Source organism: Nonomuraea sp. NPDC049400, assembly GCF_044466425.1.
Classification (GTDB): domain Bacteria; phylum Actinomycetota; class Actinomycetes; order Streptosporangiales; family Streptosporangiaceae; genus Nonomuraea.
In genome coordinates, this window is sequence record NZ_JBITMP010000006.1 from 338,992 (window position 1) to 394,464 (window position 55,473).

The 55,473-nt window shown below is 71.0% G+C and carries 57 protein-coding genes (2 of these 57 cut by a window edge); 27 read left to right on the top strand and 30 right to left on the bottom strand.

The features are described 5' to 3' along the window. The 5 genes from ACIBVN_RS11605 to ACIBVN_RS11625 form a co-directional block, all read left to right on the top strand. Positions 1–1,691 carry the 3' portion of a PH domain-containing protein gene (locus ACIBVN_RS11605; RefSeq protein ID WP_397135193.1) on the top strand. Its footprint begins 316 nt before the window's first position, so the window shows 1,691 of its 2,007 coding nt (coding positions 317–2,007); its start codon lies beyond the left edge, outside the window; it ends in the stop codon at positions 1,689–1,691. Between the two features lie 159 nt (positions 1,692–1,850). After that, entirely contained in the window at positions 1,851–2,513 is a 663-nt protein-coding gene (locus ACIBVN_RS11610; RefSeq protein WP_397135195.1) for an ATP-binding cassette domain-containing protein, read from the top strand. Between the two features lie 10 nt (positions 2,514–2,523). Further along, entirely contained in the window at positions 2,524–3,336 is an 813-nt protein-coding gene (locus ACIBVN_RS11615) for an ABC transporter ATP-binding protein (RefSeq protein WP_397135197.1), read from the top strand. Next, positions 3,333–5,204, top strand: a complete 1,872-nt coding sequence (locus ACIBVN_RS11620) for an FtsX-like permease family protein (RefSeq protein ID WP_397135199.1) — start codon at positions 3,333–3,335, stop codon at positions 5,202–5,204. Before ACIBVN_RS11615 ends, ACIBVN_RS11620 begins: the two co-directional genes overlap by 4 nt. Continuing rightward, positions 5,165–5,452: a hypothetical protein gene (locus ACIBVN_RS11625; RefSeq protein WP_397135201.1), complete on the top strand. Its 288-nt coding sequence runs from the start codon at positions 5,165–5,167 to the stop codon at positions 5,450–5,452. The genes ACIBVN_RS11620 and ACIBVN_RS11625 overlap by 40 nt, the downstream gene beginning before the upstream one ends. On the opposite strand, the gene ACIBVN_RS11630 is transcribed toward ACIBVN_RS11625, so the two are convergent. The 3 genes from ACIBVN_RS11630 to ACIBVN_RS11640 form a co-directional block, all read right to left on the bottom strand. Beyond that, positions 5,449–7,017: a hypothetical protein gene (locus tag ACIBVN_RS11630; protein ID WP_397135203.1), complete on the bottom strand. Its 1,569-nt coding sequence runs from the start codon at positions 7,015–7,017 to the stop codon at positions 5,449–5,451. The two genes, ACIBVN_RS11625 and ACIBVN_RS11630, sit on opposite strands and share 4 nt — an antisense overlap. An 86-nt stretch (positions 7,018–7,103) precedes the next feature. Continuing rightward, positions 7,104–8,540: a serine/threonine-protein kinase gene (locus ACIBVN_RS11635; protein ID WP_397135205.1), complete on the bottom strand. Its 1,437-nt coding sequence runs from the start codon at positions 8,538–8,540 to the stop codon at positions 7,104–7,106. Then, positions 8,530–10,038 (bottom strand): serine/threonine-protein kinase, encoded by a 1,509-nt coding sequence (locus ACIBVN_RS11640; RefSeq protein WP_397135207.1) that lies wholly within the window; start codon positions 10,036–10,038, stop codon positions 8,530–8,532. The genes ACIBVN_RS11635 and ACIBVN_RS11640 overlap by 11 nt, the downstream gene beginning before the upstream one ends. A 30-nt stretch (positions 10,039–10,068) precedes the next feature. Between ACIBVN_RS11640 and ACIBVN_RS11645 the strand changes: the two genes are divergently transcribed. Next, positions 10,069–11,838: a DEDD exonuclease domain-containing protein gene (locus tag ACIBVN_RS11645; protein WP_397135209.1), complete on the top strand. Its 1,770-nt coding sequence runs from the start codon at positions 10,069–10,071 to the stop codon at positions 11,836–11,838. A gap of 17 nt (positions 11,839–11,855) precedes the next feature. Beyond that, a complete protein-coding gene (locus ACIBVN_RS11650) occupies positions 11,856–12,143 on the top strand; it encodes an Lrp/AsnC ligand binding domain-containing protein (protein ID WP_349448115.1) in 288 nt (95 codons plus the stop codon). A gap of 463 nt (positions 12,144–12,606) precedes the next feature. Here the strand turns inward: ACIBVN_RS11650 and ACIBVN_RS11655 are convergent, their stop codons facing one another. Genes ACIBVN_RS11655 through ACIBVN_RS11670 form a run of 4 tightly spaced genes read right to left on the bottom strand, consistent with a single transcriptional unit; the run spans position 12,607 to position 16,848 of the window. Then, on the bottom strand, positions 12,607–14,262 hold the full coding sequence (locus tag ACIBVN_RS11655; RefSeq protein ID WP_397135211.1) for a cytochrome bc complex cytochrome b subunit: 1,656 nt from the start codon (positions 14,260–14,262) through the stop codon (positions 12,607–12,609). Further along, complete coding sequence (locus ACIBVN_RS11660; protein ID WP_397135213.1) at positions 14,259–15,371, bottom strand: Rieske 2Fe-2S domain-containing protein; 1,113 nt, start codon at positions 15,369–15,371, stop codon at positions 14,259–14,261. Before ACIBVN_RS11660 ends, ACIBVN_RS11655 begins: the two co-directional genes overlap by 4 nt. Further along, positions 15,368–16,180: a c-type cytochrome gene (locus ACIBVN_RS11665; protein ID WP_397135215.1), complete on the bottom strand. Its 813-nt coding sequence runs from the start codon at positions 16,178–16,180 to the stop codon at positions 15,368–15,370. The genes ACIBVN_RS11660 and ACIBVN_RS11665 overlap by 4 nt, the downstream gene beginning before the upstream one ends. Positions 16,181–16,194: 14 nt before the next feature. Next, positions 16,195–16,848 (bottom strand): heme-copper oxidase subunit III, encoded by a 654-nt coding sequence (locus ACIBVN_RS11670; protein WP_397135217.1) that lies wholly within the window; start codon positions 16,846–16,848, stop codon positions 16,195–16,197. A 210-nt stretch (positions 16,849–17,058) separates the two neighbouring features. On the opposite strand from ACIBVN_RS11670, the gene ACIBVN_RS11675 reads away from it, so the two are divergent. Next, positions 17,059–17,457 (top strand): hypothetical protein, encoded by a 399-nt coding sequence (locus tag ACIBVN_RS11675; RefSeq protein ID WP_397135322.1) that lies wholly within the window; start codon positions 17,059–17,061, stop codon positions 17,455–17,457. Between the two features lie 6 nt (positions 17,458–17,463). Continuing rightward, a complete protein-coding gene (gene trpD / locus ACIBVN_RS11680; RefSeq protein ID WP_397135219.1) occupies positions 17,464–18,510 on the top strand; it encodes an anthranilate phosphoribosyltransferase in 1,047 nt (348 codons plus the stop codon). A 106-nt stretch (positions 18,511–18,616) separates the two neighbouring features. Here the strand turns inward: trpD and ACIBVN_RS11685 are convergent, their stop codons facing one another. The 4 genes from ACIBVN_RS11685 to ACIBVN_RS11700 form a co-directional block, all read right to left on the bottom strand. Continuing rightward, positions 18,617–19,696 (bottom strand): Ig-like domain-containing protein, encoded by a 1,080-nt coding sequence (locus ACIBVN_RS11685; protein ID WP_397135221.1) that lies wholly within the window; start codon positions 19,694–19,696, stop codon positions 18,617–18,619. Between the two features lie 269 nt (positions 19,697–19,965). Next, positions 19,966–20,379 carry a cytochrome c oxidase subunit 4 gene (locus ACIBVN_RS11690; RefSeq protein ID WP_397135223.1) on the bottom strand — a complete coding sequence of 138 codons (414 nt, stop codon included), beginning with the start codon at positions 20,377–20,379 and terminating at the stop codon, positions 19,966–19,968. Further along, a complete protein-coding gene (gene ctaD / locus ACIBVN_RS11695) occupies positions 20,379–22,040 on the bottom strand; it encodes a cytochrome c oxidase subunit I (RefSeq protein WP_397135225.1) in 1,662 nt (553 codons plus the stop codon). The genes ACIBVN_RS11690 and ctaD overlap by 1 nt, the downstream gene beginning before the upstream one ends. Beyond that, a complete protein-coding gene (locus ACIBVN_RS11700) occupies positions 22,037–22,699 on the bottom strand; it encodes a cytochrome c oxidase subunit II (RefSeq protein ID WP_397135227.1) in 663 nt (220 codons plus the stop codon). The genes ctaD and ACIBVN_RS11700 overlap by 4 nt, the downstream gene beginning before the upstream one ends. 319 nt (positions 22,700–23,018) lie before the next feature. On the opposite strand from ACIBVN_RS11700, the gene ACIBVN_RS11705 reads away from it, so the two are divergent. From ACIBVN_RS11705 to ACIBVN_RS11715, 3 genes are all read left to right on the top strand, one after another. Continuing rightward, complete coding sequence (locus ACIBVN_RS11705; protein ID WP_397135229.1) at positions 23,019–24,152, top strand: cysteine desulfurase family protein; 1,134 nt, start codon at positions 23,019–23,021, stop codon at positions 24,150–24,152. Beyond that, positions 24,149–24,394 carry a sulfurtransferase TusA family protein gene (locus ACIBVN_RS11710; protein ID WP_043638353.1) on the top strand — a complete coding sequence of 82 codons (246 nt, stop codon included), beginning with the start codon at positions 24,149–24,151 and terminating at the stop codon, positions 24,392–24,394. Before ACIBVN_RS11705 ends, ACIBVN_RS11710 begins: the two co-directional genes overlap by 4 nt. Positions 24,395–24,459: 65 nt before the next feature. Then, positions 24,460–24,894 carry a CBS domain-containing protein gene (locus tag ACIBVN_RS11715; RefSeq protein WP_397135231.1) on the top strand — a complete coding sequence of 145 codons (435 nt, stop codon included), beginning with the start codon at positions 24,460–24,462 and terminating at the stop codon, positions 24,892–24,894. A gap of 79 nt (positions 24,895–24,973) precedes the next feature. Here the strand turns inward: ACIBVN_RS11715 and ACIBVN_RS11720 are convergent, their stop codons facing one another. Together ACIBVN_RS11720 and ACIBVN_RS11725 are read right to left on the bottom strand one after the other, a co-directional pair. Beyond that, positions 24,974–25,960: a carbohydrate kinase family protein gene (locus ACIBVN_RS11720; protein ID WP_397135233.1), complete on the bottom strand. Its 987-nt coding sequence runs from the start codon at positions 25,958–25,960 to the stop codon at positions 24,974–24,976. 97 nt (positions 25,961–26,057) lie between these two features. Next, complete coding sequence (locus ACIBVN_RS11725) at positions 26,058–26,411, bottom strand: iron-sulfur cluster assembly accessory protein (RefSeq protein WP_349448128.1); 354 nt, start codon at positions 26,409–26,411, stop codon at positions 26,058–26,060. A gap of 157 nt (positions 26,412–26,568) precedes the next feature. On the opposite strand from ACIBVN_RS11725, the gene nadA reads away from it, so the two are divergent. Beyond that, on the top strand, positions 26,569–27,726 hold the full coding sequence (gene nadA / locus ACIBVN_RS11730; RefSeq protein WP_397135235.1) for a quinolinate synthase NadA: 1,158 nt from the start codon (positions 26,569–26,571) through the stop codon (positions 27,724–27,726). 85 nt (positions 27,727–27,811) lie between these two features. Here nadA and ACIBVN_RS11735 read toward each other — a convergent pair whose 3' ends face one another. Then, complete coding sequence (locus ACIBVN_RS11735; RefSeq protein ID WP_397135237.1) at positions 27,812–28,648, bottom strand: SDR family oxidoreductase; 837 nt, start codon at positions 28,646–28,648, stop codon at positions 27,812–27,814. Positions 28,649–28,730: 82 nt separating this feature from the next. Here ACIBVN_RS11735 and ACIBVN_RS11740 point away from each other — a divergent pair, with 82 nt between their 5' ends. Further along, complete coding sequence (locus ACIBVN_RS11740) at positions 28,731–29,330, top strand: TetR/AcrR family transcriptional regulator (RefSeq protein WP_397135239.1); 600 nt, start codon at positions 28,731–28,733, stop codon at positions 29,328–29,330. Between the two features lie 90 nt (positions 29,331–29,420). Here the strand turns inward: ACIBVN_RS11740 and ACIBVN_RS11745 are convergent, their stop codons facing one another. The 6 genes from ACIBVN_RS11745 to ACIBVN_RS11770 form a co-directional block, all read right to left on the bottom strand. After that, a complete protein-coding gene (locus ACIBVN_RS11745) occupies positions 29,421–30,026 on the bottom strand; it encodes an SIMPL domain-containing protein (RefSeq protein ID WP_397135241.1) in 606 nt (201 codons plus the stop codon). Between the two features lie 119 nt (positions 30,027–30,145). Next, positions 30,146–31,555 (bottom strand): alpha/beta fold hydrolase, encoded by a 1,410-nt coding sequence (locus ACIBVN_RS11750; protein ID WP_397135243.1) that lies wholly within the window; start codon positions 31,553–31,555, stop codon positions 30,146–30,148. Between the two features lie 37 nt (positions 31,556–31,592). Then, entirely contained in the window at positions 31,593–32,153 is a 561-nt protein-coding gene (locus tag ACIBVN_RS11755) for a hypothetical protein (RefSeq protein WP_397135245.1), read from the bottom strand. 6 nt (positions 32,154–32,159) lie between these two features. After that, entirely contained in the window at positions 32,160–33,059 is a 900-nt protein-coding gene (gene htpX / locus ACIBVN_RS11760; RefSeq protein ID WP_397135247.1) for a zinc metalloprotease HtpX, read from the bottom strand. A 3-nt stretch (positions 33,060–33,062) separates the two neighbouring features. Further along, positions 33,063–33,341, bottom strand: a complete 279-nt coding sequence (locus tag ACIBVN_RS11765) for a hypothetical protein (RefSeq protein WP_397135249.1) — start codon at positions 33,339–33,341, stop codon at positions 33,063–33,065. Then, on the bottom strand, positions 33,338–34,162 hold the full coding sequence (locus tag ACIBVN_RS11770; RefSeq protein WP_397135251.1) for a PspA/IM30 family protein: 825 nt from the start codon (positions 34,160–34,162) through the stop codon (positions 33,338–33,340). Before ACIBVN_RS11770 ends, ACIBVN_RS11765 begins: the two co-directional genes overlap by 4 nt. Positions 34,163–34,314: 152 nt before the next feature. On the opposite strand from ACIBVN_RS11770, the gene ACIBVN_RS11775 reads away from it, so the two are divergent. Beyond that, a complete protein-coding gene (locus tag ACIBVN_RS11775) occupies positions 34,315–34,899 on the top strand; it encodes a DUF3043 domain-containing protein (protein ID WP_397135253.1) in 585 nt (194 codons plus the stop codon). A 12-nt stretch (positions 34,900–34,911) separates the two neighbouring features. Here the strand turns inward: ACIBVN_RS11775 and ACIBVN_RS11780 are convergent, their stop codons facing one another. Beyond that, positions 34,912–35,916, bottom strand: coding sequence for an SMI1/KNR4 family protein (locus ACIBVN_RS11780; RefSeq protein ID WP_397135255.1), 1,005 nt, complete (start codon positions 35,914–35,916; stop codon positions 34,912–34,914). 57 nt (positions 35,917–35,973) lie between these two features. Here ACIBVN_RS11780 and ACIBVN_RS11785 point away from each other — a divergent pair, with 57 nt between their 5' ends. Next, positions 35,974–36,972: an aldo/keto reductase family protein gene (locus ACIBVN_RS11785; protein ID WP_349448140.1), complete on the top strand. Its 999-nt coding sequence runs from the start codon at positions 35,974–35,976 to the stop codon at positions 36,970–36,972. 65 nt (positions 36,973–37,037) lie between these two features. Here the strand turns inward: ACIBVN_RS11785 and ACIBVN_RS11790 are convergent, their stop codons facing one another. Next, entirely contained in the window at positions 37,038–37,244 is a 207-nt protein-coding gene (locus tag ACIBVN_RS11790; RefSeq protein ID WP_225273734.1) for a hypothetical protein, read from the bottom strand. An 82-nt stretch (positions 37,245–37,326) separates the two neighbouring features. Between ACIBVN_RS11790 and ACIBVN_RS11795 the strand changes: the two genes are divergently transcribed. After that, entirely contained in the window at positions 37,327–37,989 is a 663-nt protein-coding gene (locus tag ACIBVN_RS11795; RefSeq protein WP_397135257.1) for an SCO2322 family protein, read from the top strand. A 48-nt stretch (positions 37,990–38,037) separates the two neighbouring features. Continuing rightward, positions 38,038–39,051: a bifunctional adenosylcobinamide kinase/adenosylcobinamide-phosphate guanylyltransferase gene (locus ACIBVN_RS11800; protein ID WP_397135259.1), complete on the top strand. Its 1,014-nt coding sequence runs from the start codon at positions 38,038–38,040 to the stop codon at positions 39,049–39,051. 94 nt (positions 39,052–39,145) lie between these two features. Here ACIBVN_RS11800 and ACIBVN_RS11805 read toward each other — a convergent pair whose 3' ends face one another. Continuing rightward, positions 39,146–39,946 (bottom strand): ABC transporter ATP-binding protein, encoded by an 801-nt coding sequence (locus ACIBVN_RS11805; RefSeq protein WP_397135261.1) that lies wholly within the window; start codon positions 39,944–39,946, stop codon positions 39,146–39,148. A 33-nt stretch (positions 39,947–39,979) separates the two neighbouring features. Here ACIBVN_RS11805 and ACIBVN_RS11810 point away from each other — a divergent pair, with 33 nt between their 5' ends. Continuing rightward, positions 39,980–40,741, top strand: a complete 762-nt coding sequence (locus ACIBVN_RS11810; protein ID WP_397135263.1) for an adenosylcobinamide-GDP ribazoletransferase — start codon at positions 39,980–39,982, stop codon at positions 40,739–40,741. Between the two features lie 12 nt (positions 40,742–40,753). On the opposite strand, the gene ACIBVN_RS11815 is transcribed toward ACIBVN_RS11810, so the two are convergent. Genes ACIBVN_RS11815 through ACIBVN_RS11825 form a run of 3 tightly spaced genes read right to left on the bottom strand, consistent with a single transcriptional unit; the run spans position 40,754 to position 42,164 of the window. Beyond that, the gene (locus ACIBVN_RS11815) at positions 40,754–41,641 is read right to left on the bottom strand and encodes a CPBP family intramembrane glutamic endopeptidase (protein WP_397135265.1); all 888 of its coding nucleotides are present in this window, start codon (positions 41,639–41,641) and stop codon (positions 40,754–40,756) included. Next, positions 41,638–41,820, bottom strand: coding sequence for a hypothetical protein (locus ACIBVN_RS11820; RefSeq protein ID WP_397135267.1), 183 nt, complete (start codon positions 41,818–41,820; stop codon positions 41,638–41,640). The genes ACIBVN_RS11815 and ACIBVN_RS11820 overlap by 4 nt, the downstream gene beginning before the upstream one ends. Continuing rightward, a complete protein-coding gene (locus ACIBVN_RS11825) occupies positions 41,817–42,164 on the bottom strand; it encodes a GntR family transcriptional regulator (RefSeq protein WP_397135269.1) in 348 nt (115 codons plus the stop codon). The genes ACIBVN_RS11820 and ACIBVN_RS11825 overlap by 4 nt, the downstream gene beginning before the upstream one ends. A 97-nt stretch (positions 42,165–42,261) precedes the next feature. Between ACIBVN_RS11825 and ACIBVN_RS11830 the strand changes: the two genes are divergently transcribed. From ACIBVN_RS11830 to lipA, 8 genes are all read left to right on the top strand, one after another. Further along, the gene (locus ACIBVN_RS11830) at positions 42,262–43,731 is read left to right on the top strand and encodes a leucyl aminopeptidase (RefSeq protein ID WP_397135271.1); all 1,470 of its coding nucleotides are present in this window, start codon (positions 42,262–42,264) and stop codon (positions 43,729–43,731) included. A gap of 51 nt (positions 43,732–43,782) precedes the next feature. Beyond that, complete coding sequence (gene lpdA / locus ACIBVN_RS11835) at positions 43,783–45,147, top strand: dihydrolipoyl dehydrogenase (protein WP_397135273.1); 1,365 nt, start codon at positions 43,783–43,785, stop codon at positions 45,145–45,147. A 38-nt stretch (positions 45,148–45,185) separates the two neighbouring features. Beyond that, the gene (gene sucB / locus ACIBVN_RS11840; protein WP_397135275.1) at positions 45,186–46,640 is read left to right on the top strand and encodes a 2-oxoglutarate dehydrogenase, E2 component, dihydrolipoamide succinyltransferase; all 1,455 of its coding nucleotides are present in this window, start codon (positions 45,186–45,188) and stop codon (positions 46,638–46,640) included. Positions 46,641–46,940: 300 nt separating this feature from the next. Beyond that, positions 46,941–47,834: a TIGR01777 family oxidoreductase gene (locus ACIBVN_RS11845; protein WP_397135277.1), complete on the top strand. Its 894-nt coding sequence runs from the start codon at positions 46,941–46,943 to the stop codon at positions 47,832–47,834. A gap of 38 nt (positions 47,835–47,872) precedes the next feature. Continuing rightward, positions 47,873–48,610, top strand: a complete 738-nt coding sequence (locus ACIBVN_RS11850; protein WP_397135279.1) for a Type 1 glutamine amidotransferase-like domain-containing protein — start codon at positions 47,873–47,875, stop codon at positions 48,608–48,610. 37 nt (positions 48,611–48,647) lie between these two features. Further along, the gene (gene lipB, locus ACIBVN_RS11855) at positions 48,648–49,340 is read left to right on the top strand and encodes a lipoyl(octanoyl) transferase LipB (RefSeq protein WP_397135281.1); all 693 of its coding nucleotides are present in this window, start codon (positions 48,648–48,650) and stop codon (positions 49,338–49,340) included. Positions 49,341–49,362: 22 nt separating this feature from the next. Further along, positions 49,363–50,343: a M48 family metallopeptidase gene (locus ACIBVN_RS11860; protein WP_397135283.1), complete on the top strand. Its 981-nt coding sequence runs from the start codon at positions 49,363–49,365 to the stop codon at positions 50,341–50,343. A gap of 42 nt (positions 50,344–50,385) precedes the next feature. Beyond that, on the top strand, positions 50,386–51,315 hold the full coding sequence (lipA, locus tag ACIBVN_RS11865) for a lipoyl synthase (RefSeq protein WP_349448152.1): 930 nt from the start codon (positions 50,386–50,388) through the stop codon (positions 51,313–51,315). 69 nt (positions 51,316–51,384) lie between these two features. On the opposite strand, the gene ACIBVN_RS11870 is transcribed toward lipA, so the two are convergent. The 4 genes from ACIBVN_RS11870 to ACIBVN_RS11885 all read right to left on the bottom strand — a co-directional run. Then, a complete protein-coding gene (locus tag ACIBVN_RS11870) occupies positions 51,385–52,146 on the bottom strand; it encodes a class I SAM-dependent methyltransferase (RefSeq protein ID WP_397135285.1) in 762 nt (253 codons plus the stop codon). Further along, positions 52,146–52,826, bottom strand: coding sequence for a DUF4191 domain-containing protein (locus tag ACIBVN_RS11875; RefSeq protein ID WP_397135287.1), 681 nt, complete (start codon positions 52,824–52,826; stop codon positions 52,146–52,148). The genes ACIBVN_RS11870 and ACIBVN_RS11875 overlap by 1 nt, the downstream gene beginning before the upstream one ends. Before the next feature lie 65 nt (positions 52,827–52,891). Beyond that, on the bottom strand, positions 52,892–55,243 hold the full coding sequence (locus ACIBVN_RS11880) for a glycoside hydrolase family 3 protein (protein WP_397135324.1): 2,352 nt from the start codon (positions 55,241–55,243) through the stop codon (positions 52,892–52,894). A gap of 66 nt (positions 55,244–55,309) precedes the next feature. Then, positions 55,310–55,473, bottom strand: the 3' end of a protein-coding gene (locus tag ACIBVN_RS11885) for an alpha/beta fold hydrolase (RefSeq protein WP_397135289.1). The gene runs 484 nt beyond the window's last position; 164 of the gene's 648 nt are visible here — the last part of the coding sequence; its start codon lies beyond the right edge, outside the window; the stop codon is at positions 55,310–55,312.

Here is a 55,473-nt window from a genome sequence, read left to right on the forward strand (position 1 = left end):
CGGGCGTGGTGGCCGCGCTGGTGCGCTTCCTGACGGGCCGCGACTGGCCGCCCGGCGGCGTCGTGGCGGTCTGCGCGGCGGCCGCGGTGCTGATCGTGGCCGCCGTGGTGGCGTACGACGTGACCAGGCTCCGCACCACCCGCTGGCGGCTCACCCCCGAACGCCTCGAACTGCGCTCAGGCATCACCGTCCGCCAGCACCGCTCGATCCCACTCGAACGGGTGCGCAGCGTGAACCTGAGGGCCGACCCGGTGCTCCGGGCCTTCGGCCTGACCGTGATCAAGGTGGGTACGGGCGAGCATTCGGCGGAGGGCACCGAGCTCGTACTCGACCCGCTGACCAGGCACGACGCCGAGTCCCTGCGCCGTACCCTGCTGCGCCAGGGCGAGGAGCCCGCTCCCGGCGAGGGGCCGCTGGTGGAGCTGCGCTGGTCGTGGATCAGGTACGCGCCGTTGTCGGTGTGGACGTTCACCGGGGCCGCGCTGGTGCTGGGGGGCCTCTACAAGGCTCTCAACTCGTTCGGGGTGGAGAGCGTCGCCACCCGGGCGGCGAGCGGCCTGTGGGACTGGGTGACGGCGCGGCCGCTGGTGGCGGTCCCGCTGCTTCTCGCGGTGAACGTGGCCGCCGGCGTCCTCGGCGCCGTCCTGCTGTTCGCCGAGTCGTGGGGCCGCTACCGGCTGGACCGTGAACCCGGCCGGCTCCGGCTCCGGCGCGGCCTGCTGACCACCCGTTCCCTGACGCTGGAGGAACGACGGCTGCGCGGCGTGGAGATCAGCGAGCCACTGCTGCTCCGGCTGAGCGGCGGGGCCCGCGTCAAGACCATCGCCACCGGGCTCGGCAAGGCGGCCGAGCACGAGACCGAGGACGTCGCCGCCCTCACCCCGCCGCTCCCCCGCGCCCTGGCCTGGGACCTGGCCGCCAAGATCGCCGCCACCCCGGCACCGGTCACGGCGGCCGCGATCGAGCCGGCCTCGACTGCGCCTCGGCACGCCACGCAGGTCGCCGCGCCGTACCCGGCGGCAGGCGCATCCGGCCCAGACGCCGCCGACGCGAGCGGAAGGGCAGGCAAGCACGGGCACGCCGAACACGCGACCGGGCAGAACGCACGCAGGACCGGTCAGGGCGCACACGCGCCCGAGGTGGGCGCAGGCGCGGCAGGGCAGAGCGCACGCACGCCCGAGCAGGGCGCACTGGCGGTCGCGGCCGCGTTGGGGGCCGATCCGGTGCTGGTCAGGCATCCGGCGGCCGCCAGGCGGAGGCGGGTCGTGCGGGCGTTGGTGACGGTCGCCGTGCTGACCGCGGTCGCCGGGCCGGTGTCCTGGCTGGTCCCGTGGTCCTGGCTGCGGGTCTCGATCTGGGCGGTCCCGGTGGTTGCGCTGGCGTTCGGGATGTGGGCGGCCGTGGAGAGCGCCAGGAGCCTCGGGCACGCGCTGGGCGGCCGCCATCTCCTCACCAGGCAGGGCGCGGTGGTGCGGCACACGATCGCCCTCGACCGCAAGGGCATCTCGGGGTGGACGATCAGCGAGTCGTACTTCCAGCGCCGCTCGGGCCTGCTCACCGTCTCCGCGATCACCGCCGCGGGCAAGGGCCACTACGACGTCGTGGACGTCGGCCGTGCCGACGGCCTGGAGCTGGCGGCTCGAGCGGTTCCCGGCCTGCTCCAGCCGTTCCTGGTCCAGGAAAAGCAATGAGCCGCGTGATCCCCCCGGCTTGCCCATGCCCCTGTACTGGACAAACCCGATCCCGCGGCTCAGGTCTTGCAGGACATAACGGTATTTGGGTCACTTGCAACCGGGTTGCAGCTTCATTAACCGTTGACGCGGGTAAGCGGCCAGGGGGATGATCCCCGCGTGGTGCCTGGACCGGCGCTCGCCTGCCGAGGCCTCAGCTGCCGCGCGGGCGGGCGCACGATCATCGAAGACCTCACTCTCGAGCTGGCTCCAGCCGATCAGGTGGCGCTCATGGGGCCGTCGGGGTCCGGCAAGACGACGCTGCTGACGACGCTCGCCGGGCTGCTCCCGCCCGCCGGAGGGCGGGTCCTGGTCAGGGGCGTGCCTCTGGACGAGCAGCCGGAGCTGCGTTCCGAGCTGGCGCTGGTGTTCCATTCGTACGGGCTGCTGAGCCTGCTCACGGCGGCCGAGAACGTCGAGGTCGCGCTCCGCGCGGCCGGGCGGACACCGCGCGAGGCCATGCGGCTGGCGGCGGAGGCGCTGGAGCGCGTGCGGGTGGCCAAGTTCGCCGCTCACCTGGTGGAGGAGCTGTCCGGGGGGCAGCAGCAGCGGGTGGCGGTGGCCAGGGCGCTGGCGTTGCGGCCGCGGGTGTTGCTGGCGGACGAGCCGACGGCCGAGCAGGACGCCGCGCACCGCGCCGTCCTGCTGGACGAGCTGCTCGCGGTGCGGGGCGACGGCACCACGCTGGTGATCGCGACGCACGACCCCGAGGTGGCCGAGCGCCGCGACCGGGTGATCGACCTGCGTACGATCGCCCGCGGACGTTCGGAGAGCCGCCCATGAGCAGGCTGCCATGAGCGTCGTCAGGTGCGACGGGATCGTGCAGATCTACCAGGCGCAGGACGTGGAGGTCGTCGCGCTGCGCGACGTGGACCTGGTGATCGACAAGGGCGAGACGGTCGCGCTGCTCGGACCGTCCGGCGCGGGCAAGTCGACACTGCTGTGGCTGCTGGCGGGCCTGCTGCGCCCGAGCGCGGGCCGGCTGTGGCTGGACGGCACCGACATGGGACGGCTCGGTCAGCGCAGGCTCGACCGGCTCAGAGCCGCACACATCGGCATGGTCCTGCAGAACCCCGCACGCAACCTCATCGGCTACCTCTCCGCCGCTCAGAACGTGGCCTTCGCCCAGCGCGCGGTCAAACGCGACAAGCGTCACGCCAGGGACCTGCTGCGCCGCGTCGGCCTGGAGGACGCCGGAGACCGCCCCTCGGGCCGCATGTCGGGCGGTGAGCAGCAGCGGCTGGCCCTGGCCGTAGCCCTGGCCAACAGGCCCAGGCTGCTGCTGGCCGACGAGCCCACGAGCCAGCTCGACGAGGACTCGGGCGCCTGGGTGGTGGACCTCATCAAGCGCGCCACCGAGACCGACGGCACGACCGCCGTCGTGGTCACGCACGACGCCGCGGTGAGCGAGGCGCTGAGCCGTACCGTGACGATCAGGGACGGCCGGGTCGGCGCGGAGGGCAGACGCGGCGAGGACTTCGTGGTCGTCGGCAGGGAGGGCGCCGTGCAGGTGCCGCCCGAATACCATCACCTGCTGCCGCCGGGCTCCATGGCCAGGATCGAGGAGCTCGAGGACGGCATCGCGCTCAGGAGGGCCGAGCCTTGATCCTGCGCGGCCTCCGGGAACGACGCGCGCTCTCCCTGGTCGTCCTGCTGATCGCGATCGTGCCGATCGCGTCGGCGGCGGTGGGGCCGATCTACTCGGCCGCCGCGCGCACCACGATCGTCAGGGACGTGATGAAGTCGGCGCCGCTGGAGGGGCGCGGCTGGCGCTACACGACGACGACCGGCGGCATCGAGGCCGCGGTCGGGGCGTTCACCAAGGGGGCCGGGTTCACGAGCCGGCCGATCTTCGGCATGGAGACCACGAGCGGGCGGCGGGACGACCGGCGCTCGTTCTCGCTGGTCTGGCAGGACGGGCAGTGCGCGCACCTGCCGCTGGCCAAGGGGCGTTGCCCGAGCGCGGGCAAGGAGGTGATGGCCAGCCAGGCCTCAGGGTTCAAGCTGGGCCAGACGATCTATCTCAGCTCCGTGGCCACAGGCGAGTTCGGCGACACCAGGCGCGACCCGGCGCCGCTCAAGGTCGTCGGTATCTACCGGCCAGGGTCGCAGGCCGACCCGTTCTGGTTCGGCAGGACGTTGTTCTCGCCGACCGGCGAGCCGGGCCGGGACAAGGCCGACGCGCTGTTCACCGTGCCGCAGACCCGGCTGGACACGTACGTCATCGCCGGCGCCGTCAACTACGCGAGCGTCCGGGAGGCCGAGAACGGCTGGACCGACTACGGCATCGTCTTCATCGACCCGAACCGCCTCGAAGGCACCGACGTCGAAGCCCTGGCCGCCATGCAGGCCACCGCCGAGTCCGCGGGCAGGAACAGCAATGCCATCGTGTTCTCCCGCGTGGGCGACATGCTCGCGCTCATGACCGCGAACACCGGCTCGCTCGGCGTGCCGACGCTCCTGGTGATCGCCCAGCTGGTCGGGCTCGGCTGGATGCTGCTCTTCCAGACCGTGGGCGACCTGGTGCGGGCGAGGGGCGCGGAGATCGCGCTGGCCAGGCTGCGCGGGCACGGGCGGGCACGGGTGTGGCGGTTCGCGCTGGCCGAGCCGCTGCTGCTGCTCGCCGTCGCCGTCCCGCTCGGGCTGCTGCTCGGGCACGCCGCGGCAGGCGCCATGATCGGCGCGCTGCTGCCGACCGGCGTCCCGGCCCGCTTCCCGCCGGAGGCGGCGCTGGCCGGGGTCGCGGCCACGCTCGGCGGCGTGCTGGCCGCCGCGCTCGCGGCCTGGCGCACGGCCACGCGCCCGGTCACCGAGGAGTGGCGGCGCACTCCGCGCAGGTCGGCGCGCGGCTGGGTGCTCGACTCAGTGGTCCTCGCGATGACCGCGCTCGGCCTGGTCGAGCTGCTCGCCACCGGTGTGATCGTGAACGTGTCCGGGCAGAGCTCGGCCGCGATGGCCGTGCCCGGGCTGGTCGCGCTGGGCGTGGCGCTGCTGGCCAGCCGGGCGCTGCCGGTGCTTACCAGGCGGCTGTTCGGGCTGACCAGGCGGCGCGGCGGACTGGGTCCGTTCCTCGCGCTGCGGCAGGTCGCGCGGGGGCCGGTCACCGCGGGGAGCGTGGTGGTGCTGGGTGCGGCGTTCGGGCTGGCCACGTTCGCGGTGTCGGCGTGGAGCGCCACGTCGGGCGACTACCAGGAGGCTGCCGTGTTCCACAACGGCGCCCCCACAGCGATCACGGTCAGGCCGGTGGAGCCGGGCAAGCTCATCGCCGCCGTGAACGCCGCCGACCCGGGCGGCAGGACGGCCGCACCGGTCATCAGGGTGCCCGGTCCGCCCCAGATGGTGGCCTCCGATCCCGCGCGGCTGGCGGCCGTCGCCTCACGGCGGCCAGGAGGCGGACGTACGAGCTGGCCGCGCTGGAGGCGTCGGGCGCCCGCGTGGCGGCCCTGCGGGTGGCGCTCCTGCTCGAACAGGTGATCACGGTCGCCGCCGGGACCCTGGCGGGCCTGCTGGCCGGGCTCGTGGCAGCCAAGGCGGCGCTGGGGCGGATCCCGCAGTTCGCCGAGCCCCCGGTCACGCCGCCGCTGCCGCACGCGGTCGCGGCCGTGCCCGTCGCGGCCGTCGTCGGCGTCGCGCTGCTGGTCAGCCTGCTGGCCGCCGTGCTGGTGTCGGAGGCGCTGCTGCGCGGCATCCGCGTGGAGCGACTCCGCGACGTCCCCTCCTAGCTGCCCGCGGGCTGCTTGGCGAGCTCGCCCATGTACGCCCTGGCCAGGGTGAGCGCCCCGTCCATCGCCTCCTTCTGTGGCATGAACTGGACCTTGGGCGAGTTCATCGGCTCGTCCTTCGGCCGCTGGTGGCCGTTGTAGTCGATCCTGACGGCGACCGAGCCCTTGCGCATCAGCACCGTGCCGGTGGAGGCGAAGACCTCGCTGTGCCGGTTCTGGATGAACTGCTGGTACGCCTGGTCGCCCAGTCCCTTGACGTCGGTCAGCTTGCCCCAGGAGATGCCGCCGATCGACGACTCCGCGGTGTGCTTGTCGCCGCCGTACTCGCTGGCGTAGTAGCTCTTGGCGGCGGTCTCGTCGGCCGCGCCCGCCCGGTTGGTGAACCGGTGCACGGTGATCAGCACGCTGCGGATCTTCTTGACCCCCTCGCCGTCGCCCGGCAGGTCGACGTTGAGCCAGCGGCACTCGGTCTGGGCGTCGGCGCCGGCCGCGGTGCCGCGCGCCCGGGTGGTGGGCTGGGGCACCAGCCGCGTGGCCACCTCGGTCACGGCCGCGCAGTCGGCCGGGAACTGCGCCAGCACGGTCGGTGAGGGCGTCGGCCGCGCGCTCGGCGTGGTCGTGGCCTGCGCCGGCTCCGCCTGGGCCAGCACGTTGGGGTGCTGCTTCTGCCAGGCCGCCAGGCCCTTGGCGAAGTGCCCCACCAGACCGCTCACCTCGCGGATGGCGTTCTCCTCGTTGATCGACTGCATGCCTTCGTTGGACAGTATCTGCGCGTCCTTGCGCTGCTGCCCGGCCTGGAACTTCACCTCGATCGTCATGTCGCCGACCCGTGCGTGGGCCAGGCCGTAGGAGTACCACAGCAGCTCGCCGCCCCGGCGCCAGGTGTACTGCGCGAACGCGCCCTCACCGACGCCCGGGATGTCTTTCATCGGCGAGATGTACTCCTTGTCGCCGGGGTCGAGCGAGGGCTTGGCGGTCTCCCTGTACTTGCCGCCCTGGTATTCGACCTCGTACGAGTTCTGTGCCATGGCCCGGCCGGTCTTGGCGCCGTCGCCCTTGTGCTGCTCGATCCGTACGTCGATCTCCCTGCTGCGCCAGAACTCGCCGAACGAGATGCGGTCGTTCTTCCAGTTGCAGATGAAGTCGACCGTGTAATCGCCGTCCTTGGATCTCTTGGAGACGGTCGCGTCGGGCACCAGCCGGTCGGCCTCCTCCTCCGGCAGCATGGCGCACACGTCGAGGCCCGCCGCCGCCGTGGCGGCGGACTGCGACGGCGCCGCGCTCCTGGCAGTGGGCGGCTTGGAAGCGCCGGAGACCTTCTCCACCACCACGTACGCGCCCACCCCGCCCGCCGCGACCACCACGACGATGGCGGCGGCGAGCGTGGGCAGCAGCCAGGCGGGCCGCCGCGGCGGCGGGGGCGGCATCGGCGGCAGTGTCGGGGGCTGGTTCGGCGGCGAGGGCGGCATCGGCGGCATCGCCGGGGGCTGGTTCGGCGGCCCGAACTGCCTGCCCTGCGCCTGGGAAGGGGGTGTGGGCGGCTCCCACTCGTTACCGGGATTCACTGGCACTCCTGGGGTTGCCCTGACTTGGGGGGAAACATCCTAGTCACGCCCCTTGCAAGGTGCTTGCAGTTCTCATCTTGACCGGCTCACTTGGACAGGGCCGCCGCGATCAGGCGGGCGGCCGCGAGCGCCGGTTCTTTGTCCAACGGGGCCGAGACCGGCACGTCGGTACGCTTCCAGACCACCTCGCCGAGCAGGTTGCTCGTGCGGAAGAGCACCGTGCTGGTGGAGAAGCCCTCGACGTCGGAGCTCCCGGAGATCTCGAAACTGTTCTGGATGATCGCCGCCTCCCCGACGCCCTTGACGTCGCCGACCGAACCGCGGGCGAGGCGCCGCTCCGTGCCCTGCCCCGCGGTGCGGCTGGCCTTCTCGCTGGTGAAGCGGCGCAGCGCCACCTGCGGGCCGCTGAGGTCGCCGTCGGGTTGCTCGGCCCAGGTGCGTACGATGAGGCGGCGCTCGTCCGCGATGCCCTGGCGGACGATCCACTGGCACTCGCCCGGCCTGGTGAGCGTGCGCTTCGGCTTCTCCTTCACGATCTGTGCGGCCTGGGCGTCGCTGAGCAGCGCGCAGGGGTCGGGCGTCTTGGCGAACCTGCCCGTCTCGGGCCCGCTCCCCAGCGCGCCCGCGGCGTACCAGCCGCCGGCGCCCAGTGCCACGGCCGCGGCGAGCACGGCGGGCACCAGCCACCACCGGCGCCGGGGAACCGGGGCGGGCCCGGCCAGGGCGGTCAGCGCCTGGCGGACCTGGGCCGCCGTGGGACGGGCTGCCGGGTCCTTCGCGAGCATGGCCATGAGCAGGCCGCCGAACTCGCGGCCCGCCCTCACCGGGAACGGCGGCTCGTGCAGCAGCACCGCCGCCGCCACCGCCGCGGACAGCTCCCGCTCGAACGGCGCGCGCCCCTCCACCGCGGTGTAGAGGCTGGCGCCGAGCGACCACAGGTCGGACGCCGGGCCGGAGGGCTGCTCGTTGAGCCGCTCGGGTGCCATGTAGCCGGGCGAGCCCGCGAAGCCGAACCTGCCGCCCTGCCCGCCCATCTGCGTCGCGATGCCGAAGTCGGTGAGCATGGCCGAGCCGTCGGCGTCGAGCAGGATGTTCGCGGGCTTGACGTCCTGGTGGAGCATGCCGCTGGCGTGGGCCACCTCCAGGGCGGACAGCACGCGCAGCCCGACCGCGGCCACGTAGCCGGGCGGCAGCGGCCCCTGTTCCTTGATCACTTTGTCCAGGGAGCGGCCGCTGACCAGGTCCATGATGATCCACGGCTGGTCGCCCTCCAGGACGACGTCGTGGACGAGCACGATCGCCGGGTCGCGCAGCCTGCCCGCCGTCCTGGCCTCGTGGATCGCGATGCCGGCGAACTCCGCCCGCTCGGGCGGCGTCAGCCCGTCCGGCACACGTACCTGCTTGACCGCGACCTGGCGGTCGAGGATCTCGTCGATGGCCCGCCACACCGTGCCCGCGCCGCCCTGCCCGAGCCGCTCGATCAGGCGGTAGCGGCCGGCCAGCAGATAGAGGTCATCCGGCATTGCGCAACGCCTGCTCGCTCGCCTGCGCCGCTTTCAGCGCCGTCTGCTTGATCTCCTCGTCGGTCGGCTTGTCGCCGAGCGCCGTGTATTCGACGACGACCACCAGGTTGGCCAGGCGGTAGAAGACCTGCGCGGTGTGGACGCGGCCCGTGGTGCCCTTCAGCTCGAAGCCGAACGCCTCCTCGCCGACGCCGGTGACCTGGCGGACCGGGGTACGGTCGGCCTGCTGCCTGGTCTTCACCCCGATCTCGGGCCAGATCCAGTCGGCGGTGTCGTACCTCTCCCAGTGGCGCTTCTGATTCTGGAACAGCGTCTTGGCCGAGACCGTGGTCATCGACCAGGGATCGACGGTGTCGGAGTCTTTCTGCACCTGCAGGCCCACGCCGGTGTTGGTGACCGTCCAGCTGCACTCGGGGCCGTCGCCGTCCGAGCTCGGCTGCGCCTTCGGGGGACTCTGCGTACGCAGCAGCCTGCCCACGTCCTGCCGGCTGAGCAGCGTGCACACATCCATCGGCGCGGTGAACGCGGCCGGCACGGCGTCCGCCCGGTCCCGCAGGACGAGGAAGGCGGTCGTGCCGCCCGCGGCGAGGACCAGCGCCGACGCGGCGGCGATCCAGAGCGCGGCCCTGCCGCCGCGCCGGCCGACCTTGCTGGGCGCGGTCGCGTCATGGTTGGCCGGCAGCGGCGGCGCCTGCCCGCCCGCGGCCACCTGCCTGAGCGCGTGCACGACCACCCGCGCGTCGGGGCGGGCGGCCGGGTGCTGCTCCATCATGGCCGACAGCAGCGGACCCAGGGGCCCTGGAGCGACCGGTGCGGGCTCCGTCAGCGTCGAGCGCACCCGCTGGGCCGCGGACCCCGCGTAGGCGGGCGCGCCCGTCAGCGCGACGTAGAGCGTGGCGCCGAGGGACCACAGGTCGCTGGCCGGACTGCCGGACTCGCCGGCGAGCCGCTCGGGCGCGATGAACCCCGGCGAGCCGATCATCAGCCCCTGCTCGGTGAGCGTGGCCTGGCCCTCCTGCCTGGCGATGCCGAAGTCGGTGAGCACCACCCGGCCGCTCTCGGTCAGGAACACGTTGCCCGGCTTGACGTCGCGGTGCTGCATCCCCAGCGCGTGGGCCGCCATCAACGCCTCCAGCACGTCGGCGCCGACCCGCGCGGCATGGTCAGCCGGCATGGGTCCGAACTCGCGCACCGTCTCACCCAGCGTGCGACCCCGCAGCAGCTCCATGACCAGCCAGGGCCGATCCTGCTCGACGACCACGTCGTGCAGCGCCACGATGCCGGGATGCCGCAGCCGCGCGGTGGCCTGCGCCTCGCGCACGGCCCGCTTCACCGAATCGGAACGCTCCTTCGGCGACATGCCTTCGGCCAGCGTGAGCTCCTTGACCGCGACATCACGGTCAAGCATCTCATCCCTGGCCAGCCACACCTTTCCCATGCCGCCCGCGCCAAGAGGGCGCAGCAGGGCATAGCGGCCGGCAAGTCTTCCCGCGGACATACAGGGAAGGGTAACTAAGGATCAAGAGGGATGGTTATTCGTTCCTGTCGGTCCCCCTCTCTATGGTCTTGGATCGTGGACGCGGTTCAAGGCACTCTCGACGAGCTCGGCACTCCGCTGAGCGACGTCACGTTCGTCGTGTTCGACCTCGAGACGACCGGCGGCGCCCCGTCCGACGACGCCATCACCGAGATCGGCGCGGTCAAGGTCCGGGCGGGCGAGGTGCTCGGCGAGTTCTCCACGCTGGTCGATCCCGGTGGGCCGATCCCGCCGTTCATCTCCGTGCTGACCGGCATCACCGACGCCATGGTCACGGCTGCCCCGCGGATCGAGGCGGTGCTGCCGAGCTTTCTCGAGTTCATCCGCGGGGCGACGCTGGTGGCCCACAACGCCGGCTTCGACACCCGCTTCGTCAAGGCCGCCTGTGCCGCCCACGGCTATCCCCCGCCCGCCAATCCGGTCGTCGACACCGTCGACCTGGCCCGCCGGGTGCTGACCCGCGACGAGGTCCCCAACGCCAAGCTGGCGACGCTGGCCAGGTTCTTCCGCAGCGCCACCGAGCCGTGCCACCGCGCCCTGCAGGACGCCAGGGCCACCGTCGACGTGCTCCACGGGCTGATCGAGCGGGCGGGGGCGTTCCAGGTGCACACGCTCGAAGAGCTCAAGTCGTTCGTCCGCGCCCCCACGCCCGAGCAGCAGCGCAAGCGCCACCTGGCCGAGTCCGTCCCGCACGCCCCCGGGGTCTACTTCTTCGAGGACGAGCGCGGCGAGGTGCTCTACATCGGCAAGAGCACCAACCTGCGCAACCGCGTGCGCTCCTACTTCACGGCGGGCGAGACCCGCCCCCGCATCCGCGAGATGATCGGCATCGCCGAGCGGGTGCGCCACATCGTCTGCTCGACCGCCCTGGAGGCGGAGGTCAGGGAGCTGCGCCTGATCGGCGGCGCCAAGCCCCGCTACAACCGCCGCTCCCGCTTCCCCGAGAAGGTGCTCTGGCTCAAGCTCACCACCGAGGTGTTCCCGCGCCTGTCGATCGTCCGCGAGATCAAGGACGACGGGGCCACCTACCTCGGCCCGTTCACCAGCGCCCGCGCCGCCGACGACGCCCGCATCGCCCTGCACGAGGCGGTCCCCCTGCGCCAGTGCACCCAGCCCATCACGCTGCGCACCCGGCGGTCGGCCTGCGTGCTCCACGACATGGGCCGCTGCGGCGCGCCCTGCGAGGGCAAGGAGAGCCGGCAGGAATACGCGGTCCACGCGGAGAGCGCGCGCCGGGCCATGACGCTCGACGCCTCGCTGGTCTTCACCGCCGTGGCGGCCCGCATGGAGCGGCTGTCGGTGGAGCAGCGCTACGAGGAGGCGTCGGTCGACCGCGACCGCCTGGCCTCCTTCGTCCGCACGGCGGCCCGCATGCAGCGGCTGAGCGCCATCACCCGCATCCCGCAGTTAGTGGCCGCCAGCCCGGCCTTCGACGGCGGCTGGGACATCCACGTCATCCGCTACGGGCGGCTCGCGGCGGCCGGCGTCATGCCGAAGGGCGCCCATCCGACCCCGTTCGTGGAGTCCCTGACGGCCACCGCCGAGGCCGTCATCCCGGGGCCCGGCCCGATCCACGCGGCCAGCGCCGAGGAGACCGAGTGCATCCTGCGCTGGCTGGAGTCGCCCGGGGTGCGACTGGTGGAGGTGGACGGCGAGTGGAGCCTGCCCGCCTGGGGCGCCGCCCGCCACAAGACCCGCATCGACCTGGCGTACCGGCATCTCGATCAGCGGCGAAGCCGGGAGGGGCGACCTCTGAGGTGAAACGATATGGTTGAGCCATGGTCACGGCTATCGTCCACATCAATGCAGAGGTAGACCGGATCCCGGAGGTCGCCCAGACGATCGCCGAGATCGAAGGGGTCAGCGAGGTCTACTCCATCACCGGCGACTACGACCTGATGGCGATGGTGCGGGTGGCCGCCTATGAGGAGATCGCCGAGGTGGTGCCCGGGCGGATCAACAAGGTGGCCGGGGTGCTGCACACGGAGACGCACATCGCCTTCCGCGCGTACTCCAAGCACGACCTGGACGCCGCCTTCTCCATCGGCTTCCCCGAGGCCGACTGACCGCTTTCCGTCAGCCGCGCCCGCTCACCCGGGCGCGCGAATCGCCGTCCTGCTGTGCGTCGCCGCTTCAGCCGCCACCCTCTCGTGCCTGCCCGCACGACGGCGCACCACCGGCAACGCACGCCCACCCATAGGCCGACCCGCACGACGGCGCAGCACCGTGCCGCAAGCCCACCCCTTCGCCGCCCCGCACGACGGCGCAGCACCGCCGCCGCGAGCCCACCCGTTCGGCTTCCCAGGGCGCGGCGCCGTATCCCTGAGGCGGCGTGAAGTGCGGCCCGCCGAGCGCCCTGCAGCCGCTCCGCCCCGCCCGGTGAGGCCCGTCCGCTCGTCGATGCCTGGTGTCTGGCATGCCGGCCGCTCCCCCGCGCGATGACGCCCGGCAGGTGGCGTGGAAACGGCGGCGGGCCCGGACGAACGTGTGTCGTCCGGGCCCGCCGTCAGGTGTGGCGAAGAGGGTGGGTCAGTGGGTGAGGCTGCGGTCGTCGCCACCGGAGCCGATGGCGGCGTGCTCCTCCTCGTGCCCGTGTCCGTGCCCGTCGTCCAGCGGGATCTTCTCCCCGCCGTACGCCTTCGACATGCGTGCGCGCAGCTTGCCGATCGGGCCGCGCATGCCCTTCGGCGGGATGCCCGCGGCGTCCTCGGCCACCGGCAGCATCGCCACCGGCTCCTTGCCGCGCACGTGGGCCTCGATGTCGTCCGCCTGCGGCGTGTGGACCTCGATGAACTCACCGTGCGGAAGCCGCTTGATGACGCCGGACTCCACGCCGTGCGAGACGACCGCGGCGTCGGAGCGCTGCAGGCCGAGGCACATGCGGTAGGTGATCAGGTACGCCAGCGCCGGCGCCACGAAGATCAGCACCCGCCCGGCGTACGTCGTCCAGTTGAGGCTGATGTGGAAGTTCGCCGAGAGCTCGTCGTTGGCGCCGAGCAGCCACAGCACGCCGTAGAACGTGATGGCCGACATGCCGATCGAGGTGCGGTGCGGGTTGTTGCGCGGCCGGTCGGCCACGTGGTGCTCGCGGTTGTCGCCCGTCACCCAGCGCTCGATGAACGGGTAGAGCGCGAGCCCCGTCATGATGATGCCCATCGGCACCAGCGCCGGGATGATCACGCTCAGCGGCAGCGTGCCCGCCTGGGAGGTGCCGAAGAGGTTGATCTCCCACGGCACCATGATGCGCAGCGCGCCCTCGAGGAAGCCCATGTAGAAGTCGGGCTGCGAGCCTGCCGACACGTCGGCGGGCGTGTACGGGCCGAACAGCCAGATCGGGTTGATCTGGGTGAACGTCGCCAGCCCCGCCACCGTGGCGAGCGTGAACAGGAAGTACGCCCCCGCCTTGGCCATGAAGGCCGGGTAGAACGGCGCGCCCACCACGTTCTGGTTGGTACGCCCCTTGCCCGGCATCTGGGTGTGCTTCTGCACCCACATGAGCACCATGTGCGCCGAAATCAGCGCCAGCAGGATGCCCGGGATGAGCAGGATGTGCAGCGAGTAGAACCGGGCGATGACATCCTCACCCGGATATTCCCCGCCGAACAGGAAGAACGTGATGTACGTGCCGACCAGCGGCAGCGAGATCGCCACGCCCTCGGTGATCCGCAGACCCGCGCCGGAGAGCAGGTCGTCCGGCAGCGAGTAGCCGGTCAGGCCCTCGGCCAGCGCCAGCGTCAGCAGCAGCACGCCGATCAGCCAGTTGAGCTCGCGCGGCTTGCGGTAGGCGCCCGTGAAGAACACCCGCAGCATGTGGACCATCATGCCGGCCACGAACATCAGGGCCGCCCAGTGGTGCATCTGCCGGATGAGCAGACCACCACGGACGTCGAAGCTGATCTCCAGCGACGACGCGTAGGCCTCCGACATCATCACGCCCTTGAGCGGCGCGTACGAGCCGTCGTAGGCGATCTCCATCATGCTCGGCTTGAACCAGAACGTCAGGAACGTACCGGTCAGCAGCAGGATGACGAACGAGTAGAGCGCGATCTCGCCCAGCAGGAACGACCAGTGGTCCGGGAAGATCTTGCGCAGGTTGCGCTTGAGGAAGTTGGCCCCGCCGAGGCGGTCGTCGAGGAACGTCGACGGCCCCGCGATGCCCTTGGGAACGGCATTGAGCTCGCTCATGCCTGGCCTCCCTTCTCCCTGGCCGCCTGCTCGGCGTCACCGCGTTCCCAGTAGCTGGGGCCGACCGGCACCTCGAAGTCGCCCTGGGCGACGAGGTAGCCCTCGGCGTCGACGGAGATGGGCAGCTGCGGCAGCGGCCGGGCGGCCGGACCGAAGATGACCTTCGCACCGTCGGCCGCGTCGAACGTCGACTGGTGGCAGGGGCAGAGGATGTGGTGGGTGTTCTGCTCGTAGAGGGCGGCGGGGCAGCCCACGTGAGTGCAGATCTTGGAGTATGCCACGATGCCGTCGTGCGTCCAGTTCTGCCGGACGCCGCTCTTGAGCTCCTCCGGGCGGAACTTGATCAGGATCAGCGTGGCCTTGGCGAGGGCGTTGAGGTCGTGCTCGTAGCCCTCGGGGACCACCGACAGGATGCCGCCGGGCGAGTTGAAGTCGGCGGCCCTGATCGGCTGGCCGGTGCCCTCGACGACGAGCCTGAGCGGCTTGCCCTCCTTGGTCTTCTCGCCCCAGACCGTGTGGCGCAGCGTCTTGTGGAACTTCGCGCCCGGCATCTTGTTGTTGTCGAGGTCGCGCAGCAGCACCAGCGGCACCAGGCCGAGGGGCGCGGCGGCCAGCAGCAGCGTGCGGCGCAGCAGCTTGCGCTTGACGAAGCCGCTCTCGTTGGCCCCCTGGACGAACGTGTCGGCCACGACCTCGCGGTCGTCCTCCTCGGAGGCCATCGCGTGGCGCTCCTGGATCAGGGAGTACTTCGGCATGATCTGGCGGACCCAGATCACGATGCCGACCGCCAGCCCCAGGATCGCCACCGTCAGCGAGGTGCCCAGCGCGAAGTTGGACACTCCGGTCGCCTCGGGGCTGCCGACCTGGAAGACCACGTAGGAGATGATGAACGCGATGGCCGCCAGGAACGTGATCGTGTAGCAGAGCGCCACGATCTTCTCGGCCTTGCGGGCCTTGGTCTCGTCGGGCAGCGTGACGCCGGGGACTTCCTTCTCGACGTCCGCCGCTTCCGCGGTGCCGAGCATCGAGGTGCCCGGCGCGGGGGTGCCGATGACGCGCTTGGGTACGCGCTCATCGGGCTGCTCGATCTCGTGCTCGTTGTCTGTCATGACTTCTGTCGCTTCTTCGCGGTGATCCAGATGGCGGCGAGTGCGAGGACGCTGAGGCCCACGATCCACGCTACGAGACCTTCGGTGACCGGTCCAATGCGCCCGAGGCCGAAACCTCCCGGGTCCTTCTGCTCGCGGACCTGGGTGATGTAGGCGATCATGCTGCGCTTCTCTTCAGGCGTGATGGTCGAGTCGTTGAAGACCGGCATCGCCTGCGGGCCGGTGACCATCGCCTCGTAGATCTGCGTGGGGGTCGCCGAGTTGAGGTTGGGGGCGTACTTGCCCTGCGTGAGGGCGCCGCCGGCGCCGACCCAGTTGTGACACTGGATGCAGTTGGCGCGGAACAGCTCGCCGCCCTTGCCGGCGTCGCCGAGCTTGGGGTCGACGTGCTCCGAGGCGGGGACCTGCGGGCCGCCGCCCAGCGACTGCACGTAGGCGCCGATCTGCCTGATCTTCGTCTCGTCGACCCAGGGCGCGAGCGGCTTACGCGGAGCCTGCGGGCCGGGGTTGGCGGCGGGCATGCGGCCGGTGCTCATCTGGAAGTCGACGGCCGCGGCGCCGACTCCGATGAGCGTGGGCGCCTTGTCCTTGATGCCCTCCGCGTTCATGCCGTGGCAGCTGGAGCAGTGCTGTACGAACAGACTCTTGCCCTCGGCCACGTCATCGACCTTGCCTGCCGCCAGTGCCGCGTCGGCAGGCTTACCCGCCTGGACAAAGGCGGCGTATACCATCCCGACCAGCGCCAACGCCAAAATCAGGACGGCGTATCTCGCGAGGGGATGCCGCCGCCAAGCGGTGATCCTAGTCACAGAGATCCCGTTCCTTAACGAATGATGTAGATGGTCGCGAAGAGACCGATCCAGACGACGTCTACGAAGTGCCAGTAGTAGGACACGACGATCGCGCTGGTGGCCTGCTCATGCGTGAAGCGCTTCGCGGCGTACGTGCGTCCCAGCATGAACAGGAACGCGAAAAGGCCACCGGTCACGTGCAGGCCATGGAAGCCCGTCGTCAGGTAGAACACCGAGGTGTAGGCGTTAGCGGACAGGGTCGCGCCCTCCGACGCCAGCTCGCCGTACTCGTACAGCTGCCCGGCCACGAAGACCGCGCCCATGAGGAAGCTGACGATGTACCAGAAGCGGAGCTTTTGCACCTGCCCCTTCTCTGCGGCCCACACACCGAACTGGCACGTCACACTCGACAGGACCAGGATGATCGTGTTGACCGTCGCGAACGGGATGTTCAGGTGAGCGCCCTCTGCGACCTCGAGGCCCGCCTTGTGCAGCGCGGGCCCCCAGACGAGGCCGTTGCCCTCGCTCACCGACCGGATGGTGAAGTACATCGCGAACAGCGCCGCGAAGAACATGAGCTCGGAGGACAGCCAGACGATCGTCCCGACACTGACCAGATTGGGTCTGCGGTACGACTGTGCTGTCGTCGTCGAAGTTATTGCGGATGCTGTCGCCACGGGCAGCATTATTGCGGCTTCGGTGGTCGGTCCCGCGCACGACCCCCCGGTTAGCAGGTACAAACCGGTAGGCAACCTGGGATAATCGCCTCAAAAGGCCCTGTCAGACATGGTGGCCTGGGAATGCACAGCCGCGCACCGGTACCATCCGAGGTGACCATACCGCTACAAGGGATAGTGAGCGCGACAGTGACGTCCACTGGGAGCACCGGCGACACGATGAGGGTCCTCGTCTACAGCGACGACGCCGCCACCAGGGCTGAGGTGAGCCAGGCCATCGGCAGGCGCCCCGCGGCCGACGTACCCCTCGTGGAGATCGTGGAGTGCGCCACCGAGCCCAAGGTCCACCAGTGGCTGGGCTCAGGCGAGATCGACGTGGCCGTCCTCGACGGCGAGACGCAGCCCGCGGGCGGCATGGGCGTCTCCCGCCAGGCCAAGGACGAGGTCTACGACTGCCCGCCCATCTGCCTGATCATCGCCCGGCGCGACGACCGCTGGCTGGCCGAATGGTCCAAGGCCGACGCCGTCGTGCCGCAGCCGCTGGAGCCCATGGTGCTCGCCGACACGGTGGCCGACCTGATGCGCCGCCGCTCCTCCACCCGACTCAACGCCAAGTAGGTGCCCATGGACTCCCGGACGACCTGGCCCACCCTGCTCTCCGCTCTCCTGTCCGGGGAGCACCTCACCTCCGACGAGACGGCCTGGGCGATGCGGGAGATCATGTCCGGCGCCGCGACGCCCGCCCAGATCGCCGGGTTCGCGGTCGCGCTGCGCGCCAAGGGCGAGACGGTGGCCGAGGTGGTGGGCCTGGCCCGCACCATGCTGGAGCTGGCCACGCCGCTGAGCGTGGAGGGGCCCGTGGTCGACATCGTCGGCACGGGCGGCGACCGCGCCCACACCGTCAACGTCTCGACGATGGCCGCCATCGTGGCCGCCGCCGCGGGCGCCCGGGTCGTCAAGCACGGCAACCGCGCGGCCTCGTCCTCGTGCGGCGCGGCCGACGTCCTGGAGCACCTGGGGATCCGGCTCGACCTCACGCCCGAGCAGACCGCGCGGGTGGCGCGCGAGGCGGGCATCGCGTTCTGCTTCGCCCCGGTCTACCACCCCGCGCTCCGCTTCGCCGGTCCGCCGCGCAAGGAGATCGGCGTGCCCACGGTCTTCAACTTCCTGGGCCCCCTCACCAACCCGGCCCGCCCCGCCGCCCAGGCCATCGGCGTCTTCGACCCGCGCATGCTGCCCGTCCTGGCCGGCGTCTTCGCCGAGCGCGGCGTCTCGGCCCTGGTGTTCCGCGGCGACGACGGGCTCGACGAGCTGACCATCGCGGGCACCTCGACGGTCTGGGTGGTCAAGGAGGGCACGGCCACGCAGGCCACCTTCGACCCGACGGTCCTCGGCATCCCGCGCGCCGACGTGGGCGCGCTGCGGGGCGGCGACGTGACGTTCAACGCCCAGGCCGTACGCGACCTGGTGCAGGGCAAGACGGGTCCGGTGCGCGACGCCGTCCTGCTGAACGCCGCCGCGGCCCTGGTGGCGCTCAACGGGCCCGGCGACGACCTCGACGCGGCCATGACCGAGGGCTACGCCCGAGCGGTCCAGGCCGTCGACTCGGGCGCGGCCGCCGCCACCCTCGACCGCTGGGTCGAGGCCAGCGCCTCCTTCAGCCGCGCCTGACGGCGCCACTCCGCGGCCTCCGAAATGGCGCCGCCTTCGTGAAATCGGGCTCGGTGGGGCGGCGTACGCGCCCCGGCGTGACAGCCGGGGCGTTACGGAACCGGCATCAGAACGTGATGGTCGGGCCGCCCTTGAGCACGCTCCACTTGAGCCACTCCTTCCAGTTCTCCTGCCAGTGCCCCCACCCGTTCGTGGGCTCCAGCTTCCGCGGCGTCCCCGTGATGATGATCGGATCCCCGATCAGCGTGTTCTTGAGGAACCAGATGGCGTTCGCCGGGCTGATGTTCACGCAGCCGTGGCTGACGTTCGAGTTCCCCTGGGAGCCCACCGACCAGGGTGCGCTGTGCACGTACTCGCCGCTGTTGGAGATGCGGACGGTGTTGTAGACCGTCAGTGAGTAGTACCCGGGCTGTCCAGGGCCGGCGTCGGGCGAGGTCATGACCGTGACGGGCTCGCGCGACATCGCCAGGTGGACGCCCGAGGTCGTGTGGTACTTCCATACCCCGCCCTGGCCCGCGCTCATCGGCATCTCGCGGATCTTCCTGCCGTCCCGCCGGACGATCAGCACGTGCTCGTTGGTGCTGCCCTTGGTGATCTGCTCGCGACCGATCTTGAAGTCGAGCCGTACGTCGCGCTTGCCGTACATGCCTGGGCCGCCGCGCACGCCGGCGAGCTTCGCCTCCACCTGGACCTTCGTGTGCGCCGGCCAGTACTTCTCCGGCCGGAAGTCCACGTGGCTGTCGTCGAACCAGTGCCAGGCCCCCTCCACCGGCTTGGAGCTGCGGACGGTGAGGTTGCGCTCCACGGACACCCGGTCGGCGATGGGCTTGTCGAAGGCGATCATGATGGGCATCCCGACGCCGACCGTCAGCCCGGTGTCCTCCTTGTTCGGGGTGATCGTCTTGATGTCGAACGCCTTGTCGCCCTTGACCGTCGTGAACGTGCTGGTGGTCTGGCTCTCCTTGCCCGCGCCGTCCACGGAGACCACGGTGACCGTGTAAGCCGTGCTGGGCCTGGCGGTGACGTTGCTGCGCCAGCGGGTGCGGTCGGTGCTGAGCACGCCCGCCAGCGGCCCGGACTTGCCGCCGTCCACCCGTACGCTCTTGAGCGTGCCCGTACGGGCCGAGACCACCAGGGGCTGGTCTGTGGGCACGTTCGCGGCCTTGTCGTGCGGAGAGAACGTCACAGAGGGCCCCTGGGCCCCTCCGGCCATCGCCATCCCGCCAGTAGGTTTCGGTGCGCCGCCCGCTGAGCACGCAGACAGCAGTGCCACGGCCAGCAGCCCGGCCGATCCCTTCGCTACGTGTCCCACGAATGACTCCCTCGTCCGCGATCGAACCGCTTCCGTCTCCTTTATTACCCTCCGTGATCGATTAACCACATCCGCATACTGGTAAAGAACGCGAAAAAGCGGGCGTCCCCCCTCAAGAGAGACGCCCGCTTCGGCAAAACAGGTCAGTGCGAGAAGTGACCCCGGTAGTACTGGAACACGAACCCGATCATGGCCATGATGACCAGGAAGAGCCCGATCAGGAACATCCAGAAGCCGATCACGAACCCGGCGAAGGCGAAGGCCGCCGCCAGGCACAGGAACAGCGGCCACCAGCTGCTCGGGCTGAAGAACCCGATCTCGCCCGCGCCGTCGCTGATCTCGGCCTGCTTGTTGTCCTCCGGCTGGGCGCCGATGCGCCGCGCGGTGAACATCAGGTAGTAGCCGACCATGAACGCGAACCCGACCGAGATCGCCATGGCCGTGGTGCCGACCGGCTCACCCTGGCCCGTCGCCGCCTTGGTCCAGAACCAGTAGGCGACGTCGACGCCGGCGAAGAACAGGCCGCACGCGAGGAACAGCCAACCCTGGACTTTCATCAGGCCTCAACCTCCTGCGCCGGCTTGGCAGAAACGTGCGGGTAGTGCAGGTCGAACGCCGGGCGCTCGGACCGGATGCGCGGCAGCGAGGTGAAGTTGTGCCGCGGCGGCGGGCAGGAGGTCGCCCATTCGAGCGAGCCGCCGTAGCCCCAGGGGTCGTCGACCGTGACCTTGGGCGCGCTGCGCCAGGTCTTCCAGACGTTGTAGAAGAACGGCAGCGTCGAGGCGCCCAGGACGAACGCGCCCACCGACGAGATCATGTTGAGGTCGGTGAAGCCGTCAGCCGCGCTGTAGTCGGCGTAGCGGCGCGGGAAGCCCAGCATGCCCAGCCAGTGCTGGATGAGGAACGTCGTGTGGAAGCCGATGAACAGCAGCCAGAAGTGCAGCTTGCCGAGCTTGTCGTTGAGCATCTTGCCGGTGAACTTGGGCCACCAGAAGTAGAAGCCCGCGAACATGGCGAACACGACCGTGCCGAAGACCACGTAGTGGAAGTGGGCGACGACGAAGTAGGTGTCGCTGATGTGGAAGTCGAGCGGCGGCGAGGCCAGGATGACGCCCGTCAGACCGCCCAGGAGGAAGGTGACGAGGAAGCCGACCGAGAAGAGCATCGGCGACTCGAACGACAGGTGCCCCCGCCACAAGGTGCCGATCCAGTTGAAGAACTTCACACCCGTCGGCACCGCGATGAGGAATGTCATGAACGAGAAGAACGGCAGCAGCACCTGCCCGGTCGGGAACATGTGGTGCGCCCAGACCGTGATGGACAGACCCGCGATCGAGATCGTCGCGACCACGAGGCTGATGTAACCGAAGATCGGCTTGCGGCTGAAGACCGGCAGGATCTCGCTCACGATGCCGAAGAACGGCAGCGCGATGATGTACACCTCAGGGTGGCCGAAGAACCAGAACAAGTGCTGCCACAACATCGCGCCGCCGTTTTCCGAGGCGAAGATGTGGGTGCCGAGCTTGCGGTCGGACTCCAGCGCGAGCAGCGCGGCGGCCAGCACGGGGAAGGCCATCAGCACGAGCATGCTGGTGAGCAGCACGTTCCAGGTGAAGATCGGCATGCGGAACATGGTCATGCCGGGCGCGCGCATGCAGATGATCGTGGTGATGAAGTTAACCGAGCCGAGGATCGTGCCCAGACCCGACAGGGCCAGGCCCATGATCCACAGGTCGCTGCCGATGCCGGGCGAGTTGATCGCGTTGGACAGCGGCGTGTAGGCGAACCAGCCGAACGAGGCCGCGCCGCCCGGGGTGAAGAAGCCCGACACGGCGATGATGCTGCCGAACAGGTAGAGCCAGTAGCTCACCATGTTGAGGCGCGGGAACGCCACGTCGGGCGCGCCGATCTGCAGCGGCATCAGCTCGTTGGCGAAGCCGGCGAACAGCGGCGTCGCGAACATCAGCAGCATGATCGTGCCGTGCATGGTGAACAGCTGGTTGAACTGCTCGTTGCTGGTGAACTGCATGCCCGGCTGCGCCAGCTCGGCCCGCATGACCAGCGCCATGACGCCGCCGATCAGGAAGAAGGCGAACGACGTGATCAGGTAGAGGTGCCCGATGATCTTGTGATCAGTGGAGGACAGCCACTTGGCGATCACCTGGCCCTTGGTTACGGGCCTGGCCGACGCGCGTAGGGGTTCGTGGATGGCGGTCACTGGGCACTCCCAGCCTGGTGTGTCGCGATGTACTGGTCGAACTCTTGCTGCGGGACGAGCTTCACCGAGAAGAGCATGCGGCTGTGGTCGACGCCGCACAGCTCGGCGCAGCGGCCCGCGAAGACGCCGGTCCGGTCAAGGGTCGTGATCTGGAACTTGCGGCCCGGGTTGTCTTCCTTGATCCCGGGGAGGACGTCCCGCTTGAACAGGAACTCCGGCACCCAGAACGAGTGGATGACATCGTCGGTCGACAGGTCGAACTCGACCTTCGTCTTCGTCGGCAGGACCAGCTGGGGGCCCTGGTGGTAGTCACTCACCGGCACGCCCGCGACCGGCTGCAACGTCTTGCCGTTGACGGTCGTGGTGAAGCGCCAGCTCCACTGGAAGGCCTCGACCTTGACCTTGACGGTCGCGTCGCCGTCCACCCGGGTCAGCGTCTCGCTGTCGCGGGCGGTGAAGAAGAAGAACACCGACACCATGACAAGCGGGATCAAGGTGTAGAGCATCTCGATCGGCAGGTTGTAGCGCACCTGCGGCGGGAGATCCGCGCTGGACTTGCGCTTGCGGTGGAAGATGGCCGCCCACACGATCAGAACGATGACCACGGCGCCCGTGGCGAGGGCGGCGATCCAGGCCCCGTTCCACAGGCTCTGGACCACGTCACCCTGCTCGGTGACATGGTCGGGAAGAAGGCCGCGAGACCAGTCAGCCTTCGGTACGTCATTAGCACACGCCGTAGCAGTGGCCAGCAGCAACGCCAAAGCGGCGGCGCGCGGCACCCTGCGCCGGGCCAACGAACGCCGCGTCGTACGGCGAGTCGGACTCACGGATCGCCTACCCCACAGATGAAGCCCAAGAGTCTCTCTCTTGGGCGCTCCTATTTCCAGATGCACAGCTGATTGCAGACACATTAGCGTGCAGGTGCCTCGCCCTACCGCGCGACCCCTCGATGGCGCCGCAAGTGGGACGATAAGTCTCGTGGCGTACTTCGACGCGGCTTCGAGCGAGCCGCTCCACCCTCAGGCACGCGAGGCGCTGCTGGCGGCGATCGACGTCGGCTGGGCCGACCCCGCGAGACTGTACGGCCAGGCCCGCCGCGCGCACCTGCTGCTCGAGCAGGCCCGCACGGAGGTGGCCGAGGCGCTCGGCGCGCGCCCGGACGAGGTGTCGTTCACCTCATCCGGCACACAGGCCGTGCATCTCGGCGTCCTCGGCACCCTACACGGCAGGCGCAGGGCCGGGCGCCACCTGGTGACCAGCGCGGTCGAGCACTCCAGCGTGCTGCACGCCGGCGGGGTGCACGAACGCGACGGCGGCACGGTGGAGACGGTCGGCGTGGACCTGACGGGCCGGGTCGACCTCGACCGCTTCGCCGAGGCGGTCTCCCGTCCCGGCACCGCGCTGGCCTGCCTGCAGACGGCCAGCCACGAGGTCGGCACGATGCAGCCGGTGGCCGAGGCCGCCGCGGCCTGCCGGTCCCACGGGGTTCCGCTGCTGGTGGACGCGGCGCAGACGGCCGGCAGGATGCCGATACCGGACGGCTGGTCGGTGCTCACCGCCAGCGCACACAAGTGGGGCGGCCCCGCGGGGGTGGGCGTGCTGGTGGTGCGCAAGGGCACGCGGTTCCGCTCGTTCCTGCCGGAGGACGAGCGGGAGCGGCGGCGGGTGCCGGGGTTCGAGAACGTGCCCGGCATCGTGGCGGCGGCGGCCGCCCTGCGCGCGATGGCCGCGGAGGCGGCGCAGGAGCAGGCGCGCCTGTCCGAGCTCGTCGGGAGGATCAGGGAGACGGTGCCGAAGATCGTCCCGGACGTGGAGGTCATCGGCGACCCCGTTGAGCGGGCGCCGCACATCGTGACCTTTTCGTGCCTGTACGTCGACGGCGAGGCGCTGCTGACCGAGCTGGACAAGGCTGGTTTCGCGGTTTCGTCAGGAAGCTCGTGCACCGCTAGTACGCTTCGTCCATCGCACGTTCTTGAAGCGATGGGCGTGCTGACGCATGGCAATGTCCGGGTGTCGCTGCCCAGGGGCACTTCCGCGGCCGAGGTCGACAGATTCCTCGCCGTGCTGCCCGATCTGGTGCGCCGCATCCGCCAGGACGCGGGAGTCGCATGACCGAGGTTACCCAGCCGGCTCTGACGATCGACGCGCTCGGGAAGAAGTGCCCGATCCCGATCATCATGCTCGCCGAGCAGATCAACTACGTCCCGCTCAACGCCGTCGTGGCCGTGCTGGCCGACGATCCGGCGGCTTATACGGACGTTCCGGCGTGGTGCAGGCTGAAGTCGCACCGGCACGTGGGTTCGTACGAGCTGCCCGAGGGCGGCTGGGCGATCCACGTGAGGCGCAACTACTGACTTTTCCCCAAATGGGTGGGTAGGGGCTTCCCGTACGAAGTCATCGACCTTCGGGGGAAAAGCTCATGACAAGCGGACATCCGCACGAGACCGCCCGTGACCTGATGAGTCCGGGAGCGGAGTGTATCGGGGCGCACGAGACACTCGACCGGGCGGCGCAGCTGATGCGTAACAGCGACGTGGGATCGCTGCCCGTGTGCGGGCCGGACGAGCGCGTGAAGGGCATCATCACCGACCGCGACATCGTGATCAAGTGCATCGCGGCGGGTCACGACCCGTCGAAGGTGACGGCGGGCGAGCTGGCCGGCGGGCTCGTCTTCGTCACTCCGGACACGAGCGTGGACGAGGCGCTCACCAAGATGGAGGAGAACCAGATCAAGCGGCTGCCGGTGCTGGAGAACGACCGCATCGTCGGCATGATCAGCGAGTCCGACCTGGCCAGGCACCTGCCCGACGCCCAGCTCGCCGAGTTCATGCACCACGTGTACGCGAGGGGCTGACGAGGCGCTGGGCCGTACCGGAAGAGCCAGGGCCGCGAGACGCCGCCCCGCCGCATGCCGGGCGGGGCGGCTTGTCATGTTACGGGTGGTAGCAGCGGACGAACTCGGCGACCTCCGCCGCGGCGCCGGCGCCGTAGGCGGCGGCGAAACGCTCGAGGAAGACCTGCTGGCCGAGCTCGTACTCCTGGCCGCCGACGCGTTCGAGCACGTGGGTGGCGGTCAGGTTGCCGATCTGGCCGCAGCGCTCCAGCGGCAGCCCCCAGGCCAGGCCCGACAGGAACCCGGCGCGGAAGGCGTCACCGACGCCGGTGGGGTCGGCCTTGCCCCTTTCGGGGGCGGGGGCGACGGCGATGGACGGCTCGCCCCTCCGGTCGATGACGGCGCCCTTCGGGCCGAGCGTGGTGACCCGGACGCCGACCCGGTGCAGGATCTCCTCGTCGGACCAGCCGGTCTTCTGCTCGATGAGCCCCTTCTCGTAGTCGTTGGAGAAGAGGTAGGCGGCGCCGTCGACGAGCTGGCGGATCTGCTCGTCCTCCATGCGCGCGAGCTGCTGGGAGATGTCCGCGGCGAACGGGATGCCGCGCTGGCGGCACTCGTCGGTGTGGCGCAGCATCGCGTCGGGGTCGTTGGGGCTGATCAGCACCAGGTCGAGGCTGCCCAGGCGGCTGGCGACGGGCTGCAGCTCGATGAGCCGCGCCTCGGCCATGGCGCCGGTGTAGAACGAGGCGATCTGGTTGTGGTGCTGGTCGGTGGTGCACAGGAAGCGCGCGGTGTGCTGGGTCTCCGAGATGTGCACGGAGTCGCAGTCGACGCCGTGGCGCTCCAGCCACGACCGGTAGTCGGCGAAGTCGTTGCCGACGGCGCCCACGAGCACCGGCTTCAGGCCCAGGCAGGCCATGCCGAACGCGATGTTCGCGGCGCAACCGCCGCGACGGATCTGAAGGTCATCGACCAGGAATGAGAGTGACACCCGGTCAAGCTGCTCGGCGATCAGCTGGTCGCCGAAACTTCCTGGGAAGGTCATCAGGTGGTCTGTCGCGATGGAGCCGGTAACGGCGATGCGCACGGGATTCTTCTTCCTCGTTGTCAGCAGGCCAATGAGCCCAACGAGAATACGCGAAGGTCCCGCTCGCTTAAAGCAAGCGGGACCATGCGGCCACCGACTAGTTGAACGAGTCACCACAGGCGCAGGAGCCCGTGGCGTTGGGGTTGTCGATGGTGAAGCCCTGCTTCTCGATGGTGTCCACGAAGTCGATCGTGGCCCCCATCAGGTAGGGAGCGCTCATGCGGTCGGTGACCACCCCGACGCCCCCGAAGTCCGACACCACGTCGCCGTCCATCGACCGGTCGTCGAAGAAGAGCTGGTAGCGCAGACCGGAGCAACCGCCCGGCTGCACGGCGACCCGCAGCTGCAGACCTTCCTCGCCCTGCTGCTCGAGCAGGCTCTTGACCTTGGCGGCGGCCGCGTCAGTCAGGATCAGGCCCTGCGCCGTGGTCTCGCTGCTCTCAACCGTCATCTGCTGACTCCCTAACCCGGCTGTCTGTTTCTGACGTCCTACTAATGACGCTACCAACACCTGGCCCATGCCACACATTCCCGGAGCGCCCGCCCCCGTAATAAGCAGGTTCGTCCGTGTGCCATCATGAGTATCGTCAATTCGACGATAAGGGGGTATGGCCATGGCCACCCAGACTGGGCTGCCGCTCTTCGTCCTCGGCCGGGGCGCCGATCCGCACAGCGAGAAGGGGGTCGAGTGCCCGGGCGAGCTGCCGCCCGCCTCCGACCCCGACCTGGTGGAGCGGGCCAGGAAGGCGAAGGAGGCGCTCGGCGACCGCCTGTTCGTGCTCGGGCACCATTACCAGCGCGACGAGGTCATCCAGTTCGCCGATGTGACGGGCGACTCGTTCAAGCTGGCCCAGCAGGCGGCGGCCCGGCCGGAGGCGGAGTTCATCGTCTTCTGCGGGGTGCACTTCATGGCCGAGTCGGCCGACATCCTGACGGCCGATCCGCAGAAGGTGATATTGCCTGACATGGCGGCCGGGTGCTCGATGGCGGACATGGCCACGTTCGACCAGGTCGAGGAGTGCTGGGACGCCCTGGAGGACGCCGGCCTGGTCGACCAGGTGATTCCGGTCACGTACATGAACTCCAGCGCCGACATCAAGGCCTTCTGCGGCAGGAACGGCGGCGCGGTCTGCACCTCCTCCAACGCCCGCCGCGCCCTGGACTGGGCGTTCTCGCGCGGCGAGAAGGTGCTGTTCCTGCCCGACCAGCACCTGGGCCGTAACACCGCGGTGCTGGAGATGGGCATGTCCCTGGAGGACTGCGTCGTCTGGAACCCCCACCGCCCGAACGGCGGCCTCACCCAGGAGCAGCTGGAGCGGGCGAGGATGATCCTGTGGCGCGGCCACTGCTCGGTGCACGGCCGCTTCACGGCCGACTCGGTGGACGACGTACGCTCCCGCATCCCCGGCGTGAACGTCCTGGTGCACCCCGAGTGCCGGCACGAGGTCGTGCTCAAGGCCGACCACGTGGGCTCCACCGAGCACATCATCAAGACGCTTGAGGCGGCGCCTGCGGGCTCGAGCTGGGCGATCGGCACGGAGCTCAACCTGGTCAAGCGCCTGGCCCAGACGTTCCCCGACAAGAGCATCTCGTTCCTGGACAGGACGGTGTGCTACTGCTCGACCATGAACCGGATCGACCTGCCGCACCTGGTGTGGGCCCTGGAGTCTCTGGTGCTGGGCGAGGTCGTCAACCAGATCACGGTGGACGAGGACACCGCCCACTGGGCCAAGGTCGCCCTGGACCGCATGCTGGCACTCCCGTAGCCCCCGAAGCGGGCGCGGGGAGGAGCATGGCGCCGGGCAGCGGGTCCGATGGCGCCCGGCGCCGTCGCGGCCCGCTGCGGCGCGTTCAGCGGAAGGCCGCGGCGTTGCGCCGGGCCCAGGCGGCGAACGGGCGGGCAGCCCGGCCGAGCACGCGCTCGACGTCCGGGCTGATCCGCTGTTCGGCCGGGGTCGGCTCGCCGAGGATGGCCAAAGTGGTGTCCGCGACCGGCTCCGGCATGAACGCGAGCATCTGAGCCCGGGCCTCCTCGCGGCTCTGCTCCACGAACGCGACCACCTCGCCGAGCGCCTCCCCGATGGCGGCGGCGCTCTGGCGCGGGGTCACCAGCTCCGGCCCGGTGAGCTCGTAGATCCGGCCGTCATGGCCGGGCTCGCGCAGCACCGTGGCCGCGACCTCGGCGATGTCGTCGGGGTCGATGACCGGCAGCCCGACGTCGCCGAACGGCGCGGCGACCGTGCGGCTCGCTCGAACCGGCTCGGCCCACGCGAACGTGTTGGAGGCGAATCCGCCCGGCCGCAGGATCGTCCATCGCGCGCCCGAGTTCATGACCGCGCGTTCGACCTCCGCTCCGAAGCGGCCGTGGGACGCGCTCTCCGGACGGGTCACCACACCCTGCGACGAGAGCAGGACCATCCTGCCCGGCCCGCTGACCGCGGCGACGATCTCCTTGGGCTCCGCGGCGAACAGATCGCCACTCGTGAGCAGGAACACCGCCTCGGCACCCTGCAGAGCCGGGCGCATGCTCCCGGGGTCGGCCAGGTCGGCGGCGACCGCGCGCACGCCCTCGGGCACGTCCGCGCCGGTGATGCGGCGCGACACCGCGGTGACCTCTTCGCCCGCCTCGGCCAGCAGCCGGACCAGCGTCCTGCCGACGTTTCCCGTGGCTCCCGTGACGACGATCATGATGATTCCCCTCAAAGTTAGTTAGTCGGCTGACTCACTCGTGAAGGACCATAGCACGACTCCGGCACCTATAGTTAGTCAGGTGACTGACTCGACGCGCTCCCGGGTGAAGGCCGCCTCCGCCAAGCGGCAGCGGCTGATGGCCGCCGCCGCCCAGGTCGTGCACCGGCAGGGGGCCGAGCGCACCACCATCGCCGACATCGCGCGCGCCGCCGACGTCCCGGTGGGCAACGTGTACTACTACTTCAAGACCAAGGACGAGCTGGTCGCGGCCGCGCTCGCCGAGCACGCCCGGCAGCTGGAGCTTCTCACCGACCGCCTGGACCGCCTCGGCGACCCGAGGGAACGACTCAGGAGCCTGGTCGAGGCCTGGGTCAGCCAGCGCGACCTCGCCGCCCGCTACGGCTGCCCGACCGGAACGCTCGCCGCCGAGCTCGACAAACGCGACGAGGGCGGCCTGGATGTGGAGGCGGGCAGAGTCATCAGGCTGCTGATCGACTGGGCCGAACGCCAGTTCAGGGAGCTCGGGCTGCCCGACCCGGAGGGGCTCGCCCTGACGCTGGTGGGCGCCTACCAGGGCATGTCCCTGCTGGCCAACGCCCTGCGCGACCCCGGCATCATGAACCGCCAGGGCGCGCGCCTGCTCGACTGGCTCGACTCACTCTCCGCCGAAGCCGTCTAGGCCGTTCTCCGCACACACCGCCCGGCGCGGGGCCGGCCATGCGTGACGCAGGAGCGCGGGGCGGTCGCGGTGACGTGCGGAGAAACAGGTCTAGGCGAAGTCGTAGCCGAGCCGGACGGTCACCGTCAGCGTCTGGCGACCGGGGCTGATGGACGCATCGCTCTCGGCCGCCGCCAGGGCCATGTGACGCAGGGGCTGCGGGCCGCCGCCCTTGAGCTCCTCACTGACCGAGACCACCCTGCCCAGGGGGCGCCCTGCCAGCTCGGCGTAGTGGGCGGCCTTGGCGGCGGCGTCCCGGAACGCCCTCGCCCTGGCCTCCTTCATGAAGCCGGACGAGTCGGACACTTCGAACGCCACACCGTTCAGCCTGGCCTCCTCCCCTACTCCGGCCACCGTGTCGATGACGTGATCGGCCCGCGTCAGGTCGCGGACGACCACCTCCACGCCCTGGACGGCCCGGTACGCGGCCACCTTGGGGTATGACTCGTACTCCGGCCCCAGCGACAGCTCCACCGTGCGCACGTCCTCCGCGGCGACGCCCGCCCTGGCCAGCGCCTCGGCCAGCCGGGCGGCGGCGGATCTGGCGGCGCTGAAGGACTCCGCGGCGGAGGCCCTGCGGACCTCGACGCCCGCGTGCAGCCGCAGGATGTCGGGTGCGGCCAGCACGGCGCCTTCGCCGACGACGGTGATGTCCACGCCTACCCCCTCAGATCGGGTTCCGCATCGATCCTAGGACGCACGGCCCATATGCGGCCGGAACGGAGACCACGCGCTCGGCCCATATGCGGCTGGAACGGACCGCCCACGCGCCCGGCTCAGCTGCATGCTCTGCCCTCTTGGCCCGCCACGCCGTCAGGTGCGTCCGAGACGGCGTCGGCGATCGCCTGGGGATTCCGCAGCTGTACCCGGTGCCTGGATTCAGGCAGGCGTACGAGCCGGGCGGACAGGAGGCCGGCCTGCCGGGCCGTGCTGCGCGCGCCCGTGCTGATCACCGTGACCGGTACGTCGGGGATCGGCCTGTCCGCCCTCATCCGGCGCAGGTCGTCGGCCATGTCGCGGCGGGCCAGCCACTCCCCCGCCACCGCGGCGAGCACCTTGCCCACGCGGTAGACGCCGTACGGGTCGCGCACGCCGGTGAGCAGCCGGTGCGCCACGGGCCCCGCGAGGCGGGCCAGGGCGGCCGCGCCCCACGTGCCGCCCAGCGCGGGCAGCCACCGGCCGGCGCTCGCGGCCGGCGCGAACAGCCTGCGTTCACCGGCGTCCGCCGGGTCGACCAGGACGAGCTTGGCCACGCGGAGCGGGTGCAGCCTGGCGAACGCCTCGGCGTGCCAGCAGGCCACGCCCTGGGCGACGACGATCACCCGATCCGGGTGCGCGGGGGCCAGCGCGGCCAGGCGGGCGGCCTCGCCGTACAGGGTGGGCGGGTCGGGCGAGCACGGGCTGAGGCCGAGACCCGGGCGGTCGAAGCGGATGACGCGATGAGTCGCGGCCAGCCGGGCGGCCACGGCGTCCCAGTGGAACCAGGCGCCCCCGAGCCCCGCGGTGATGAGCAAGGCGGGCCCGGCTCCCTGCTCGACCACATGCGGCCGTACGTCCCCGGGCGACGCCGTCGTGCGGGCGGTCACGTCGTCCGAGACGAGCAGGTGGAGCGCCGCGTACACCAGCCAGATCGCGAACAACGTCAGCTGCGCCCGGTGCGCGATCCCCACCCCGTGCCGGTCGGCGTGCGCCGACAGCACGAGCAGCGTGGCCGCCAGCCCCAGCCACGTGAACAGCCACGACACCCACGAGCGCCATCGCGCGCTGAGCAGCACCATCGCGGCCAGCACGGCGGCCGTGGCCAGCATGCCCGCCACCAGGTGCGCGTAGTGGGCGGACGACATGGACCGCCGCCCGCAGGACGGATCGCTCAGCGTGGCGCAGTCCAGCGGGAACAGCCCGGACGCGAGGGTGAGCAGCCCGAAGGCGGCCAGCGCCAGCCAGCCCCGCCCCTCGCGCGCCGCCCTCGGCACCAGCGCCACCCCCAACGCGCACGCCAGCCCCGACAGCGCGTCGCTGACCCGGAACAGGCGCGTCCACGGCTGGTCGCGGGCGGCCAGCTCGCTGACGTACCCGTCGGTCCTGTCGACCTCCGGCGAGGTGAACTGGCCGGTGATCCACGCGCTGCCCAGCACCGCCGCCACGATGAGCGCGCAGGCCGCGAGCACGTACAACCTTCGCTCCACGTGATCATTAGATCACCCGGAGTAGCGGTCGGCTCTGTCAGAGACCGGGCGCGCCCCAGACCGGGAACCAGCGGCTGAGGTCCTTCTCCAGTGGCAGCTCCCCCTCGAGGACGCCTCTCACCTGGAGTTCGAGCGCGTTGTCTCGCCGCTGCCCGGAAAGCGGGGCGAACGGGTAGAACGTCCCGCGCTTGTAGAGGTACACGATCGCCAGCCGCCCGCCGTCGTCCTGACCGGCGAAGGACACCAGCGAGCAGAGCAGGGAGGGCCCGAACCCTGCCGACTCCAGCGACGAGTTGACCGCGTGCAGCTCGGTGACCAGGTCGCCGAGCTCGTCGGGCGAGCGGCGCACCAGGAGCCAGGTGTAGCCGTAGGAGTCGTGCGACTCCTCGACGCGCTCGCCGAGCAGCGCCTTGACGTCGCGTTCGAGCGTGGCGAACGCGCCGCCCTCCGCGGCCCTGAACGCCACCGAGCCGCGGCCGGTGGGCACGAACCCGGTCGCGGCCTGCAGCGTCACGGCGGCGGACGGCAGCGCGAACAGCGCGTCGAGGTTGGGCTTGGCCGGTTTCGACCGGCCAAGCAGCGCGTCGAGCCAGCTCATCGGGGTTCAGCCCCTTCCGAGCTGCTTGGAGATGTTCGCCAGTTGCTCCAGCCGCCGGTCGAGCGACGGGTGGGTGGAGAACAGGTTCGCCAGCGACTCGCCAGGGCGGGCCGCCGGGGCGAAGTAGAAGGCGTTGAACGGCGCCGCCTCGCGCAGGTCCTGGGTCGGAATCCTCGCCATGTCGCCGCTGATCCTCACCAGCGCGCTGGCCAGGGCGGACGGGCGTTGCGTGAGCAGCGCGCCCGCGCGGTCGGCCGACAGCTCACGGTAGCGCGACAGGGCGCGGGTGAGCAGGAAGCTGATGGCGTACACGGCGACGGAGACGAGCAGGATGATCAGGCCGACGGGCAAGCCGCCCTGGTTGCCGTTGCGGCGGCCCCCGAGCCCCGTGTAGAGGGCGAACCTGGTCATGAGCCCCGCCACGATGCCCAGGAATGAGGCGACGGTCATGACGGCGACGTCGCGGTGCGCGACGTGCGACAACTCGTGTGCGAGCACGCCTTCGAGCTCCTGAGGCTCCAGGCGGCGCAGGATGCCGGTCGTCACGCAGACGACGGCGTTCTTCTGGTTGCGGCCGGTGGCGAACGCGTTGGGGACGTCGGATTCCGCGATCGCCACCCGCGGCTTGGGCATGTCGGCGAGCGCGCACAGCCGGTCGATCAGGCCGTGCAACTCGGGGGCCTCCTGCGGCGAGACCTCCCGCCCATGCATCGCGAACAGGGCGATGCGGTCGGACAGGAAGTACTGCACGAACAGCAGGCCCCCGGCTATCACCAGCACGGTCAGCGCCCGCACGCCGAGTGCGATCAGGACGCCGACGAACACGACATAGAGCAACCCGAGCAGGAACATCGTCACGGCCATGCGGGTGGTCAACCCGCGGTCGGACGCGAACCGCGTGCCCATGGCTCAGCCCGGGATAAGGCCCTGGTCGCCCAGCATCTCCCGGACCTCCTCGATCGAGGCGTCCGCGGGGGGAAGGATCAGCTCTGACGGCTCAAGGCTGTCGTCGGGAAGCGCCTTGCCCACCTGGCGCACCTTGTCGAGCAGCGCGTGCAGCTTGGCGCGGAAGACCGGCTCGTCGCCGACCTCGATGGCCGCCTCGAGCTCGGTGTCGAGCTCGTTGAGCACCACGATGTCGTCGGCGGAGATCTCCACCTGGCCCTCGCCCATGATCCTGACAATCATGCGGGCTCCCCGGGCTGGCGAAGCTGCTGGGTGTGGCTCTGACCGTGCTGCTGCGGCTGCGCCTGGGGCTGGGCCTGCTGCTGCGGCTGGCCCTGCTCGATGGCGCTCTGCGGCGCGGGGCCCTGGCCCAGCTCGGCCTTCATCCTGGCCAGCTCCAGCTCGACGTCCATGCCGCCGCCCATGCGGTCGAGCTCGGCCTGGATGTCGTCGCCGCGGGTGCCGGTGTAGTCGTCGAGCGCGCCGCTGGCCAGCAGCTCGTCGATCGCGCCCGCACGGGCCTGCATCTGCGCCGTCTTGTCCTCGGCACGCTGGATCGCCAGGCCGACGTCGCCCATCTCCTCGGAGATGCCGGAGAACGCCTCGTTGATGCGGGTCTGCGCCTCGGCGGCGGTGTAGGTGGCCTTGATCGTCTCCTTCTTCGTACGGAAGGCGTCGACCTTGGCCTGCAGCCGCTGGGAAGCCGTGGTCAGCTTCTCCTCCTCGGCCTGCAGGTTGTCGTGCTGCAGCTTGAGGTCGGCCATCTGCGTCTGCAGATTGGCGCGCCGCTGCAGCGCCTCGCGGGCCAGGTCCTCGCGCCCCACGGACAGCGCCTTGCGGCCCTGCTCCTCGTAGCGCTGGGCCTGCTTCTCGAGGCCGGTCATCTGGAGCTCCACCCTCTTGCGCGACGTGGCGACGTCGGCCACACCCCTGCGCACCTTCTGCAGCAGCTCGAGCTGCCGCTGATAGGAGTAGTCAAGGGTCTCGCGTGGATCCTCCATCTTGTCCAGGGCCTTGTTGGCCTTGGACTTGAAGATCATCGAAAGTCTCTTCATCACGCTCATGCGCGTCGGCCGTCCCCTTCTAGGTCGTGCTGGTGTTCACCCAATGCAGCGCAGCCGCCTTGGGATTACCCTACGCATAACGCACGAGGGCGTCACTAAGTTGCAGTCCAGGTAGGGTTGACGTCGTGTTGCGACGCCGTTCCCAAACCTCCGTGGACGACACCCCCGTCCCCGATGACGATCCTAAGCCCCAAGGTAAAGGTCGTCCCACACCCAAGCGCCGTGAGCAGGAAAGCAGGCGGCGCCAGCCGGTCCATGCGCCCAAGGACCGCAAAGAGGCCTATCGCCAAATGCGGACCAAGCAGGCCGCCGAACGCGAGAGGGCCCGCAAGGGCATGCTCGCGGGCGACGAGAAGTATCTTCCCGTTCGCGACAAGGGCCCGGCGCGCAAGTTCGCGCGTAACTGGGTCGACTCCCGGCGGCTGCCGAGCCAGTATTTCCTGCCTTTCTCGCTACTGATCCTGCTGGCGACGTGGATCCCGTGGCCGATGACGATCCGCGCCCAGGTGCTGGGCTACGTGGTCAGCATCGGGTGGCCGATCATGATGATCGGCGTGCTGTTCACCTCGGTCTACGTGGCCTGGAAGGTGAAGCGGGAGGTGGCGGCGAAGCTGCCCGACGAGAGCCTCAGGGGCGTGGGCTTCTACGCGGCGATGCGGGCCCTGCAGATCCGCAAGCTCCGCTTCCCGCCGCCCACGGTGCTGCCGGGCGGCAAGCCGGTGCCGCCGAAGAAATAGCCGCACCGGCCTTCACGGGCTGCCGCCCCCGGTGTCGTCCCAGCGCAGCACCCCTCGCTGGACTGCGGGCCGCCAGCCGTCGACCGCCCTGCCGTGCTCCAGGGCGTCGGCGACGGCCCGCAGCAGCGCGTACGTGGACTGCAGGCGAGGCGCCATGCCGGAGACCGTGTCGTCCCATCCGACGGCGCCCCCGGCGGAGTCCACCACGGCGTACTCCATGTTCTCCGAGTCACGCTCGGCGAAATGGAGGAACGGGATCATCCGGCCGTTCCAGTATTCGGTGGCGGGGTCGCTCCCGAGGTCGGTGCGCTCCCAGGAACAGAGCCGGCGCCAGGTGTCCCTGATCTGGCGGACGCTGAGAGCGTCGGCGCCGTCGTACCAGAAGCCGAGGACCGACCGCCCCCGCGAGCCGTTGTGGCGCAGGAGTGAGGCCCTCAGGTCGTCGGGGAAGTCCACGCCCATCTGCGACTCGGCGATCGCGATCGTGCGCGCCCTGCCAGGTCCGGCGAGAGTCCGGTACGTCCTGGGCGCCTTCGCCCTCAGCCACCGCTCGATCCGCCGCCACTGCCGGTCCACGGCCCGCTTGACCTCAGGGTCGATCGGCCGCACGGTGACCGGGCGCCGGGCGGGCGAGCAGTTGGGGTCGGGGATCTCGGCCGGCGGCCGGGTGGGGACGGCGGTGGGGACCGGCGGCGGGGTGCTCGTGGCGGGCGGTCCGGTGGCGGGAGCGGGCGAGCGCTCTGTCCCAGCCGTGAGCGCCGCCTGCCCGGCCTGGTAGGCGCGCCACTCCAGCGCGGCCGCCTCTCTCGGCTCCGCAGGGATCAGGGCGGCCCCCAGCGTCAGCGCCACGATCCCCGCGATGGCGGCCCACACCAGGCCGATCCGCGTGCTCCCTGCCGGTCGCGGCGCCGGTGGGGGTGAAGGCTGCCTGTCGGGCATCTGGGCGCGCCGGCGCAGCCGCACCGCAATCGCGGTCAGGATGGCCGCCGTCAGCGCCAGCCGTACGAGCTTCAGCACGTCGCGCACCCTATCCCGAAACCGATCACCACATGACTCGGCATTAAGGTCAGACCCATGGAATTCCGACACCTCGGTCGCAGCGGTCTCAAAGTAAGCGAGATCAGTTACGGAAACTGGCTGACCCACGGCTCCCAGGTCGAGGAGGATGCCGCCAAGCTGTGCGTGCAGGCGGCGCTCGACGAGGGCATCACCACGTTCGACACCGCGGACGTCTACGCGGCGACGAAGGCCGAGGAGGTGCTCGGCCGCGCGCTGAAGGGCGTGCGCAGGGAGTCGCTGGAGATCTTCACCAAGGTCTACTGGCCGACCGGCCCCGGCCAGAACGACCGCGGCCTGTCACGCAAGCACATCACCGAGTCCATCAACGGCTCGCTGCGCCGCCTCCAGACCGACTACGTCGACCTGTACCAGGCGCACCGTTTCGACTACGAGACGCCGCTCGAGGAGACGCTCAAGACGTTCGACGACCTCGTACGCCAGGGCAAGGTCCTCTACATCGGCGTCAGCGAGTGGAACGCCGACCAGATCGCCCAGGCCCTGAAGATCGCCGACGAGATGGGCTTCGACCGGATCGTCTCGAACCAGCCCCAGTACTCGATGCTCTGGCGGATCATCGAGGGCGAGATCGTGCCGCTGAGCGAGAAGGAGGGCGTGGGCCAGATCGTCTGGTCGCCGATCGGCCAGGGCGTCCTCACGGGCAAGTACCTGCCCGGGCAGCAGCCGCCTGAGGGCTCGCGGGCGACCGACAAAAGCGGCAGCGCCATGATCGCCCGGTTCATGAACGACGACGTACTGACCCGTGTCCAGGAGCTCAAGCCGATCGCCGCGGACCTCGGCCTGAGCATGGCGCAGCTGGCCATCGCCTGGGTGCTGCAGAACCCGAACGTCTCCAGCGCCATCGTCGGTGCCAGCCGGCCCGAGCAGGTGCGCGACAACGTGAAGGCGTCGGGCGTCAAGCTGGACGCCGACGTGCTCAAGCGGATCGACGACGTGCTCGGCCCGGTGGTGGAGCGCGACCCGGCCAAGACGCAGAGCCCGCGTACCCGCCCGTAACCCGTACCCCGGCAAAAACCCCTTGAGCCACAATGGCGCTCAAGGGGTTTTTCCATTACCCGGACTCACTCGGGGCGCAATGACAATCCCGTGTACTCCACGCGGTCCTCGTCGAGCAACGCCACCTGCTCGACTCCGGATTCGAGCAGGTCACGCCAGTTCTCGCCGAGCCAGGACTCCGCATCCGCCTGGCTCGGGAAAACTTCTCGCGGCAAAGGGCGATCGGTCACCTCACCACCATTTGCATTTTCATAACGCCACCGCCATGTCATGCCATACGCTCCTTTTCCGCGGGTTCGCCTGTGCACCCTCCGCAGGCACTGGAACCCTACTCCCGAGTTCGGAGGTCAATCGATGCTGCGCGCGTATCGTGTTGCGGCCGGAGCCGCCCTCGGGGCGGCCGCATTACTTTCTTTCCCCCACTCCGCCCCTGCTGATCCAGGGGCCGCGCGTACGTGGAGCGTGCGGCAGAGCGACGGCACGGCATGGCTGGCCGCGACCGCCGGCGACTCCCCGCCGGACGGCTCCGTCCTCGGGTGGCGCTTCTCCGTGGCTCCGGACGGGGCGGCGGGCGAGTCGCCCGGCGGGGACCTGCCGTCGTTCCAGGCGGTGTGCGGCAAGGACGCGGCCGCGTCCGGGCACAAGCGCGTGGTGGTGGCGGTGGACTTCGGCGACGGGGACGCCGACGCGTACCCCGGCGAGCGGCCTCCCGGGCAGGGGCTGCTGAAGTGCGTCGCGGGCGCCGAGAACGCCACCGCCGCACAGCTCCTCGCCTCCGCCGCCAAGGTCCGCGTGAACGGCCAGGGCGCCGTGGTGGCGGTCGCGGACTACCCGTCCAGGGAGAAGGGCGGCACCGAGCTGACGGCCGCAGCCGCCGGCTCCAGGCCCGGCCTGCCGATCACGCTGATCGCGGGCGGCGCGGGCGCCCTCGCCCTGCTGGCGGGCGGCGCCGTGGCGGCCACCCGCCGCCGCTCCAGGACCGCCGGCCGCCGACCTGGAACGTTCCAGCATCGATGAGCCAGCCGGCTGTGGGAGGAACGTGCGGCGGTTTGTACGCTCGGCGCGGTGAAAATCCTTCTCTCCGGTACGGCAGGCGGTACGGGATGGCCGGAGCCCGGGTGCCGGTGCGCCTCGTGCGCCGGGCTCCCGTCCGGCAACCGGCGCCCGCTCGAGCTGATCGTGGACGGCGTGGCCCGCTTCCCGCACGGCGACCTGCCTGCCGGGTACCGGTCCTGCGCCGGCGGGCTGGGGCTGGTCTGCCCCGACGGCTCCCGGCTGCTCTGCCTCCCGCCCGGCCACACGGTCCCCGCGGACGGCCCTTCCCGATACGACATCGTGCTGATCGACCTGCTCGACCGGCCGGAACGGCTCGGGGAGCTGCGGCGGGCGGGGCTGGTGGACGACCGGACCCTGGTGGTGGCCGTCGGGCTGGATCACCGGGTCCGCTCGGAGGAGGAGCTGGGCAGGCGGCTGCGGTTGTGGGGCGCGCTCGCCGTTCCCGACGGGACGGAGTTGGAGATCGAGCCCGGTCGGCCGTCACCCGCCCGCCCTGAGGGTGGGGCGCCGTGGCGGGCGCTGTTGCTGGGCGGCTCGCGGTCGGGGAAGTCGGCTGAGGCGGAGCTGCGGCTGGCGGCGGAGCCGTACGTCACTTATGTCGCCACGGGACCGGGCGGCGCGGGCGACGGCGAGTGGGCGGCGCGGGTGCGGGCGCATCGGGAGCGGCGGCCCGCGCACTGGGCCACCGTCGAGACCACCGACCTCGCCGCGGCCATCCGGAGCGCCTCCACACCGCTGCTGGTCGACGGGCTCGGGACGTGGCTGGCGGCGGTGTTCGACGAGCACGGGGCCTGGGAGGGGGACCGCGCCCCGGTCGGTGAGCGCTGTGACGCGCTCGTGGCGGCGTGGCGGCAGGCGCCGGTGCGGATCGTGGCGGTGTCCGACGAGGTGGGGATGGGCGTGGTGCCCGCCACGGCCAGCGGGCGGGCCTTCAGGGACGCGCTCGGACGCCTCAACGAACGCCTCGCCGCGGAATCCGAGTACGTGGTGCTGGTGGTCGCCGGACGCCTTCTCGAGCTGTGAGCGGCCAAGGGGGGCGCGGGAGGCTCGCCCGGGCTGTGGCGAGCGGTGAGCGGCTAGGGGGACGCTCGCCCGGGCTGTGGCGAGCCGGGAGGGGTCAGGGGCGGACGGCTCTGGCGTACCAGCGGCCGTCGAGGCGGTCCACGTGCAGGGGGCGGCCGAAGCAGTCGGAGAGGTTGGCGGGGGTGAGCACGTCGTCCACCGGACCCGCGGCCAGCACCCCGGCGTCACGCATGAGCATGGCGTGCGTGGTCGTCGCGGGCACCTCCTCCAGGTGGTGGGTGACCGTCACGGTGGTGAGGACGGGCCTGGTCCTGGCCAGGTCTTCGACCGCGGTGATGAGGTCTTCCCTGGCCGGCAGGTCCAGCCCCGCGAACGGTTCGTCGAGCAGCAGCACCGCCGGGTCCGCCATCAGCGACCTGGCCACCCTGATCCTGGCCCGCTCGCCCTGCGAGCAGACCCGGAACGGCCGGTCCGCCAGGTCCTTGCAGCCCAGGTCGGCCAGCAGCCGGTGGGCCCTGTCCCGCTCGGCGTCGCCGTACTTGTCCCAGAGCGGAACGCTTGTCCCCGTGTGCCCGGTGAGCACCACGGTGTGCGCGGTCGCCCCCTCCTGCTCCATCAGCTCCTCGTCGATCAGCCGCTGGCTGGCCGCGACGAGGCCGATGTGGCGGCGCAGCCCCCGCATGTCCACCCGGCCGAGCCTGTGGCCGAGCACCTTGACCGTGCCCTCACTGGGATGCCGTACGGCGCCCGCGAGCGAGAGCAGCGTCGTCTTGCCCGCGCCGTTGGGGCCGAGGATCACCCAGTGGTCGCCGTAGGCCACCTGCCAATCGACGCCGTCAAGCAGCGACTTTCCGACAACTCGGACACCTACGCCTTCGAGTTCAACCACGTGCATCCCGCCACACTAGTGGGCCTACGATCGTCGCTTATGCGCCTTTGGCATGGGCTGTGGCTAGCGATCGGCACGCTCAGCATCTTCCCGGCACGGGTCGAGCGGGTGGATCGGGAGGTCGCGGGGCACGCGATGGCACTGGCTCCGGCAGTCGGGCTCGCGCTCGGCCTGGTCGCCGGGCTGCCGCTGCTCCTGCCCGGGCCGCCGCTGCTGGGGGCGGCGCTGGCGGTCGGGCTGCTGGCCGTGCTGACCCGGGGGCTGCACCTGGACGGGCTCGCCGACCTGGCCGACGGGCTGGGCAGCGGCAAGCCCGCCGCCGAGGCGCTCGACATCATGAAAAAGTCGGACATCGGGCCGTTCGGGGTGATGACCCTGGTGCTGACGCTGGTCATCCAGGTCATCGCGGCGGCCGATGCCGGGTTCGCGGCGTTCGTGACGGCCTGCGTGGCCGGGCGGCTGGCCCTTACGTGGGCCTGCCGGGCGGGCGTCCCCGCCGCACGCCCCGACGGGCTCGGGGCGATGGTCGCGGGCACGGTACGCCGCCCCGCCGTCTGGCTCGTCACCCTGATCACCCTGCTCGGCGTCGCCGTCCTCGCCATGGGCGTCCTGCCGGATGATGACCCGGTGGCGTGGGGCCAAATCGTGCTGCCGCTCGGCCTGCTCGCCGGGCTGGGCGCCGCCCTGCTGCTGCTCCGGCACGCGCGGCGGCGCCTCGGCGGGATCACGGGTGACGTGCTGGGCGCGCTCGTGGAGACCGCCACGGCCACGGCGCTGGTGGTGTACGCGATACTCGCCTGAGCGCGTGCCCGATCAGGCGACCGGTTGCGGCCGGCGTACCGGATAGAAGCGGAGCAGGGCCGCGCCGACCAGTGCCAGCAGGACCCAGCCGACGAGGCCGGTCACGCCGGCCAGCACCTCGTTCGGCGGCGCGGCGGCGTCACCGAGCAGCATGGCGGGCGGGGCGACCGCGTTCAGGGAGCCGTGGGCCACGACGGACGGCCACACGCTGCCCGTACGCAGCCGCAGCCACCCGATCAGCACCCCGGACAGCACGCAGAAGCCGATGAAGAACAGCGCCGACCAGGAGCCGAGGCGCGGGTAGTTGTAGCCCAGAAGGGTGAGGGGGGCGTGCCAGACGCCCCAGACGGCGCCGCTGAAGACCAGCCCGGCGAGCATGCCGTTCGAGGAGACGAGCCGGGGCAGCAGCCAGCCGCGCCAGCCCCACTCCTCCCCCAGTGCCGGGATCGCGTTCAGCACGGGCCCGGCGACGACCGCCACCACGATCTGGAGCACGGCCACCGTGCCGAGGTCGGCGGGCGCCTGCACGCCCTGCGCCCGCAGCGCGGATCTGAGCAGGCTGAACTGCCCGAGGTCCAGCGAGACCAGCCCGACGGCGGCGCTGAGCCCCATCGCGAGGAACGCCAGCAGCGGCACCCCGAGCCAGGTGACGACCAGCAGCACGACTGTGCGCTTCTTGCGGTCGCCGAAGGTGAGCCCGGTCTGCCTGGCCCACTCGCGGAACGGCGTGCGTGAGACGGCCCACGCCCCGAGCACGCCGGCTGTGGGCGTGAACATCATGAGCGTGGCCACCCAGGCCAGCTGCGGCGAGGCCAGTCCCTTGCCGAGCCAGAGGGGCAGGGCCACCGCCCACGACAGCCCGAAGGCCAGGACGATGAAGATGAGGAGAGGTCGTTTCATTGGTCCACTGGCTCCGCGATGAGGGCGTTGATGAGGGATGCGCCGCGTTCGGCGGTGATCGTGAGCCGGCCGCCGGAGCGGTGACCGATGACCGGGCACTCGCCGCCGCGCAGCATGATGGTGGCGCTGTCGGGCAGCCCGCGGAAGGCCCAGACTACGGCGGCGGCTCCGGGATTCATGGCAGCTTCTCCAGGATGGCGATGAGGTCCTCGCGGCCGTAGCCGTACTTCCTGGCCTCCTCCAGCAGCTCGCGGGCCCGCTGCGCGAGCAGGGCGCGGCCGTCCGCCCGCCCCGCCACGCTGACCCCGCGGCCCCGCCTGAACTCCAGCAGACCCTCGTCCCGAAGGTCGCGCAGCGCGCGCAGCACGGTGTTGGGGTTGATGCCGAGAGCCTGGGCCAGATCGCGGGCCGGAGGCAGGCGGTCGCCGGGGCGGTACGACCCCTCCCCGATGGCGCGGCGGATCGCGGCGGCCACCTGCTCGTGCAGGGGCCGCGCGTCGTTCAGGTCCAGCGTCAGCAGCATGGTGCTAATGAGACTAGCGCCATCCCACACGCCTCGCGATTGGTAGGATGAACCCCTGTTTGTGAGTACGTAGAAGACCTGGATAGCATCGGTTTACGTGACCACTGTGCGGCTGAACTCAGCAGATCCAGTCTCCTTTGACACCGACGCGTTGATCGTCGGCTTCAGGTCAGGCCAGGAAGGCCCGCGGGCCGCCGCGGGCGCCGAGTCCCTCGACGCCGCCTTCGGCGGCAAGCTCGCCGGCTCCCTCAAGGCCGTCGCCTTCTCCGGCAAGGCAGGCGAGCTGGCCAAGCTGCCCACGTTCGGCGCCATCGCCGCCCCGCTGCTGGTCGCGGTCGGTCTGGGCGACTCCCCCGACACCGAGGGTCTGCGCCGTGCCGCCGGCGCCGCCGTACGGTCCCTCGCCGGCACCGCCAGGGCCGCGCTCGCCCTGCCCGCCGACACCCCGGAGGAGGCCGAGGCCGTCGCGCTCGGCGCGCTGCTCGGCGCGTACGCCTTCTCCCGCTACCGCACGAACGGCGAGCAGAAGGCGCCGGTCGCCGAGCTCACCGTGGTCTCAGGCCAGTCCGACGCCGTCGCCGGGCGCGCCGGCGTCCTGGCCGACTCGGTCGCCCTGGTGCGCGACCTGGTCAACACGCCTCCCTCCGACCTGTGGCCGGCCAAGTTCGCCGAGATCGCCGAGCAGGAGGGCAACAAGGTCGGGCTGACCGTCGAGGTGCTCGACGACAAGCAGCTCAAGGACGGCGGCTACGGCGGCCTCATCGGCGTCGGCCAGGGCTCGGCCAACCCGCCGCGCCTGGTCCGCCTCGCCTACACCCACCCGGAGGCCGGCAAGCGGCTGGCGTTCGTGGGCAAGGGCATCACGTTCGACTCCGGCGGCCTGTCGCTCAAGCCGTCGGCCGCGATGGACTGGATGAAGTCCGACATGGGCGGCGCGGGCGCGGTGCTCGGCGCCATGATCGGCATCGCCAGGCTCGGCCTGCCGGTTAACGCCGTCGGCTACCTCTGCCTGGCGGAAAACCTGCCGAGCGGCACCGCGCAGCGCCCCTCCGACGTCATCCACAGCTACAGCGGCAAGACGGTCGAGGTGCTCGACACCGACGCCGAGGGCCGCCTGGTGCTCATGGACGGCATCGCCAGGGCCGCCGAGGACCAGCCCGACCTGATCGTCGATGTGGCGACCCTCACGGGCGCGCAGATCGTCGCGCTCGGCTGGCGCACGGCCGGTGTCATGTCCAACGACGACGACATCAGGCAGCTGGTCGTCGAGGCCGCCGGCACCGCGGGCGAGGGGGCGTGGGGCATGCCCCTGCCCGAGGAGCTGCGCAAGGGCCTCGACTCACCGGTGGCCGACATCGCCAACCTCCAGCCCGAGCGCTGGGGCAGCATGCTGGCGGCGGGCATCTTCCTGAAGGAGTTCGTGCCCGAGGGCGTGCGCTGGGCCCACATCGACATGGCCGGTCCCGCCTTCAACAAGGGCGAGCCGTACGGTTACACCCCGAAGGGCGGCACGGGCGCCATCACCCGCACTCTCATCGGACTCGCAGAGCGGCACGCGAGCATCTGAAACAAATGAAAAGATGACGGCATCACGAACACCCCGACAAGGAGCCTTCCTGTGGCCTATGACATCGTCGTCCTAGGTGGCGGCAGCGGCGGTTACGCCTGCGCGCTTCGGGCGGCTGAGCTGGGCAAGTCGGTCGCGCTGATCGAAAAGGACAAGATCGGCGGCACCTGCCTCCACAGGGGATGCATCCCCACGAAGGCCCTGCTCCACTCCGCCGAGGTCGCCGACGAGACCCGCGAGAGCGAGTCGTTCGGCGTCAAGGCGCGCTTCGACGGCATCGACGTGCAGGGCGTGCACGCGTTCAAGGACAAGATCGTGACGCGGGCCTGGAAGGGCGTGCAGGGCCTGCTCAAGGGCGCGGGCGTGACGATCGTCGAGGGCGAGGGCCGCATGGTCGGCCCCAACCGCATCCAGGTCGGCTCGGAGGTCTACGAGGGCCGCAACCTCGTCCTCGCCACCGGCTCGGCGCCCAAGACGCTGCCGGGCCTGGAGATCGACGGCGAGCGCGTCATCACCAGCGAGCACACGCTCAAGATGGACCGCGTGCCCACCTCCGTCATCGTGCTGGGCGGCGGCGTGATCGGCGTCGAGCTGGCCAGCGTCTACCGCTCGTTCGGGGCCGAGGTCACGATCGTCGAGGCGCTGCCGCACCTGCTGCCGACCGAGGAGGAGTCCAGCTCCAAGCTGCTGGAGCGGGCCTTCCGCCGCCGCGGCATCAAGTACGAGCTCGGCGTCTTCTTCGACGGCGCCAAGACCACCGAGACGGGCGTGGTCGTCACGCTGGCCAACGGCAAGACCCTCGACGCCGAGCTGCTGCTCGTCGCGGTCGGGCGGGGCGCGGTGTCGGCGGGCATGGGCTTCGAGGAGCAGGGCGTCGCCATCGAGCGCGGCGCGGTCGTGGTCGACGAGCACTGCCAGACCTCCGTGCCCGGCGTCTACGCCATCGGTGACCTGATCCCGACCCTGCAGCTCGCCCACGCGGGGTTCGCGGAGGGGATCATGGTGGCCGAGCACATCGCCGGCCTCAACCCGCCGCCCATCGACTACGCGGGCGTGCCGCGCATCACCTACTCCGACCCCGAGGTGGCCTCCGTCGGGATCACGTCGGCGCAGGCGGCAGAGCGCGGCATCGAGATCGTCGAACAGGTCTACGACCTCGCGGGAAACCCGAAGAGCCAGATCCTCGGCACTTCGGGCGCCGTGAAGGTCATCGCCCAGAAGGACGGCCCGGTCGTCGGTGTCCACGTGGTGGGCCGGCGCATCGGCGAGCTCGTCACGGAAGGGCAGCTGATCTACAACTGGGAGGCGCTGCCCGCAGAGGTCGCCCAGCTCATCCACGCACACCCGACCCAGTCCGAGGCCATGGGTGAGGCGATGCTGGCCCTGGCCGGCAAGCCGCTGCACGTACACAACTAGTCCAAGCCCTCGAGATCAGAACGCGAGAGAAGATAACGATGCCGGTCTCCGTACAGATGCCCCAGCTCGGCGAGAGCGTGACCGAGGGCACCGTAACCCGTTGGCTGAAGAAGGAGGGCGAGCGCGTCGAAGCCGACGAGCCGCTCCTCGAAGTGTCGACCGACAAGGTCGACACCGAGATCCCGTCGCCCTCCGCGGGTGTCCTCACCAAGATCGTCGTGGCCGAGGACGAGACGGTGGAGGTCGGGGCCGAGCTCGCCGTCATCGACGAGAAGGCCGAGGCGGGCGCCGCCGCCCCGGCCCCCGAGGCCGCCCCCGCGCCGGTTGCGCAGCCCGAGCCCGAGCCTGAGCCCGCGCCGGCTCCCCCGGTCTCCTCGATCCCGCAGCCCGCTCCCCCGCAGCCCGCTCCGGCTCCGGCCCCCGCTCCCGCGCCTGCCCCGGCTCCCGCCGCGCAGGCCGCTCCCCCGGTCGCGGAGCCCTCGCCGCTGCCGTCGGGTGAGAGCCCGTACGTGACGCCGCTGGTGCGCAAGCTGGCCAACGAGCACGGTGTCGACCTCGACTCGATCACCGGCACCGGCGTCGGCGGCCGCATCCGCAAGCAGGACGTGCTGGAGGCCGCCAAGGCGCAGCGCGACAAGGCCGCCGCGGCCCAGGCCGCTCCGGTGCCGGCTCCGGCGCCCGCCGCCGCCCAGCCCGCTCCCGCCGCCGCCGCTCCGGCCGCGCAGGCTCCGGTCGCCGCGGCGCCCGAGCCCGTGGAGGTCGACACGACGCTGCGTGGCCGTACGGAGAAGATGACGCGGCTGCGCCAGACGATGTCCAAGCGGCTGGTCGAGTCGCTGCAGACGGCGGCCCAGCTCACCACGGTGGTCGAGGTCGACGTCACCAAGATCGCGCGGCTGCGCGAGCAGGCCAAGGCCGACTTCCTGCGCCGCGAGGGCGTCAAGCTGTCGTTCATGCCGTTCTTCGAGATGGCCGCCATCGAGGCGCTCAAGCAGCACCCGAAGCTCAACGCGACGATCAACAACGAGACCATGGAGGTCACGTACTTCGACGTCGAGCACCTGGGCATCGCGGTCGACACCGAGCGCGGGCTGATCGCGGCGGTCATCAAGAACGCCGGCGACCTCAACCTCGCCGGGCTGGCCCGCAAGACGGCCGACCTGGCGGAGCGCACGCGCGCCAACAAGGTGACGCCGGACGAGATCACGGGCGGCACGTTCACGCTGACCAACACCGGCAGCCGCGGGGCCCTGTTCGACACCCCGATCCTCAACCAGCCGCAGGTCGGCATGCTGGGGACCGGTTCCGTCGTGAAGCGGCCCGTGGTGATCGACACGCCTGAGGGTGAGGTCATCGCGGTGCGGTCGATGGTGTACCTGGCGCTGACGTACGACCACCGCCTGGTGGACGGTGCGGACGCGGCCCGCTTCCTGACGACGGTCAAGCGCCGTCTGGAGGAGGGGCGCTTCGAGGCCCAGCTCGGTCTCGCGTAGCCCGGCGCGTCGGGTTCTTGGCCGGGCGGCTCCGCTTTGGGGTCGCCCGGCCTTTCGCTTGCCGGTTGGTCCTGCGACGCGCGCCCCGGCGTACCACACAGAACGACCTGTCCCGACGCGACGTGGCACGACGACGGCGTAGTGTGGGGCTGTGACTCCTCCGCTCCCCGAAGAGAGCAGCTTCTCGCTTCCCTCGACTGAGGTAGGCGACGGACAAGCCCTGCCCGTTTCGAACACAGAGACCATAGCAGCGAAGCGATTCCCCTGCCGGGCAAACCGGCCCTCCCCTCACTAGATCCGATGGCGATCATCGTGACGGGCTCGTCGGGGTTGCTCGGGTCGGCGCTGGTGCGGGCGTTGCGGGACGAGGGGCGCGAGGTCGTCAGGCTGGTACGGCGAGAGCCGCGCGCAGCCGACGAGGCGTACTGGCAGCCGAGCCGCCAGGAGATCGACCAGGCCGCGCTCGAAGGCGCGCAGGCCGTGGTGCACCTGGCCGGGGCGTCGATCGGGGGCAGGCGGTGGAGCGAGGCGTACAAGCGTGAGCTCCTGGACAGCCGGGTCCAGAGCACCAAGGTCCTCGTCGACGCGATCGCCGGGCTGTCCGGCAAGCCGGAGGTGCTCATGTCGGCCTCAGGGGTCGACTTCTACGGCGACACCGGCGACCGGGTGATCGACGAGAGCCAGGGCAAGGGCACCGGCTTCCTGTCGGACATGTGCGAACAGTGGGAGGGCGAGGCCCGCCGGGCGGGCGAGGCCGGCGTCAGGACGGTGCTGATGCGCTCAGGGCTGGTGCTGAGCCGGGAGGGCGGGATGCTCGAGCGGGTGGTGCCGATCTTCAGGATCGGGCTGGGAGCGCCGCTCGGGTCGGGGAAGCAGTACTGGTCGTGGATCAGCGTGGACGACTGGGTCGGGGCGGCGGTGCATGTGCTGAAAAATCGCGACATTACCGGGCCAGTCAATTTCACCTCCCCCTCTCCCGTCACCAACGCCGAGTTCACCCGCGCACTCGGAAAAGCCCTGCGTAAGGGCACGATGCCGATCCCGGTGCCGGCCTTCGCGCTGTCCGCGGGGCTCGGCGAGTTCGCGCGGGAGGCACTGCTGCCCAGTCACCGCCTCCAGCCGAAGAAGCTGCTCGACACCGGCTACGGGTTCGCCCATACCCGCCTCGACGAGGCGCTGAGCGCCGTACTCTAGGGAATCGTGCGTCCTTCAACAGGTGGGAGAATCTTGACATGAGCCGGTCAGGACAGTCACACATCCTCGCCATCGGGGGCGGATCGTTCCGCCCGAGCAGGCGCTACAGCTTCATCGAGGCCAGCCCGCTGCTGCGCTACGGCCTCGACCTGACGGGGCAGGACCGGCCGAAGCTCGGGCTGCTCGCCACCGCGACAGGCGACTCCGACGAGTGGCTGCTCAAGATGTACGGCGCCTTCGCGGGGTGGGACGTCGAGCTGAGCCACCTGACGGTGTTCCCCATGCCCAATGTCGAAGATCCGCGGGCCTGGATCCTCGAGCAGGACATGATCTACGTCAGCGGCGGCAGCGTGGCCAACCTGATGGCGTTGTGGCGGCTGCACGGCTACGACGAGGCCTTCGAGGAGGCGTGGCGGTCCGGGGTGGTGCTGTCCGGGCAGAGCGCGGGCGCGCTGTGCTGGCACGTGGGCGGCAACACCGACTCCTTCGGGCCCGACCTGCGCGTGTGGGCCGAGGGCCTCGGCTTCCTGCCCTACTCGTGCGGCGTCCACTACGACTCCGACCCGCAGCGCCGCCCGCTGCTGCAGGAGTCGGTGGCGAGCGGTGAGCTGCCCAGCGGCTACGCCGCCGACGAGGGCGTGGGGCTCCACTACGTGGGCACGGAGTTCATCCAGGCGGTGACCGTCGAGCCGGGCGGCTACGCCTACCGGGTCGAGAGCGACGGGGCGGGCGGCGTCAAGGAGTTCAGGATCGAGCCACGACTCTTGACCCCCTGATTACCCTTCGCGGGTGAGGGAACGGCACAATAGGCTCATGCGCCCCATCCACGGGGACGATCCCCACGCACTCGCCATCGTCCGCCTCGGTGTCGACGTCCCCTACGAGCAGGCCTGGTCGTTGCAGCGCTGGGTGCACGGCAAGCGGGTCGCCGGAGAGCTGACCGACACCGTTCTGATCCTCGAGCACGCCCCCGTCTACACCGCGGGCAAGCGCACCGCCCCGCATGAGCGCCCCGCCGACGGCACCCCGGTCATCGACGTCGACCGGGGTGGCCGCCTCACCTGGCACGGTCCCGGGCAGCTCGTGGCCTACCCGATCGTCGCCGTCACCGACGTGGTGACCTACGCCTGCCGCCTCGAAGACGCCATGATCCAGATCTGCGCCGACTTCGGCGTCACGGCGAGACGCGTGCGGGGGCGCGGCGGTGTCTGGGCGGTCGGCGACGCCAGCCTGGGGCTGCCCGACCGTCAGCTCGGCGCGGTCGGCCTGCGCGTGGCGCGCGGAGTCACCATGCACGGCTTCGCGCTCAACTGCGCCAACGACCCCCGCTGGTTCAACCGCATCGCGCCGTGCGGCCTCACCGACGTGGGCGTGTCCTCGCTGTCGGCGGAGACGGGCCGTCGCATCGTGGTCGAGGAGGTCATGCCGATCGCGGAGAAGCGGCTGGCCGAGGCGCTCGGCATGGAGTCGTACGAACTCCACGAAGAGGACCTTCTCCGCAGATGACCCGCGGCTTACGATCGGCCGTGTGAAGCGCCTCCTCGCCGTCTTACTCGCCCTTGTGGTGCACCTGCTGACGCTCGGATTCGTCGCGCTGGGCGCGTGGATCATCCTGGGCGACGTGGGTTCCGTGCTCGCGTGGCTGTTCGGCGGCGCCAGCCTGGCCATCGCGTGGGCCCTGCGGCCGCGCCTGGGCGGCCTGCCCGCCGACGCCGAGGTGCTCGACCGCTCGTCGGCGCCTGAGCTGTACGGCGTCGCGGACCGCGTGGCCGACCGGGTCGGCGTCCGGCGGCCGAGGAAGGTCGCGGTCATCGACCTGGCGGCCGAGACCCGCTACGAGCGCGTGGGCCTGCCGCGCACGCCTGTCCTGGCGGTCGGGCTGCCGCTGTGGCTGGCGCTGCCGCCCAGGCAGCGGGTGGCCCTGCTGGCCACGGCATACGCGCGGGTGCCGACCGGCGACGAGCTGGTCGTGGACGGGGCGCTGGTCACGCTGGAGGCGTGGCGGGACGCCCTGCTGGGGGCCGAGCCGTTGCGGGTCAGGGAGGAGGCGCAGACCAAGGTCGTGGCCTCCTCGCTGGGCGCGGTGGACCATCCGGGGACCACGTACGAGGCGATGGGCACCTTCGGCCGCGCGCTCGGGCGGGTGCTCGGCGGGCCCGTGCTGCTGGTGCGGTACGCGCTGACCCGGCTGGCCCGCGCCGGACAGGCCCGTACCCTCGCCCGGCACCGGGCGCTGGCCCGGCGGGCGGCGTCCGAGCAGGAGCTCGCGGAGCTGGACGAGCTGACCCGCGGCGGCTACCTGGCGCCGATGCAGGCCGCGGCGCTGCGCGGCGAGAGCGCGGCGGCGATCAGGCAGGGCGCGCTGGCCCGATCCAGGCTCACCGACGACGGCGTGCTCACCTCTCCCCCGCACTCCGAGCTGCTCGGCACGCGCGAGTCGGAGCGCGTCGACGAGGAACTGCTCGGCCACTACACGCGGGCCATCCGCGGATTCGGCCTCATCTCCTGACCCAGGACCAGGCCGGCTTCCTGGGAGACGTAAGCTGAGTGGGTGACCGTTGCTCCTGAAGGCCGAAAGCTCCTCCGCCTGGAGGTGCGTAACGCCGAAACCCCTATCGAGCGCAAGCCCCCGTGGATCAAGACCAAGCTGAAGACGGGCCCCGAATACACCGAGCTGAAATCGCTCGTGCGCCGGGAGGGCCTGCACACGGTCTGTGAAGAGGCGGGCTGTCCCAATATCTACGAGTGCTGGGAAGACCGCGAGGCGACCTTCCTCATCGGCGGCGACCAGTGCACGCGCCGCTGCGACTTCTGCCAGATCGACACGGGCAAGCCGAAGGAGTACGACCGCGACGAGCCGCGCAGAGTGGCCGAGTCCGTCCAGCAGATGGGCTTGAAGTACGCGACCGTGACCGGCGTGGCCCGCGACGACCTGCCCGACGGCGGGGCCTGGCTCTACGCCGAGACGGCGCGCCAGATCCACGGGCTGCTGCCCGGCTGCGGCGTCGAGCTGCTGGTGCCCGACTTCAACGGCAACCGCGACCAGCTGGAGGAGGTGTTCTCCAGCAAGCCCGAGGTCTTCGCCCACAACGTCGAGACGGTGCCGCGGATCTTCAAGCGGATCCGTCCCGCGTTCCGGTACGAGCGGTCGCTCGCGGTGATCACGATGGCCCGCGAGGCCGGGCTGGTCACCAAGTCCAACCTGATCCTGGGCATGGGCGAGACGCGCGAGGAGGTCGTCTCGGCCATGCGCGACCTGCACGCCGCGGGCACCGACCTGCTGACCATCACCCAATACCTGCGGCCCACGCCGCGCCACCACCCGGTGGACCGGTGGGTGAAGCCGGAGGAGTTCGTGGAGCTGCAGGCGGAGGCGGAGGCCATCGGGTTCGCCGGTGTGCTCTCCGGGCCGCTCGTGCGCTCGTCGTACCGTGCCGGCCGCCTCTACCAGCAGGCCATCCAGGCCCGCCAGACGGCCTGACCACCACCCGCCAGCCCCGGGACCCGCCACACGCGGTCCTGGGGCTGCTTCATGCGGGGCCTCGCCCGGCTAGACGACGGTGCTGAAGATGGCCGTGCCGGGGAGGTGGCGGCCACGCAGCGGGCTCCAGCCGCCCCACACCCGTTCGTGCCCCTCCGGCCACTCCGGCTCCAGCAACCCCGTCAGGGTCAGCCCGGAGGTCACCAGCAGGTTCACCCAGTCGGCCATGGTGCGGTGGTGCTCGACGTAGGTGACCGCGCCGTTCTCGTCCCGCTCCTCGTAGGGGGAGCGGTCGAAGTAGGACCGGTCGGAGGTCAGCCCGCGCGGCCCCGGGTCGTCGGGGAACGCCCACCGGATCGGGTGGCTCACCGAGAACACGAACCGGCCGCCCGGCCTGAGCACCCTGCGCACCTCGCGGAAGACCGCGAGCGGGTCGGCCACGAACGGCAGCGCGCCGAACGCCGAGCAGGCCACGTCGAAGGCGTCGTCGGCGAACGGCAGCGACTCGGCGTCGGCCTGCACCACGGGCACGTGCAGCCCGGTGTCGAGGTCGATGCGCTGGGCGTGGCGCAGCTGCCGGTGAGAGATGTCGAACGCGGCCACCCGCGCCCCTTGGGTCACCAGCCACCGCGCGCACTGCGCCGCGCCGCAGCCGATCTCCAGCACGCGCCGGCCGCGCACCTCGCCGAGGAGGTGCGCGTCGGCCTCGTCCACGCCCTCGGGGCACCAGACGAACCCCGTGTCACGCAGGAACTCGCCGTGTTCGACCTGGTAGTCGTCGGCGTTGCCGTCCCACCACCAGCGGTTGGCCCGCGACGAACCCGACAGCACTAGCGCATCTTGGGGCCGCGCGGCATGCGGGCGCCCTTGGGCATCGGGCCCTTGGGCATCGGCATGTTCTTCGGCAGCGAGCGCAGGCGGTCCTTCACCTCGTTGACCGCGGGCTTCTTCAGGTTGCGCGGCAGCTTCATCAGGTGGCGCTGCAGCTTGCCGAGCGGCACCTGCCCCTCGCCGTCACCGCACTGGATGTCGTAGATCTCGATGCCCAGCACCACTCGCGCGACCCGCTTCTTCTCGGCGGCCAGCATCTTCGCCACCCGGTTGCCGGGACCCTCCGACACCAGCACGACGCCGGGATGGCCGACCACAAGGTGGATGAGGTCCTGGTCGCGGTTGACCGCGATGGCCGGGGTGACCTGCCAGTTGCCGCGCATGCCCTGCAGCACCGCCGCCGCGGCGCCGGTCTGGCCGTGCAGGATCGAGTATTGGGCCTTCTGGGCGAGCTGCCCGAACACCACCAACCCGACCGTGAGCGCGGCCAGCACGCCGATGAACAGCGAATACCACAAGTAGTCCGTGACCAGGCCGATCACGACGACCACCGCCAGCGTGCCCACCGCCGAGAGGAAGACGAGGGGCATCCCCTTGGGGTTGGCCTGCTTGATGATCTGCGCGATCATGCGGAGCTGCTTGATGCGCCCCGGCTTCTCTGGTTCCTCGGACTTTGCCATGCTCTGAAGGATACAAACCAACTGGTGCGGTACGGAAAACGCGACCCGGCCATTTCTCGCGCGGCTTAGACCTTTACGGTAGCCGACAGGCGAAGATCGCCCACGCTGGGGCCCGCCTCGACCGCGTACTCGCCCTCGACCGTCCGCCAGCCGCCGTCCCAGACCTGGAAGGCCCGCTCCGGCAGGAAGACCGTCGTGAGCACGGTCTCCCCCGGCGCGGCCTCGACCACGTCGAACCCGGCCAGCACCCCGGAGACGTACACCTGCACGACCTCGCGACCCGGACGATCGCCGGTGTTGGTGACGGCCACAGTGACAGCCACAGTGACGGCAGCCGCCCCGCTCGTCCCCTCGGCCGCGATCGAGTCGTACGACCAGGTCGTGTAGCCCAGGCCGTGCCCGAACCAGAACGCGGGCGCGCGCCCCGACCGCTCCCACGCCCGGTACCCGATCGACACCCCCTCCTCGTACGCCACCACACCGTCCACCGGTGTCACGTTCACCACGGGAGCGTCCTGCAGCCGCCGCGGCCACGTCGTGGGCAGCCGCCCGCCCGGCTCGGCGTCCCCGAACAGCACGTCCGCGAGCGCCGCCCCCGCCTCCTGCCCGGGGAACCAGGTGAGCAGCACGGCCGCCACCTCCTCCGTCCACGGCATCTCGACCGGCGAGCCCGCGTTGACGACCACGACGGTGCGCGGGTTGGCCGCGGCGACCGCGCGGATCAGCTCGTCCTGCCGTCCGGGCAGCCTGAGGTCCGTACGGTCGAAGCCCTCGCTCTCCACCTCCGGCGTGGTCGCGGCCACGACCACCGCCACGTCGCACTCCGCCGCCACCCGCACGGCCTCGGCCAGCAGCTCCTCCTCGCCCGGGCTCGGATCCGCGTGGCCGACCGTGAACGACACGAACGCCATGCCGCCGAACGCCCCCGCCGGGTGCGTCACGACCACCTCGTACGGCTCCCCGGCGGTCATGGGCAGGCTCACCCGCCGCTCGGGCGGCGACAGGAACGCCGCGGCCGGGTCGCCGCCGTCCACCTCGAGGGCCTCGTCGAAGACGGTCTCGCCGTTCACGACGACGGTGAAGGCCCCCACCCCGGCGACGGACAGCTGGTGCTCGCCCGAAATGTCCGGCGTGTACGTGGTGCGCAGCCGGACCGCCTGCAGCCGGTCGCCGTCCACGCCGGGCGGCAGCTGGCCGATCCACCGCGCCTCGGCCGCGGCCAGCGGCTGCTCGGACAGCGCCGCGCCCTCCGCGTCGAGGAACGTGGCCGTGGCCGGGCCAGGGAGCGGGGACAGGCGGATCCGGGGGTCGGTGCCGAGCGCGTACCGGACCTCGGCCCGCTCGGCCAGGCCCTGCAGCGGCGAGACGATCCTGTCGGGGAAGACCTGCGCGCTCCCGCCACCCATGACGCGGGCCTGCGCGGCGGCCGCCCCGATCACGGCGACCGTCCTGACCTGCCGGAACGGCAGGATGCCGTCGTTGGTCAGCAGGGTGAAGCCGCGCGTGGCCACTTCGCGGGCCAGCGCCACCCCGTCGACGCGCTCCCCGGCGGGCGGCGGCTCCGCACCGCGCAGGGCGCCGACGCGCTGGGCCAGGCGCAGAATGCGGCGCACACGATCGTCCACGACCGACTCCGGCACGCGGCCTTCCCGCACGGCCGCCTCCAGCTTCTCGCCCCAGGGCCCGGACGGGCCGGGCATCGCCACGTCGGTGCCGCCCATGGCGGCGGCCTCGGTCGTGCGCAGCGCCGTCCAGTCCGACACCACGAACCCGTCGAACCCCCATTCGTCCTTCAGCACCCCGTTCACCAGCTCGGCGTGCTCGGTCATGGTGGTGCCGTTCACGGAGTTGTAGGCCGTCATGAGGCCCCACGCTCCCGCCCGCACCACCCGCTCGAACGGCCGCAGGTACGCCTCCCGCAGGGCCTTCTCGCTCACCTGGACGTCCGCGGTGAAGCGGTCGGTCTCGAAGTCGTTGGCCACGAAGTGCTTGGGCGTGGTGGCGACGCCGCCCTCCTGGACGCCCTCGACGTAGGCCGCGCCGATCTCCCCCGTCAGGTACGGATCCTCGGAGAAGCACTCGAAATGGCGGCCTCCGAGCGGCGAGCGGTGCAGGTTGATCGTGGGCGCGAGGAGCACGTGCACGCCCTTGCGCCTGGCCTCCTGCGCCAGCAGCGCGCCGGCCCGCCGCACCAGGTCCACGTCCCACGTGGCGGCCAGCGCGGTCGGGCTCGGCAGCGCGATCGAGGGGTCGGCCGAGCTCCACTGCTCCCCGCGTACGCCGATCGGGCCGTCACTCATGACGAGCCGGTCGAGGCCGATCTCGGGCAGCGGCGGGAGCGACCACATGTCGGCCCCGGTGAGCAGGCTGATCTTGGTGCTGAGGTCAAGCCGGGCGATGAGTTCGTCGAAGTCCACCACCGCAGTCTTCACCAGGTCGCCGGATGTCCGGAAGAGCGGACCGTACGCCGTCGGCGGCGTGACTCAGGCGGCGACGAAGAACTCCAGGAGCTCGGGGACCAGCGCCTCGGGGGCCACGTTGTGGGCCTGGTCCTCCAGCACCCGCCGCACCGCGCCGGGCACCGCCCCCGCGACCGCCAGCCCCGCGGCGGACATCCAGGCGGGGCTGTCCTCGCCGTTGAGCACGA

Bases quoted from the DNA above. Each gene is read 5' to 3' on its own strand.
- ACIBVN_RS11615 (WP_397135197.1), top strand. From the start codon at position 2,524: ATGAGCGTCGTCAGGTGCGACGGGATCGTGCAGATCTACCAGGCGCAG.
- ACIBVN_RS11635 (WP_397135205.1), bottom strand. From the start codon at position 8,540: ATGCCGGATGACCTCTATCTGCTGGCCGGCCGCTACCGCCTGATCGAG.
- ACIBVN_RS11640 (WP_397135207.1), bottom strand. From the start codon at position 10,038: ATGTCCGCGGGAAGACTTGCCGGCCGCTATGCCCTGCTGCGCCCTCTT.
- ACIBVN_RS11645 (WP_397135209.1), top strand. From the start codon at position 10,069: ATGGTTATTCGTTCCTGTCGGTCCCCCTCTCTATGGTCTTGGATCGTG.
- ACIBVN_RS11650 (WP_349448115.1), top strand. From the start codon at position 11,856: ATGGTCACGGCTATCGTCCACATCAATGCAGAGGTAGACCGGATCCCG.
- ACIBVN_RS11655 (WP_397135211.1), bottom strand. From the start codon at position 14,262: ATGAGCGAGCTCAATGCCGTTCCCAAGGGCATCGCGGGGCCGTCGACG.
- ACIBVN_RS11660 (WP_397135213.1), bottom strand. From the start codon at position 15,371: ATGACAGACAACGAGCACGAGATCGAGCAGCCCGATGAGCGCGTACCC.
- ACIBVN_RS11670 (WP_397135217.1), bottom strand. From the start codon at position 16,848: ATGCTGCCCGTGGCGACAGCATCCGCAATAACTTCGACGACGACAGCA.
- ACIBVN_RS11675 (WP_397135322.1), top strand. From the start codon at position 17,059: ATGAGGGTCCTCGTCTACAGCGACGACGCCGCCACCAGGGCTGAGGTG.
- trpD (WP_397135219.1), top strand. From the start codon at position 17,464: ATGGACTCCCGGACGACCTGGCCCACCCTGCTCTCCGCTCTCCTGTCC.
- ACIBVN_RS11690 (WP_397135223.1), bottom strand. From the start codon at position 20,379: ATGAAAGTCCAGGGTTGGCTGTTCCTCGCGTGCGGCCTGTTCTTCGCC.
- ACIBVN_RS11710 (WP_043638353.1), top strand. From the start codon at position 24,149: ATGACCGAGGTTACCCAGCCGGCTCTGACGATCGACGCGCTCGGGAAG.
- ACIBVN_RS11715 (WP_397135231.1), top strand. From the start codon at position 24,460: ATGACAAGCGGACATCCGCACGAGACCGCCCGTGACCTGATGAGTCCG.
- ACIBVN_RS11725 (WP_349448128.1), bottom strand. From the start codon at position 26,411: ATGACGGTTGAGAGCAGCGAGACCACGGCGCAGGGCCTGATCCTGACT.
- nadA (WP_397135235.1), top strand. From the start codon at position 26,569: ATGGCCATGGCCACCCAGACTGGGCTGCCGCTCTTCGTCCTCGGCCGG.
- ACIBVN_RS11735 (WP_397135237.1), bottom strand. From the start codon at position 28,648: ATGATCGTCGTCACGGGAGCCACGGGAAACGTCGGCAGGACGCTGGTC.
- ACIBVN_RS11755 (WP_397135245.1), bottom strand. From the start codon at position 32,153: ATGAGCTGGCTCGACGCGCTGCTTGGCCGGTCGAAACCGGCCAAGCCC.
- htpX (WP_397135247.1), bottom strand. From the start codon at position 33,059: ATGGGCACGCGGTTCGCGTCCGACCGCGGGTTGACCACCCGCATGGCC.
- ACIBVN_RS11765 (WP_397135249.1), bottom strand. From the start codon at position 33,341: ATGATTGTCAGGATCATGGGCGAGGGCCAGGTGGAGATCTCCGCCGAC.
- ACIBVN_RS11770 (WP_397135251.1), bottom strand. From the start codon at position 34,162: ATGAGCGTGATGAAGAGACTTTCGATGATCTTCAAGTCCAAGGCCAAC.
- ACIBVN_RS11785 (WP_349448140.1), top strand. From the start codon at position 35,974: ATGGAATTCCGACACCTCGGTCGCAGCGGTCTCAAAGTAAGCGAGATC.
- ACIBVN_RS11790 (WP_225273734.1), bottom strand. From the start codon at position 37,244: ATGACATGGCGGTGGCGTTATGAAAATGCAAATGGTGGTGAGGTGACC.
- ACIBVN_RS11795 (WP_397135257.1), top strand. From the start codon at position 37,327: ATGCTGCGCGCGTATCGTGTTGCGGCCGGAGCCGCCCTCGGGGCGGCC.
- ACIBVN_RS11805 (WP_397135261.1), bottom strand. From the start codon at position 39,946: ATGCACGTGGTTGAACTCGAAGGCGTAGGTGTCCGAGTTGTCGGAAAG.
- ACIBVN_RS11810 (WP_397135263.1), top strand. From the start codon at position 39,980: ATGCGCCTTTGGCATGGGCTGTGGCTAGCGATCGGCACGCTCAGCATC.
- ACIBVN_RS11815 (WP_397135265.1), bottom strand. From the start codon at position 41,641: ATGAAACGACCTCTCCTCATCTTCATCGTCCTGGCCTTCGGGCTGTCG.
- ACIBVN_RS11820 (WP_397135267.1), bottom strand. From the start codon at position 41,820: ATGAATCCCGGAGCCGCCGCCGTAGTCTGGGCCTTCCGCGGGCTGCCC.
- ACIBVN_RS11825 (WP_397135269.1), bottom strand. From the start codon at position 42,164: ATGCTGCTGACGCTGGACCTGAACGACGCGCGGCCCCTGCACGAGCAG.
- sucB (WP_397135275.1), top strand. From the start codon at position 45,186: ATGCCGGTCTCCGTACAGATGCCCCAGCTCGGCGAGAGCGTGACCGAG.
- ACIBVN_RS11845 (WP_397135277.1), top strand. From the start codon at position 46,941: ATGGCGATCATCGTGACGGGCTCGTCGGGGTTGCTCGGGTCGGCGCTG.
- ACIBVN_RS11850 (WP_397135279.1), top strand. From the start codon at position 47,873: ATGAGCCGGTCAGGACAGTCACACATCCTCGCCATCGGGGGCGGATCG.
- lipB (WP_397135281.1), top strand. From the start codon at position 48,648: ATGCGCCCCATCCACGGGGACGATCCCCACGCACTCGCCATCGTCCGC.
- ACIBVN_RS11875 (WP_397135287.1), bottom strand. From the start codon at position 52,826: ATGGCAAAGTCCGAGGAACCAGAGAAGCCGGGGCGCATCAAGCAGCTC.